The sequence below is a fragment of the Nocardia sp. NPDC059240 genome (genome assembly GCF_042753865.1).
In the GTDB taxonomy this organism is placed as follows: Bacteria; Actinomycetota; Actinomycetes; order Mycobacteriales; family Mycobacteriaceae; genus Nocardia.
On sequence record NZ_JBHZAC010000021.1, the window covers coordinates 56,954 to 97,787 of the forward strand.

Consider the following 40,834-nt stretch of genomic DNA (forward strand, 5'->3'; position numbering starts at 1 on the left):
TCGGCACGGCGGTCCGGCTGTTCGCCCGCCCATCCCAGGGCGGCGCGGAAATCGTCTGCGGCGGTGTCGAATCGGGGCCGCCAGTCGCCGCGCACCACCGACAGATCGCCGGCCTCGGTGACACACCAGCGTAGATGGCCGGTGCGGGTGGCGGTCACCTCGTCCGCCGCCTCGAGTTGTTCCTGACCGTACTGGCGGATGGTTTCGAGCGCCCGGAATTGCGTGCCGGTGGGTGTTTCCGTCACCACCAGCAGACTCTGTTCGACCAGGCGTGCCAATCCCGCTGCGACCGAGCCTTTCTCGATGCCTGTCACCTCGGCGGCCGCGTCGACGGTGAAGGCGGTCATGAAGACCGACACGCGGCGCAGCAGCACACGGTCCTCGGGGTCGAGCAGTGCGTGGCTCCAGTCCAGGGCGGCGCGCACCGACCGGTGCCGGTCGTCGGCGCGGGCCCCGCCGGAGAGCATGCGCAGCTGGTCGTCCAATCCTGCGGTGAGACCGTCCAATCCGAGGCTGGTCCAGCGGGCGGCCGCGAGTTCGATGGCCAGTGCCACCCCGTCGAGGCGTTCGCAGAAGCTCGCGACCTGGTCGCGCATGGCATTGTTGGGCGGCCAGCCGCCGGCGGCCGCGCGATCCATGAACAAGTCGACCGCGTCCGAAGCGCCTTCTCCCGCAAGCGACATGGGCGGCACCGCATACGCGCGCTCGAACGGCACCATGAGCCGGGCGCGGCTGGTGGCCAGCACGCTCACGCCCGGGCAGGCCTCGAGCAGCTGCTCCACGAAGGGCGCGACGCCGTCGCGCACGTGCTCGCAGTTGTCCAGCACCAGTAGGGCATTGCGGTCGGCCAGGACCGACAGCAAGGCCCGGTCGAAACTGCGGCCCGGCTGCTCTCCGAGGCCGAGGGCCATGGCCACGGTCCCCGCGACCACGCACATATCCGGGCTGGCGACCGGCACCAGATCGACGAACCAGACGCCGTCGGCGAAGTCCGCGGCCACCTCCGCCGCCACAGCCAACGCCAGCCGGGTCTTCCCCACACCGCCCGGTCCGACCGCGGTCACCTGCCGTTGCGTCTTGATCAGTTCGGCCAGCTCCCCCCGTTCCGTGGTGCGGCCGATGAACGAGGTCAAGGGTTTCGGCAGCGGGGACGCGGGTTGCGGGCTCGCGGTGCGGGTCGCGGCGGCGTGCTGGGCCAGCGCCCGGCGGTCCGGCAGCTCCAGTTTCCGCAGTAGCGACGACACGTGACTCTCCACCGTGCGCACCGAGATGAACAGTCGCGCCCCGATCTCGGCATTGCTGAGGTGCTCGCCCACCAGCGCCAGCACTTCCGCTTCACGAGTGGAGATTTCCGCCGTCACAGCCATGGACCCAAGTCTGCCGCAAGATCGCCCTCCGCACGGTACGGACGGATACCGAGTTGTCTCCGTGGTGGATTCCGTGGTGGGCACGGATGTGGGCGAGGGGTCCCGGACGCGATGCTGAATGCACACCGGAACCACCCCGATCACCAGGGAAGATCCGGACTCACGACCTCAGGAGAAGCCATGACCACGCTGGGACTCAACACCGTTCTGCACCCCGTCTCCGACCTCGCCGCCGCGAAGTCCGTCTACATCGCACTGCTGGGCATCGAGCCCCAGACCGACTCCCCCTACTACGTCGGTTTCGAGGTCGAGGGCCAGCACATCGGCCTGATGCCCGCGACCCCGCAGACCGCGACCTACCCGGTCTCCTACTGGCACGTCACCGACATCGAGGCCAAGATCGCCGAACTGACCGCGGCCGGCGCCACCGTCGATCAGGCCGCCCGCGAGGTGGGCGGGGGCCGCCTGGTCGCCACGGTCACCGACGCCGACGGCAACCTGCTGGGCCTCATCCAGGACCGCTAGCCACTCCCTCCACCACTTCCCCACTCTCACAAAGGATTCCAGTCATGACCACCCAGAAGACCACCGTCGGTTTCAGCGCCGCCGAGCGCGCCGCCATGAAGGCCCACGCCGCCGAACTCAAGACCGCGGCCCGCCGCTCCGCCAAGACCGCCAAGGCCGACGGCGAGCAGGACGTCCTCGCCAAGATCGCCGAAATGACCGGCAGCGACCGCGAAATCGCCGAACGCCTGCACGCCCTCATCAAGTCCGTGGCCCCCGAGCTCACCTGCAAAACCTGGTACGGCATGCCCGCCTACTGCCGCGACGGCAAGATCGTCTGCTTCTACCAGCCCGCCGCCAAGTTCAAGTACCGCTACGCCACCCTCGGCTTCAACGACCCCGCCAACCTCGACGACGGCGACCTGTGGGCCGTCACCTACGCCCTGCAGGCCATGACCCCGGCGGTCGAATCCCGCATCACCGACCTGCTGACCAAGGCCCTGAGCTGACCGCTCACTCGATCGTCTCGATCAACCGACGCAGTGCGGCATGTCCGGGCGGCCCCCACGTGGGCTTCCCGCCCGGACGGCCGTGCACGCCGGCATCCCCGATGAGAATCCCGGCAAGGGCGCGGCCCAAAGCATTTCCACGAGCACGACGCCGGGTCGCAGAGTCGGCAACCTGCCGGTAGGCGTCGTAGAAGAGGTCGACTCCACCGTCCGGCAACACGATCCACGCGGCGGCGAGATCGCAGGCCGGATCGCCTGCGCACAGATCACCGAAGTCGATGATGCCGCAGATCGTGCCCGCGTCCGTCAGCACGTTCGCCGGGTGCAGGTCGCCATGCAGCCACACCGGCGGCCCCTCCCACTCCGGCGCGGCGACAGCGTCATCCCAAACCGCCTGAACCGCAGCCGGATCAGCGATCAGCCCCCGCTCGACGGCCTCGTCGAGCTGCCGCGCGAACCCCTCGGCGTACTCCCGCGGCGGCCCGCCACGCCCCCGCCCGGTCGGCGCGTTCCCGGGCGCAACGCGATGCAGCACGCTCACGAAATCCGCCAGCGCACAGGCCGATTGCGCAACCCTTGTCACCGGAGCACGATCCGCCGCGACTCCCGCCACCCAGGTCGTCACGATCCACGGGTGCGGAAACCGCTCCGACGGCTCCCCGAGCCGCTGCGGAACCGGCACCGGCAACGGCAGTTCCGCCGCCACCCGGGGCACCCACGCAAACTCCTTGCGCAACAACAGATCCGCCGAATCCGTAGCCCACGGCATCCGCACCACCAACTCCTCCCCCAACCGCCACATCTGGTTGTCCCACCCCCGAGCCCCGAACGACACGGGCAGATCCGCCAAATCAGGATGCTGCTCCCGCAACAACTCCCGCACCATCCCCGCATCGACCTCGAGCCCCACCCGATTCCCGCCTTTCCCCATCGTCTGCCGTGCTCTATGGTTCTACCGTGAACTTCTTCAATGGAAAGGGCGCCGCGCGCCCCTGCCGGTGATCCCCGGCCAGTGGCCGGCTCCCGAAAACTCGGACGACCGAACCACTTACCTCGCTCACGCTCTCAGCCTCACGGCATTGCACGGCCCCGGCCCTTGGCCGAACGACGGCCATCCGTTGCCTGACGAAACCTCTTCCAGCAGAACGTTTCTGAACTCGACGGTTCGCGACGGCGTCTACACGCATCACTTCAAATCCGACAACGAATCTCCGCCCGCCACATCGCTAGTCGGCGATATTGTCCAGATTATCGCCGCACCCAATTCCCAAGCGATGACCGCGCTGCACGACCGGCTCGCCGAATGTCGAGCGCTCGATATCGCAGACGACCTCGTCCGGGAACTCCGTGAGAGTGACCTGCCGACCGAAATGTTGCGATGTCTGGCTCGGGCTCTGGTCGAACACGGCACCCGCCGCAACGCGGTTGCCGTCGGCATCATCATTCTGGGAGTGGCCGGGGACCACCGGGACCTCGAATTGCTCCTGCTCCTCGGCCATTTGGACGACCTGACCCTCTATGCCGCTGTCGCCCTGGCCAACACCCAGCCCGATCGGGACAGGGCACTTCATCAGCTGGCACAAAGTGTCGACGGATGGGGGCGCATCCACGCCGTCGAACGGCTCGACGGCACTCAGAATCCCAAAATCAAAGCGTGGTTGCTGCGCGAAGGCTTCCGCAACGGCGTCATGTACGAGTATCTCGCCCATATCGCAGCCACCACGGGCGGGCTTTACGAGGCACTCCTCGAATCCGAGATCGATGCCGAACTTCTCGACGGTGCCGCGGAGATTATCAGCTCCTTGGTGTCATGGGGTGGCCCGGCCGCGGATATCAGGCACTACCCCGACGCCCTTGCGGTCGTCGATCGCTTCGGCGAGCTGCTCGAGTCCGCTCCCCCGACCCTCGCTCGAATCGGCACGGCTCACCGACTGAAGTGGCTGCTGCACAAAAGGCTTCCGCCCGAACTGGAATGGCCACCAGCCGACGTGTCGCGCCTGCTCGACCGCTTCTCGGCCCTGCTCACCCGACCCGACTGGTCCGACCATGTCCGGTCGATACTGGCCGGTCCCGACAGCGACCAGGAATTCAACCGGGCCCTCGGATGCGCCGACTACGTCGGCGTCGACGGGTATTCGCAGGCGATGGCACGTATCCAACGGCCACCACACAGCCTGTACGCATGGGCGTGGGTGTCCAAGCGCACGCCGGAACCCGAACTCGCCGACCTCGCGTGGCTGGCAGGCCGGTCACTACCGCTGGCAGAGCTGGCCTGCGGGCCGGAACCCGGTGGCGCGCCATTGGGCAGATCCGAGGAACACATCCTCGAATCCGTGTTGTCACGCCTCGGCCCCGCCGCGGCGGCACCCGCACGGCCCTTGATACGAACCGCGATTCGGTCAGCGGGCACGCGTATGCGTCGGATCGGGATGGAAGCCGCAGACAGGATCTTCGGTCCCGATCTGCCTGCGGATGTCCGCGATTGGATCGGCGAGGCGGCCATCGCGGAACCCGACGATGAGCTTCGCGGCAAGCTCGTGAAACTCTTCGAGCGGGCACCTCTGGACCTCGACGAATAAATGGGATGCGGGAGCTGCGGCCACGTGGTTACAGTGCTCGGCATGTGGTTGCAGCTCTTCTCCTGAGCATTCTTCGTTTGTGACGCCCGGCGGTCCGTCGTAGTGACCGTGCCTGTGGCATTTCCGATTCCGACCGGCGATCGAATCCGGTTAGTCGGTCACACATACCCATAGGAGGACTGATGCCCGAGCGCTTTTCGCTGCCCGAAATCCCTGCCGAAGACCCCGCCGAACGCCCGTTGTCGCGGCGGGAGCGGCGGGGGAAGGCTGACAAGAAGCAGCAGACCACCGCGAACGGGAAGGTGCACGACGCAGGTCGTGCCGCGGTACCCGCTGCCAAGCATATGAACTATCGACGCGGTTGATGAAATGGCCCGTTGGGTCTCCGGATTGGAAACCCAACGGGCCGTCACCGTTTTCGAGCGTCAGCTCGTCCAGCACTCGGTCAGTTCGACTGTGCACCATCGCATTCGAGTACGCCGCGACGTAGCAGACTCGATTCGATGGCCTGCTGCTCCGCGACCGTCGCGACCCGGGCCGAAGGCGTCGCTGACCGGGTGGCCTCGCGGAAGCGGGTGACCGCGGCGTCGAAGTCGGCCGCATACACCTCCTGATCCTCGGGGGCCGCCCGCTCGAGCACATCACTCAGAACGTTTCTCATGTCGCGCCCGCTCAACCCATCGGTCGCGGTGGCCAAACGGCCGGGGTCGACATCCACCGCCCAGGGAACCGTCAACAGGTTCAACCAGTTTCGCCAAATCTCAGTGCGGGCATCATGATCGGGCATCGTGAAGTGAACCTGAAGGATTCGCGATACGAACGCGGGATCGTAGTTCTCGACGAGGTTCGTGGCGAAGACGACCACGCCGACGAACTCGTCGAGGCATAGCACGATCTGATTGCGCATCGCGTTGACGGCCTGCTCGGACCCCTGGGTGACCGCCGAAAGTCGCCGCGAAAGCAACGAATCCGCCTCGTCGACGAACAGCAGTGCGCCCGCCTGCTCGGCCGCATGGAACAACGCCTTGACGTTCTTGGGCCCCTCACCGTGGTACATGCTCTCGATCTCGGCATATCCGGCGGTCAGGATCGGCAGGCCGAGGTGATGAGCGAACCCGTGCGCTGCCATGGTTTTCCCGGTCCCTGGCTCACCGTGAAAGTTGAGTGCGACGCTCGGGCGCGGCTCGATCCTCCCGAATCCGTACTCGTCCTGGATCTTCGAGCGGTATCGGATCGCATTGGATGCCGCGAGCAGTGCCTCCCGATCCTGCTGCGGGAGAACCACCTGATCGAGCCTCCAACTCGGCGGGCCCGCGGTGAACTGCCGCGCCCGCTCGCTCATCGACACTTCGCCCGCCCGCTCCGGGCCGGCGTTCTGCTCGAACGCGACATTCGACACTCCGAGCGTCATCGGCGTGTCCCGCTCCGCGATCCCTTCCAGCGCCTTCGCGAGCCGGGACTGGACCACGGCGCGTTTGCCGGCAGGCAGATCCGCCGGAATCCCGCTGAAGTGCAGCGTCATTGGTGAACTTCCCTTCCGATCAGGGGTAGATGGCGAGCCGGTCGCCCGCGTGGATGGATCGCATCGTCGAGTCGACCGCGCGCGACCTGATAGACCGCACCCCCGCCTCGACCTCGCCGGTCCCGGCATCGAAAACGCCCTGGACCGTGCGATATTCACCATTGGCCAGCAGATCCTGCAGCGTGAATCCGAGCCGCCGCCGGTCGGCCGCACCGTACCCGCGTGAGCGCACCCCACGCCGACTTCGGAACCATTCGGCAATCTGGCTGTACCGCAGCACCACCTCCAGGACGAGGTTGGCGATATTGAGCAGCACGGTGATACCGAGCAGCACCATCGTGACGATTTCCATGGGGGTTCTCCAATCAGTCGACGAGGAAAAGCCGTTGCGTACCGAAGCTTTCGCTCAGTTCGTCATCGAGGACATCGACGACGAACTGACCACCGCAGGGCCGGCCGTCCGGTCCGTTCACGATGCTGTTCGAGGCGTCGAGGAAGACGACATCGACCCGGATCCGGCCGCGGGGAGTCGGTCCGCGCATCACCGCGCCTCGGACGGCGGTCCCACCGGACGGGCGGTGGTCCGCGAGCCAGGCGATGACCGTCTCGTAGGTGAGCAGCAACTGTCGCCGCGGCGGGATCGGGATCGAGCCGACCGCCTCGCGCAGACCGGTGAGCGCGCCGGACAGGGATTGCAGCGCACCGAGCCCGGGACCACCGTCCGCCGGGCCGTGCGGAACTTGCGGAGTTGTCATGCCTCTCACTGCACGCGCTCGGCCCGCCGGCCACCAGAGGAGGAAGCTACCGTTGGCGCGGAGGAAGCTCCCGGGAGCGGCAGAGAAAACTACCGTGTGTCCGTGACCTGCCATGACAGACTGAGCATGTGATTCTTCGGGGGAAGACCGTTCGACGGGTCTTGATCATCACCGCCGCACTGATCTTCGCGGTGTTCGTATTTGCCGCACCGTCCGCCGAGCGATCCGTGGTGGTCGTGGCCGCGGGGATCGGCGTTCTGATCGCGGGGACCGGCTTGTATGTATGCCATAACGAGGGCATCGAACTGGACGGCCTGTTGCTGGTCGCCGCCGGATTCGCCTGGATCGCAGCCGAACTACACTCCCGTACGTCCGGCCCGTACCCGCTGCTGGCGGCACTGTTCGGACCGGTCGGTCCACTTCTACTTGTGGCAGCGTTCTTCGCTTACCCGGGCACCGGACTCGCTGATACCTGGGAACGCTGGTATGTACTGGCGTCGTGCGGCTGGGTGGTCGTCACGAATTCTGTTCTGGTGTTTCTGAAGTCGCCCTTCCCACCGCCGCCGGGGGCCTGGTGGCCCATGCTGCCGGGTTACGGCCGCGCGTTCGTTTACTACCTCACCTGGAGTGTGTCGCTGTCCCTCGCCCTCATCGGCACCGTGCTGGTATTGCGCCGATGGCGGCGCGAACCCGTCCTGCAGCGCCGCGAACTGCTGCCCATCCTCATCGTCGGCCTCGCAGCGACCGTGGAGATCGCGGGCCAGGCTGCCTGGGCGCTGACAAGCTATTCCGTTGCGCCCGTGTCCACTCCGCTGGCAGTACATCTGGTGGGGACCTTCGCGGCGGCTGTGGTTCCGCTCGCATTCCTCCTTTCGGACCGGCGGCGACTCGCCGATCATAGGAATGCGCGACCGCCCAACCGCCCGCCCGAGACCGACATCGAGGTCCGCAGCTATATTCGCAAGGTCCTACGCGACGAAGGTCTGGCGCTGTACCGCAGGAACAGCCAAGGGCACTACGTGAACATCGAGGCCGACGGACCCCCGCTGCCGCCCGATCCGAGCGATCCCGCCGACCGGCCCGCCTGGGCGCGCGACCGCGTGAAGTTCAGCATCGCTTACGGGGACGACAAGATTGCCGTCGCGCTGGGAGTGCGGCCCCTCGGACGCCGCGACGATCTGGTCGAGCAGGTCATGCGCAGCGCAGCTGACGCGCTGCGGATAATCGACCTGAAGTCGAATCCGAAATCCATTGCCACAGCGGCGATTTGCGAAACGATCTGGGCGCTGAACAAGCGGGAGCTGGAAATTCTCGAGGGGCTCGCCGACCATCTGGGTAATGACCTGATCGGCAAGAAGGTCGGACTCTCCGAGACCCGGGTCGCGAACACTCTCACCACCATATACAAGAAGCTCGGCCTGGATCCCGACAAGAACCTCCGGACCCAGGCCACGATGGCCTATCACGACTGTATTACGCGGACTCCGGCCGAGCGAACCCCGATGAACCCGAAGGCGGATGGCCTGTGAGGATTCCGGATCCGGAATCCTCACACGCCGTCGACCGCGAATGGTCAGCTGAGCCAGGCGCGTTGGGTGGCGGCGGTGCCACGCACCTCTTCGAGCTGCTTGACGACCTGGGTGCCCGCGGTGCCGCCGCGCGCGTTGCGGGAGGCGATGGAGCCTTGGACGGTGAGCACGTCGCGCACGCCCGGGGTCAGTGCCGGGTCGACGGCGGCGAATTCCTCGTCGGTGAGCTCGTCCAGGCCGACGCCGCGGGACTCGGCGGCGCGGACGCAGCCGCCCGCTGCCTCGTGGGCGACACGGAACGGGACACCCTGGCGGACAAGCCATTCGGCGATGTCGGTGGCGAGGGTGAAGCCCGCCGGGGCGAGTTCGGCCATGCGGTCGGTGTGGAAGGTCAGGGTGGAGACCAGGCCCGCGATGGCGGGGAGCAGCAACTCCAGCTGGGCGACCGAGTCGAAGACCGGTTCCTTGTCTTCCTGCAGGTCGCGGTTGTAGGCCAGGGGCTGGGCCTTCAGGGTCGCGAGCAGGCCGGTGAGGTTGCCGATCAGGCGGCCGGCCTTGCCACGGGTGAGTTCGGAGACGTCCGGGTTCTTCTTCTGCGGCATGATCGAGGAGCCGGTGGACCAGGCGTCGGCGAGGGTGATGTAGCCGAATTCCGGTGTGCTCCAGATGATGACCTCTTCGGCCATGCGGCTGAGGTCGACGGCGATCATGGACAGCACGAACGCGGCCTCGGCGGCGAAGTCACGCGAGGACGTGGCGTCGATGGAGTTCGCGGCCGAGGAGTCGAAGTTCAGTTCGGCGGCAATGGCTTCCGGGTCGAGGCCCAGCGAGGAACCCGCGAGCGCGCCGGAACCGTAGGGGGACACCGCGGCCCGCTTGTCGAAGTCACGGATCCGGTCGATGTCGCGAAGCAGCGGATGCGCGTGCGCCAGCAGGTGATGCGCGAGCAGTACCGGCTGCGCGGCCTGCAGGTGGGTCTTACCCGGCATGACCGCGTCCGGGTGGGCGGCGGCCTGCTCGACCAGCGCATCCACCACGTCCAGCACGCCGGAACCGATGCGCCGCACCGCATCCCGCAGCCACATCCGGAACAGGGTGGCCACCTGGTCGTTGCGGGAGCGGCCCGCACGCAGGCGGCCGCCGAGCTCGGTGCCGACCCGGTCGATCAGCCCGCGCTCGAGCGCGCCGTGCACGTCCTCATCGGACTCCAGCGGCCCGAAGGCACCCGACTCCACGTCGGCGGCAAGGGAATCCAGGCCCGCGAGCATGCCCGTCAGATCGGATTCCGAGAGCAGCCCGGCCTTGTGCAGCACGCGCGCATGAGCTTTCGAGGCGCGCACGTCGTACGGTGCGAGCACCCAGTCGAAGTGCGTCGACTTGCTCAGCGCCGCCATCGCCGCGGCCGGGCCGGACGCGAAACGTCCACCCCACAGCGCGCCTTCGTTCGTGCTGCCGCCCTCGGTCATAGCGTGTCGTCTCCTCGCGGTTTCGTCGCGGTCATCAGAATGTGTTCGCCCATACCGGCCTTCGCCGCCTCGGGGACGGACCGGCCGTGGTCTTCGAGCAGGGCGACCGGGTCACCCTCGGTCACCAGCCACTGGTGCATGGCGAACCAGTCGCGGGGGTCGTGGCGGTCCTCCCACGGGTACCACAGGTTCTCCAGGTCGATCTGGATTCCGGCCTCCGCCATGACCTTCTGCCGCCGCTCCCGGAACTCGTCGGCCATATCGTTGCCCCGGCCCAGGTTCAGCGCGAACCGGCTCCCGGGTGCGCTGAGTTCGAGCACCTGCTCGAGCAACCGGTTCTGGGCGTCGCCCGGCAGATACCGCAGCAGTCCTTCCGCCAGCCAGGCGGTCGGCTGCTCCGGTTCGAAGCCCTTGTCCAGCAGAGCCTTCGGCCAGTTCTGCCGCAGGTCGATGGCCACCTCGCGGCGGTCGGCGGCGGGTTCGTCGTCGGCCAGCGCACGCGCCTTGAACGCCAGCACCTTCGGCTGATCGAGCTCGAAAATCCGGGTGCCGGAAGGCCATTCGAGCCGGTAGGCGCGAGCGTCGAGCCCGGCGGCCAGGATCACGATCTGCCGGATCCCGGCCTGCACGGCGGCGGCGAAGTACTCGTCGAAGAACACCGTGCGGGCGATCAGCACACTGCCCATCGACCAGCCGCGCAGATCACCGTCGGTGAGACTCTGCCCGGTCAGCGATCCGGCCATGAGATTGTTCCAGCCCGGTGAGGCCACCGCGCCGACCAGCTTCGCCGCGTACGGATCCCGGAACAGGGCGTCCTCGCGGTTGGTCTCGTAGGCGCGGATCGCGGCCACGCCGAGGGCGGTCGCGCCCACGCTCTCCGTGATGTCCCAACTGTCGTCATCGGTTCGCATGGGCGTGTCTCCTTCGGCCGAGGTCTCGGTCGCGAGGCTACTACTTGCTGTTGAGATCCCGGCGCGCAGCGACCTTCGAGGACAGGCCGTGGATCTGCACGAAGCCCTTGGCCAGCGACTGGTCGAAGGTGTCGCCCGCGTCGTAGGTGGCGAGGTTGAAGTCGTAGAGCGACTCGTCGGAGCGACGGCCGTTGACGACGACGTTGCCGCCGTGCAGGACCATGCGGACCTCACCGGACACGTGCTGCTGGGTCTCGGCGACGAAGGCGTCCAGCGCGCGCTTGAGCGGCGAGAACCACAGGCCGTCGTACACCAGCTCGCCCCAGCGCTGCTCGACCTGACGCTTGTAGCGGCCCAGCTCGCGCTCGACGGTGACGGCTTCCATCTCCTGGTGCGCGGTGATCAGCGCGATCGCGCCCGGGGCCTCGTAGATCTCGCGGCTCTTGATGCCGACCAGACGGTCCTCGACCATGTCCAGACGGCCCACGCCCTGACGGCCGGCCCGCTGGTTCATCTCGGTGATGGCCTCGAGCATGCTGACCGGACGGCCGTCGATGGCGACCGGGACACCCTTGTCGAAGGTGACGATGAGCTCGTCGGGGGCTTCGAAGTTGACGGTCGGGTCGACGGTGTAGTCGTAGACGTCCTTGGTCGGCGCGTTCCACAGGTCCTCGAGGAACCCGGTCTCGACCGCGCGGCCCCACAGGTTCTGGTCGATGGAGAACGGCGACTTCTTGCTCACGTTGATCGGCAGGTTGTTCTGCCCGGCGAACTCGATGGCCTTCTCACGGGTCCAGGCGTAGTCGCGGACCGGCGCGATCACCTTCAGGTCGGGCGCGAGCGCGCCGATGCCGACCTCGAAGCGGACCTGGTCGTTGCCCTTACCGGTGCAACCGTGCGAAACGGTGTCGGCGCCGTGGTATTCGGCGGCCTCGACCAGGTGCTTGACGATCAGCGGCCGGGAGATGGCCGACACCAGCGGGTAGCGGCCCATGTAGAGGGCGTTGGACTGGATGGTCGGCAGGCAGTACTCGTTGGCGAACTCGTCGCGCGCGTCCACCACGATGGACTCGACCGCACCGCAGTCCAACGCGCGCTGGCGCACGTCGTTCATGTCCTCGCCACCCTGGCCCAGGTCGATGGCGACGGCGACAACCTCCGCGCCCGTCTCCTTGGCGATCCAGCTGATGGCGACACTGGTGTCCAGCCCGCCGGAGTAGGCGAGTACGACGCGCTTGGTCATAGTCCGTGTGCTCCTCGATTGTGCGTGTGGGTCTCGGGCCGGCGCGCTGCGCCGCATGGCGCGCTCCGTCATCCTGCAAATGATTATGCACGACGATGCAATCCCATTCATAACCGGGTCCCGACCAACCGGTCCCATCCTTGCACCGGGACCTTTCGGGGAATACAGTACGGACGTACGGTTTGGGATATTCGAGATGATCGGAGCGACCCGTGTGGGATCCGGACAAGTACCTGGCCTTCGACGACCTGCGGGCGCGGCCGTTCTTCGACCTGGTGAATCGAGTGGGCGCGACGCGGCCGCGGCGGGTGGCGGATCTGGGGTGTGGACCCGGGAATCTGACCGTCACCCTGGGGCAGTGGTGGCCGGGAGCGGCGCTGGAGGCGTTCGATTCGTCACCCGAAATGGTCGCCGCGGCAAAGGAACACGGGATCGACGCGACCGTCGCCGATGTGCGGGATTGGCTGCCCGCGCCGGACACCGACGTGGTGGTGACCAATGCCGTGCTGCAGTGGGTACCGGATCACCTTGCGCTGCTGCCGGGTTGGATCGAGGCGCTACCGGCGGGTGCGTGGTTCGCGCTGCAGGTTCCCGGAAACTTCGACGCACCTTCACATCTCGCGATCCGAGAGCTGGCTTCCTCGGATCGCTGGAACGAAAAACTGGGTGCGGCAGGGATTCTCAACCGTGAGGCGGTACCGGATCCGGCCGGGTACGCCGCGGTGCTGACCGGTGCGGGCCGCCGGGTCGACGCCTGGGAGACGACGTATCTGCAGCCGTTGAGCGGTCCCGATCCGGTGCTCGAATGGGTGACGGGCACGGCGCTGCGTCCGGTCCGCGATGCCTTGGACGACGCCGACTGGCAGGCTTACCGCGCCGAGCTGGCCCCGATCCTGCGGGTCGCCTATCCCGAGCAGCCCGACGGCACCACCTGGCTGCCGTTCCGGCGGGTATTCGCGGTGGCGCACAAGAACGACTGATTCGCGAGCAGCCAACTACGGGGCGACCGGTCGGCTCTAAAGCCGACAAATGTCCGAAAAGCCGCACATAGCCGGGTTTTCCGATCACATCCGGCCGGGCTGTGTCACGCTGAAGATCATCACTCCCGCGCACACGGAGGATTCAGCCATGCTCTCGACACTCGCCCAGAACGTCGGCACCCTCGGCCACGACATCCTGTCCCTCGGCTCGGCCGCACTGCAGTTCGCGCAGGACCTCATCACCTCCGGCGGCACCGGCGGGGGCGGCGGCGGTACTTACCCGCCCGGCCAGTACCCGCTCAACTGACCGGACAATCGGTCGCCGGCGGTGCGCTGCGCAGCGCGGAATCGATGAGCTGTCGCAGCGCGCCGTCGATCGGCTCCTGACCGTGGGAGACGGTACGTCCGGGACAGAAGGACTGAATACTGACATTGGTCGCGCCCGGCAGCGGATTCCGCTCCGCGCCAGCGCTTTCGGACCAGAAGTGGTACGCGGTGAGACCGGGCGGCAGCGCGGGATCCGCGTTCAGCCGGGACAGGAAATCCGAGCCGGGGACCATATCCCGACAGCCCGGTGACACCAGCGCGCAATCCCGGGCCAGATCGTCACCCTGCTCCGGGGTGCCGAAGTCGACGTACATGCCGACCGAGTCGAGACCGCCCAGGAATTTCACGTAATACCGCTGCGCGAGCCCGCCCATCGAATGCCCGACCAGGTCCACGCGCGCCGCGCCGGTCTGCTGACGAATCCCGGCCACCTTGTCCGCCAGCGCCTGCGCGGAATCCGAAATCGCCGCTGTACCACTGGGATTCCCGTTCAACACCATCGAAAACGCGGTGTACCCCTGCTCGGTGAGCCACGCGCGCAGGCTTTCCAGCCGACCCTCGTCCGCGGCGATCCCGCCGATCACCAGAACCGGGTCACGCGGCGGACCATCAGCTGCGGCAATACCGTTCTGCCCCAGCAGAATTCCGGTTGCCGCGCACAGCGTAATCGCGGTCGAGCATGCGATTCGTACCAGGGAGGACATCAACCAACCTTCACGGAGAACCCGACCCGCCATGTCCGCCCGACCCTATCAATGCGGGCGACACGGCGGTCGACCGCAATAACCGGGGCACACGAACCGAATCCGCGAACCGGCCGCCGCCATCGCGAGGCCCCGTACGATCGATCGGGTGGCCATCGCTCAGTTGGGACTCATCTCCTTGAATTGCGCCGACGAGGTTGCGCTGGCGGAATTCTGGGCCGCACTGCTCGGCGGCGAGATCGTCTATCGCGAGGACACCATGGCGGTGGTCCAAGCCGAACGGGGTGTGCTGTCGATGATCCGGGTGCCGGGGTACCGGCCGCCGACCTGGCCCGACGGTGTCGCCCCGGCGTCCGTTCATCTGGATCTCGTGGTCGCCGATCTCGATATCGGCGAGCGAGAGGCGGTGCGGCTGGGCGCTCGTCGAGCCGACGTGCAGCCCGGCCCGGACCGCTGGCGGGTGCTGCTCGATCCGGCCGGGCATCCGTTCTGCCTCGTGGCCCACATACCGCTGCTGCCGTTGGGTCCGAAGACCTAGGACCACAGTCCCGGTTGGAGCACGCGGACCCAATCGGAGGGCCAGGTGGCAAGAGCGATGATCACCATGACGACCAAATGCACCGGGGCGGCGGAGCTTTCCTTGGGCCCGTGATGGTTGATGATGTGGGTGACCACCGCGCCGGTCAGCACGAGGATCAGAACGGCGGCGGCGAGAAATCGGCTCTCGTGATACGGGAGGATCAGCAGGACGGCACAGACGCCCTCGAGTCCGCCGACCACGAAGCGGAACCAGGCGGGCCAACCCCACTCCGGGAACTTCTCCGAGTATGCGGGGCCGAAAAACGTTGGGCCGGGCCAGAATTTGGTCACCGCCCCCGCCAGGAACTCGAGAGCGACAAACCATAGGAAAGCGGTGGCGACCCAGCCGGGCCAGGTGTGCGCGATAGTCATATCTACCCGACCGAATACCCGGCCGAAATGTGACCGCGCGACGGAAGATCACCGTGCGCGGGCAGCCTCGGGCCACAACAGATACGAGCGGGACAAGGCCAGCGCGGTCGCCAGCAGCGCGGTTCCGAAGTACACCGGCAGTAGGTGGATGAAGGCCGTGTAGTGAATGGCCAGGTGCACGGTCAACGCGGCGGCCGAGCCCGCGAAGGCCGCGCCCGCGAGCGTCCACCAGACCCACGCTTCGCCTTGCCGCCAACCCCAGAGTCCCAGCAGCATGATGGCCACGCCGGTCGCGATCAACGCGCCGCCGAAACCAGCCCGATCGTGCGCGATGAACGGCAGCAGATGGGAATTCGCGGCCCGCAGGCTGTCGGCGTCGGTGCCCAGGAAGGTCAGATCCGTCGGGACGAAAACGCCGGTGAGGCCGACCGTGGAGATGACGATGCCGCCGACGATCACGCCCGCGCCGGTGCCGACGATCAGCAACTGACCGATGAGCGCGCGGCGGCGGACGGGTTCGGGACAGTCCCACCTCGGCGCCGACCACCGTGGCGGGCCGGGCCGCTCCCGCACGGCGAGCACGAACATCGGGAACAGCACCACCGCCACGGCCACATGCAACGGCTCGACGAATCCGATGCCCAGGAAATAGAACAGCGTCGGAAATCCCACGAGTCCCGACAGCAGATATGCCGTTCGCGCCCAGGCCCGTCCCACGCGGATACCGCCCCAGGACAACCCCACGTACAGGCATCCGATGGCGATCATGTTCCCCGCCATGGTGATTCGATCATGCTGCAGAAAATGCACCAGATGATGGTTGATCTCGTGCAGCCCCTGCACATCGGTCCCCAGATAGTCCCGGTCGTACCAGAGCAATACCGGCCCCAGCGTGATCACCCCGGCCCCGAGGCCCGCGACGATCATCCCGATGCCGACTAGCAGCCCCCAGAACCATGCGGGCCATCCGCGTGGATCCCACGGCACCTCCCGCAATGTCGGCGCGGGCGGCGAGGTCGGCGTCGCCGCCTCGATCACCCGGTTGAACCAGTTCGGCCCGGATTCGATCAGCACCGCCGGAGCCGCCAGCACGGTCACCCGCGGATCCTCCAGCGCGGCCAGTGCTTTCGCGATATCCGGCTCGGTCAGATAAACCCGATCGACAGCCTCCCCGACAATCACCTCGTCAACCGCATCCGCCAATTCGGCAGCCACAGCCGCATCCACGGCCCGCGCGACCACCCGGCATTCCCGCCCCCGCGCAGCCGCCCGCACCAACTCGACCTGATCCGCCGCCACCGGCCCCACCTCGACCACCGTCGCCCCCTGCACGGCAAGCACCCGAATCCCGTCCCGCACCACCGAAACCGGCACCACCGCCCCGAACCGCCCCACCCACTCCCCCGGCGGTTCCGCATGATCGAACACCCGCCTGATCGCCGCCCCACCCCCGGGCAGCCCGATCAACGACGACAAGAATCGCAAGGCCCCCACCTGCGCCCGCCGCTCCCCGAGCACCGCGTTCGCCAAGGGCCGCAAAGGCTGATAGGTCCAATCCGGCACGCGCTCATCCTCACACATCCGATCCGCGCACCCCGCTCAACGCGCAACCGAGGACCGGATCATTCCAGGTCGTACACGAGGACACCGATGCCGCGACTGCACAAGCGGGCGTGGATGAGCGGTTCGACCCGGGCCCAGCTTCCACCCGCCAAACCGCATCCGATCCGGGGCATGTGCACCGAAGCATTCTCCGCCGCCGCGAAGTCGCCGAGTTTCTCCAGGGCCTGATCGACCGCCGCATAACGGATCGGTGGTCCGGCGGCGCTCGATCGGATGCCGTGCTGGCCGATCATGTTGGCCACGTGGACATCCGGCGCAACTCGAACGAACTGCACCGCACCCAAACCGAAGTCGCTGGACTCACGCTGCTTGTACCACTCCCGGTAAGCACGCTCGGGCTGCGGCCATCGCGCCGACACAGCGACAACGAAACCCTTGCCCCAGCGCCCGAGATCGTTGCAGACATGCGCGATGATCACCGACCCGCTGCCATCGGGCCCAGTCGCGTCCCCGACCCGATAAACGATCTCGGTCATGCTCATGATGTCCCTCCCGCCACGAACATAGACGCAGGCTCCGACATCCTCACCGACCGAATCGACCGGCCGACATATTCAGCAATAACGCGTGCATTCGCATGCGGCCACCTCGACGTCATGACAGTGCCCTGCAAGCCTGATGCCGGTTCGTCGAACTGGTCGCCGATGTCAATCCCGGTCGTGCGCACCATCTTCCGGGACGGGTGAGAGGCGGTAGGCGGTGCCGTCGCTGATCACGTGTCCGGCGGTGGGTGGCGGGAAATGGGTGCCCAGCATCAAGGTTCGGGTGTCTGCGAGGGATGCGAGCAGGGTGCGGCGGGAGCTTTCGGACCGGTGCGGGTCGATGTCGACGCAGGAACCGATGGCGGGATGGGCGAGTTGGATGGGGTGGTGGATACAGTCGCCGGTGATCAGCGCCGACTCTCCCTGGCTGGTCACGTGGACGGCCAGATGTCCGGGGGTGTGACCGGGCACCGGAAGCAGTCGCAGACCCTGGATGATCTCGGCTCCCTCGGCAGGGAGGTCGACCAGATCGAGCTGCCCGGCCTGCTCGACCGGGATCACGGAATCTCGAAACATCTGCGCGCGTGCTTCTTCCATGTCGTAGGTGGCCCAGAATTCGCGCTCGATGCGGGACGTGAGGTAGCGCGCATGGGGGAACGTCGGGAGCCACGTGCCGTTCACCGCTCGGGTGTTCCAGCCGACGTGATCGGCGTGCAGGTGGGTGAGGATGACGAGATCCACTGAGTCGGGCGGGAATCCGGCGGCCGTGAGGCGCTCCAGGTAGTCGGTTTCCAACATGTGCCAGACGGGATTGGCCCGCTGCTTGCCGTTTCCGACACCGGTGTCGACGAGAACACGCTGTCCACCCAGGACGAACGCGAAGCTGTGGCTGTCCAGACGCAGGATGCCTTCAGGGTCGGCGAAGTCAGGCGTCAGCCAGCGCTGCTCGCGCACCACTTCCGGGGTGGCGTGCGGCAGCAACCAGGCTCCGGTCGCGGACGGCAGCGGCACTTCGTCGATGCGTCGCAAGGTCACCTCGCCGACGGTCCAGGAAGGAATCGACGTGGCCGTATAGGCTGGCGTGACAGTGGACATCGAGCCTCTTCCGCATTAAAGCAATCGATTAGCTTTAAGGCACAGTAGCTCCCGCTGCCGAACAAAAGCAAACCTTTTGCTTTAAGCTGGTTCGGTGAGTCGAAAGGCAATGGTGCGCCCCGGCGGCCGCAGCGCACGGGTGCAGGCATCGGTACACGCCGCCGTCCACGAGCTCGAATCGGAGGTGGGCCGCGAAGCCCTCACCATCCCGCTCGTGGCCGCCCGCGCGGGCGTCACCCCCTCGACCGTCTACCGTCGCTGGGGCGATCTGCAAGAACTGCTGTCGGACGTAGCCGTCGAACGCCTGCGCCCCGACACGGCCCCCCAGGACACCGGCACCCTCGAATCCGACCTCACAGCCTGGGCCGAACAATTCCTCGAGGAAATGGCAGCCCCCGTGGGCCGCGCCTACATTCGCGACGCCCTGCTCGGCTCCCCCGACAGCAGCAATGCCGGCCAATGCTCCGCCTACGCGGCCGAACAGATCACCCTCATCCTCGACCGCGCCGCCGCCCGCGGCGACCACGCCCCCGACGTGGAAACGATCCTCGACCACGTCGTAGCCCCCATCATGTACCGCATCCTCTTCCGCCCCGACGGCCTCGACCCCACCCTCGCCCGCCACTTGGTAACCCAACTACTCTCCGCCCCGAACACAGCTTCTCGGCATTGATCTCGCGTTCGAGCGGTCACCGCGGCGGCATCCAGCGGCGCCCGAGCGTGCGCCATTGAAGATCAGGGAGCTCTCACTGCGGAATTTTGTCCGCTTCCCCTCGCTGACAACTCCCTGATCTTGTCGCGGACGGGGACTAACGGTTCACGAGAGGGGCAGGGTGGGTGAGTTTCATCCACCACACTCGAATGGTGGAACGCGAATTGACTGTCGACGAGTGGGGTGCTCTGGATGCCATGCTTGCGGGAAGCTTCCCCGGCGCGACCGAACTACGGGCTCAGGCGCTTACGGCGAAGGTTGTCGGAGAATGCCGGTGCGGCTGTCCCACAATCGACCTTGCAGTGGACCCGAACACACCGACTGCACCGGACGTCCCCAACCCGGCCCGGGAGGCCGAGACCGAAGGCGGGGGCATGATTCTGTTCGTTCGGAACGGAAGGCTGATCGGTCTCGAGTACTACTCATTGACCGACGGCACCCTCACCCAGTTCCCGACACCGGATCGAATCCACCCCACGCCGTGACCTCGAATCGATACCCGCTGCTTGCGATTTCGCCTTCGAAGGGTCAGTCTTCGAAGATCCGCTCGACCGGCGGACCGCTCAACAAGTCCGCGCCGGCCTCGAACGCCGCGAGCAGATGCGGGCTGGTCAAGTGCGCTTCGAACGCCGCACGTGATTCCCAGTCCTCCACCACAACCCATTTCCCAGGCTCGGTCGGGTGCTGATACGGCTGGTAGCTCAGGCACCCCGGCTCCGCGAGCGTCGGGCCAATCAGGCCCAACGCCTGCGCCCGCACCAGATCTTCCTTGCCCGCCCGGGCCTGCAATGTGGATACAGCAGTGAGAGTCACCCGCCCCACAACCCCACGAGCGGGCCGTCCATTCCCGCTCGGAAGCCCACCGGCACAATATGACCGCCTGAACCCGTAGTGCCGCCGACCTACCGGCGATCGTCGTCGTGTCGGTCGGAATCGATCAAGTGAGGCGTAAGGGAGCCCGCATCCGACTGCGGGCTCCCCTCGGACTCGGCCCGGCTCGAACGGGCGGCTGCCCTCTCCACTATTGCGGGCGTGGTCATCCGGTGGCCTACGCGCCTCAGGCGAGATCAGCGCGGACTGTAGCTTCCGAATCGACTCGCGGGCAACGACTTATCGCGACGCGAGTGGGGTGTAGGACGGCGGGTGGGTGGGAGGGCGCGGCTGCAGTAGCCTGCGTCGTCGGCGAGGCGGACGAAGGGGGGTGGGCTGACGGGGAGGCGTAGAGCGGCGCTGTCGAGGTCCCGGGGGTAGGGCGGGCGGAGGCGGGCGGTGCGGCCGCCGGGTTCGGTGGGTGGGGTGGGGGGTTGAGGTGGGTAGTCGGGGACTCGGATGGGGTGGGGGATGGTGGCGTCGAACCAGGTGAGGACGGTTTGGCGTTCGGCTCGGAAGAGGACGCCGCCGGCGGACCAGTGGGCGGCGAGGATGCGGCCGGACAGGGCGACGGTGAGTTGGGTGAAGCGGCCGCCGTAGGGTTCGGGGGCGGATTCGGAGACGGCGTGGAAGCCGCAGGTGCAGTTGGGGTCCGGGGCGGGGTGGGTGGCGCCGCGGCGGCATTCGGCGAGGGCGTCGAGGGGGTAGGGGGTGCCGCCGGTGGCGGGGATGAACTTGTCATCCGCGGTGCGGTGGGCCACCTTGTGCGCCAGGACCACCCACACCCCGTCGTCGGTCCGGCTCAGGCTCGGCTGGACCAGGTCCGGGACTTCGGGGCGCTCCCGCGTCCCGGCCTCGAAGGATGCGATCAGTCCATAGCCTTCGCACATGCGCGTTCCTCGCTCGGGGAGTCCTTGTCAACGAGCGTACGCGCACGCCCCCACACCGCTACCGCAATTATCCTGCGGCACAGTCCGATTCAGGCCAGCAGTTCGATCTTGGCGGCGAGTTCCGCGCCGGTCATGGGCTCGCGGGCGATGACGGCGATGGTGTCGTCGCCGGCGATGGTGCCGACGATCTCCGGCAGGGCGGCGCGGTCCAGGGCACTGGCGAGGAAATGGGCCGCGCCCGGCGGGGTGCGCAGGACCGCGATATTGCCGCTGGCGTCGGTGGAGACCAACAGATCGCCGAGGAGCTTGGAAAGGCGCTCGGTGCCGCCGGTGACGCCACGCACCGGCGAACCGTCCTCGGGAACCACGTAGACGCCCGCACCGCCGTCGGCCGCGCGCAGTTTCACCGCGCCGAGCTCGTCGAGGTCACGCGACAGCGTGGCCTGGGTGGTTTCGATGCCCTCGGACGAAAGCAGCACGGCCAGTTCGGATTGGCTGCGGACCTCGTGCTGCGACAGGATCGCGACGATCCGGGCCTGCCGCCCGGCGCGGGTGCGCGCGATGGCCGCACCCGCTCTGCCGGACGCCGGGGCGGGTGAGCGACGTTCGCCGCTGCTCACCCCTCACCTCGCTCGAAACGCTCGAGCAGCCAGACGAGTAGCGCCTTCTGCGCGTGCAGCCGGTTCTCGGCCTCGTCCCAGACCGCACTGTGCGGGCCGTCGATGACCTCGTCGGTGATCTCCTCACCGCGATGCGCCGGAAGACAGTGCAGCACGGTCACATCCGCGGCCGCCCGCGCCAGCAGCCCGGCATTGACCTGGAACGAACGGAACGGCGCGACCCGGTCGCGGCCGTCGTTCTCCTGCCCCATGGAGGTCCAGGTGTCGGTGACCAGCGCGTCCGCGCCTTCGACCGCGGCCAGCGGATCACTGGTGAACGAGATCCGGGCACCGGTCTCGGCGGCCCGCTTCTGCGCGGCCTCCACGATCCAGCCGAAGGGCTCGAAACCCTCGGGGGCGGCGATGGTCACGTTCATGCCCGCGGTGACACCGCCGAGCATGAGCGAGTGCGCCATATTGTTGGCACCGTCGCCGAGGAAGGTGAGATTGCGCCCGTGCAGGTCGCCACCCTTGCGCTCGCGCAGCGTCTGCAGATCCGCCAGCACCTGGCACGGGTGGAACTCGTTGGACAGCGCATTGATCACGGGAACCGTTGCAGCCCCGGCCATCTCGTCCAACCGAGCCTGCTCGAAGGTGCGCCACACGATGGCGTCCACATACCGCGAGAGCACCCGCCCGGTATCGGCGAGCGTCTCCTCACGCCCGAGCTGCGTGTCACGCCCGTCCACCACGACGGCATGCCCGCCGAGTTGGGCGATGCCCATCTCGAAGGAGAACCGGGTGCGGGTGGAGTTCTTCTCGAACATGACCGCGATGCCGCGCGGACCCGCCAGCGGCTTGCGCGCCAGCGGATCTGCCTTCAATTCCGCTGCCAGGGCGAGGATCTCGGCCTGTTCGGCGGGGGTGACGTCGTCGTCACGCAGGAAATGCCGGATGGTCACTTGGTCTCCTTCGGGGCCCGCACGGCATCCAGGATGCCGGGCAGGTCGGACAGGAAGTTGTCGGCCTGGGTCTCGGTGAGCACCAGTGGCGGGGCCAGCCGGATCACATTGGGCTTGGGCGCGTTCAGCAGATATCCGGCATCCCGCGCGGCCAGCTCGACCTGCGCGGAAACATCGGCGGTGAGCTGGATTCCGAGCAGCAGCCCCGCGCCCCGCACATGGTCGACGAGCGGATGGCCGAGATCCTCGATGCCTTCGGCGAGGATCTTGCCGACCTTCTCCACATGCGAGAGCAAACCCTCTTCGTCGATGGTCCGCAACACGGCCAGCGCCGCCGCCGCGCACACCGGATTCCCGCCGAAGGTGGTGCCGTGCATGCCCGGCTGCAGCAGTTCGGCCGCCGCGCCCTGGGCCAGCACCGCACCGATCGGCAGGCCGCCGCCGAGGCCCTTGGCCAGGGTGATGACATCGGGCACGATGCCCGCCGCCTGATGCGCGTAGAACGCGCCGGTGCGGCCGATACCGGTCTGCACCTCGTCCAGGATCAGCAGTGCGCCATGCTCTTTGGTGATGGCGCGGGCCTTGGCCAGGTAGTCGGCCGGGGGCACCACGACGCCGCTCTCCCCCATGATGGGTTCGAGGAACACCGCGGCGGTGTCCTTGTCGACCGCGGCGGCCAGCGCCGCCGCGTCACCGTAGGGCACGTGCACGACGCCGGGCGGCATGGGCGCGAACGGTTCCCGCTTGGACGGCTGCCCGGTGAGCGCGAGCGCACCCATGGTGCGGCCGTGGAACGCCTCCTCGCAGGCGACGATCTTGGTGCGCCCGGTCAACCGCGCCATCTTGAACGCGGCCTCGTTGGCCTCGGTGCCGGAGTTGCAGAAGAACGCCTTGCCGTCACCGTCACCGAAGTGCGCGAGCAGCTGTTCCGCCAGCTGGATGACCGGTTCGGACGCATACAGATTCGACACGTGCCCGAGCGTCCCGAGCTGTCCGGTGACGGCCGCCAGGATGGCGGGATGCGCGTGCCCGAGGCTGTTGACCGCGATGCCGCCCAGGAAATCCAGGTAGCGCTTGCCGTCCGCGTCGTAGACCACCGCCCCCGCGCCGCGCACCAGCGCGACCTTCGGGGTCCCGTAGTTGTTCATCAGGGCGGAATTCCACCGCACCTGCAAGTCGGCTGTGCTCATGAGATCTCCTGTGCGGGAGTGACCATCGTGCCGATGCCCTCCCCGGTGAACAGTTCCAGCAGAACCGAATGGGCCACGCGGCCATCGATGACGTGCGCGGTCGGAACACCACCTTCGACAGCACGCAGGCAGGCTTCCATCTTGGGCACCATGCCCTCGTCCAGCGACGGCAGCAACTTGGCGAGCGCATCGGTGTCGATGCGGGTGGTCAGCGAGGACCGGTCGGGCCAATCCGTGTACAGGCCCTCGACATCGGTGAGGATGACGAGCTTCTCCGCGCCGATGCCCTCGGCCAGCGCGGCCGCGGCGGTATCGGCGTTGATGTTGTGGACCACACCGTCGGCGTCCGGGGCGATGGTGGAGACCACCGGAATCCGGCCCGCCGCAATGAGATCCAGCACGGCCGACGGTTCGACGGAGGTGACGTCGCCGACCAGGCCGATATCGGTGGGCTCGCCGTCGACCTGCACGGTGCGCCGCGTCGCGGTGAACAGGTGCGCGTCCTCGCCGGAGATGCCGACCGCATAGGGCCCGTGCGCGTTGATGAGCCCCACCAGTTCCCGGCCGACCTGCCCGAACAAAACCATCCGCACCACATCCATGACCTCGGGCGTGGTGACCCGGAAGCCGCCGCGGAACTCACCGGTCATGCCGAGCTTCTTCAACATGGCGCTGATCTGCGGCCCGCCGCCGTGCACCACCACCGGGTGCACGCCGACCGTGCGCAGGAACGCCATATCGGCCGCGAACGCCCGCTTGAGCTCGTCGTCGATCATGGCGTTGCCGCCGTATTTCACGACCACGATCTTGTCGCGGAACTTCTGCAGCCACGGCAGCGCGTCGGCGAGGACGTGCGCCTTGTCGAGGGCCGAAAGCTGTTTCAGCACATCGTTCATGAGCTGTAGGCCGAATTCTCTTCGACGTAGCCGTGTGAGAGGTCGGTGGTGCGCACGGTGGCCTCACCGTCGCCGAGGTTGAGTTCGACCAGCACCGCGATATCGGCCCCGGACAGGTCCACCTCGCGCGCGCCGGGCGCACCCGCACCGTCGACGCACACCGGAGATCCGTTGAACGACACCGAAACCCGGTTCGGATCCAGTTCGATGGGCGCGATACCGATGGACGCCAGCACCCGGCCCCAGTTCGGATCGGAGCCGAAGAACGCGGTCTTGACCAGGCTGTCGCGAGCGATCGCCCGCGCACCGATGAGCGCTTCCTCTTCGCTGACAGCACCTTTCACGGTGATGTGCACGCGCTTGGTGACACCCTCGGCATCGCCCATGAGCTGTTCGGCGAGGTCGTCGCAGACCGCGAGCACGGCGGCATTGAGATCCGCCTGCGACGGCGCGACCCCCGAAGCGCCGTTGGCCAGCAGCAGCACGGTGTCATTGGTGGAGCAGGAGCCGTCCACGTCGAGCCGGTCGAAGGTGTAGCCGGTCGCGTTGCGCAGCGCCTCGTCCAGCTGGGCGGGGGTGGCGATCACGTCGGTGGTCAGCACGACCAGCATGGTGGCCAGCGACGGCGCGAGCATGCCCGCCCCCTTGGCCATGCCGCCCACGTTCCACTTGTCCTGATGGTGGAACGCAGCCTCTTTCGGCACCGTGTCGGTGGTCATGATGGCCCGCGCGGCCTCCGCGCCGCCCTGCAGCCCGCCGCCCATCTCGTGCACGATCTCGGTGACGGCCGGGATCAGCTTGTCCATCGGCAGCCGGTCACCGATCAAACCGGTGGAGCAGACCGCGATCTCGCCCGCGCCGGTCTCGGTGCCCCAGTTGCTCAACGCCTTCGCGAGCTCCTCGGCGGTGGTGTGGGTGTCCTGAAAGCCGCCCGGACCGGTACACGCGTTCGCGCCACCGGAATTCAGGATGACCGCGCGCAGCCGGCCACCGGTCAGCACCTGCTGCGACCACAGCACCGGCGCGGCCTTGACCTTGTTGCGGGTGAACACGCCCGCCGCCGCGTACTCCGGCCCTTCGTTGAACACCAGCGCCAGGTCCGGCTTGCCGGACTTCTTGATGCCCGCCGCGATGCCCGCGGCCCGGAACCCCAACGGTGCGGTGACGCCCTGGGTCCGCACCAGCTTGCCGTTGTCGATTGTCACGGTGCCACTCCTACGGTGGAAAGTCCTGCGGTCTCGTCGATTCCGAGCGCCAGATTCATCGATTGCACCGCGGCGCCCGCGGTGCCCTTGGTCAGATTGTCGATCGCGCCGATGACCACCAGCAGCCCGGCGTCGGTGTCCACGGTCACCTGGAGGGTGACGGCATTGGAGCCGAGCACCGAACCGGTCTGCGGCAGTACGCCTTCGGGCAACAGGTGCACGAAAGGCTCATCGGCGTAAGCCTTCTCGTAGACGGCCCGCGCGGTCGCGGCGTCCACGGTGGTCGCCGCCGTGCAGGTGGCGAGGATGCCGCGCGGCAGCGGGGCCAGCACGGGGGTGAACGAGACGCTCACGTCCGCGCCGGAAGGATTGGCGGCCTTGAGGTTCTGGGAGATCTCCGGGGTGTGCCGGTGCGCGCCCGCGATGCCGTAGGCCCGCAGCGAGCCCATCACTTCCGAACCCAGCAGGCCCACATCGAGTTTGCGGCCCGCACCCGAAGTGCCGCTCACCGCAACCACATTCACGCGCGGCTCGATGATTCCGGCGGCGATGGCCGGGGCCAGCGCCAGGCTCGACACGGTCGGGTAGCAACCGGGCACCGCGATCCGGGTCGCCCCGCGCAGCCGATCCCGGCCGCCCGGCAGCTCCGGCAGCCCGTAGGGCCAGGTGCCCGCGTGCGGGGTGCCGTAATACTTCTCCCACACGTTCGCGTCGGTGAGCCGGAAGTCCGCGCCGCAGTCGATGATGATCGTCGACTCCGGCAATGCCGTGGCGATCGCGGCGGACTGCCCGTGCGGCAGACCCAGGAACACCACGTCGTGTCCGGCCAGCACCTCGACGGTGGTGGCCTGAAGCACCCGGTCGGCCAGCGGCAGCAGATGCGGCTGCAGCTCACCCAGGGTGGTGCCGGCATTGGAGCCCGCGGTCAGCGCCCCGATCTCGAGGCGCCCGCTTCGGTAGGCTGGGTGACCGAGAAGCAGGCGCAGGACTTCCCCGCCCGCGTATCCGCTCGCACCAGCTACCGCGACCCGCAGGGGTCCGTTGGAGACATCCGCCATGTGATGATTATGCACGACCGTGCAAGCTCATTCACAACCGGGCGGAAATCTGACAGCGAGCGCCGCTTACGGCACACTCGACAGCGCCATGTACGACGACGCCACCCAACCGCTGCCGGTCGTCGGCCCCGAAGCGGGCCGCGCACGCCGGGCACCGGAGACGCCCACCCCGACTCCGCGCCGTTCCCGGCGGGCTGCCGAGCCGACCGCGAATCGTCGGCGCGCGGGCACACGCCGCGCCGGTGGCAAGCCCGAGCGCGACGCGGGCCGGCCCGAGCGCACCCCCGCCCAGCATGAGCGCGACAAGCGGCTACGCCTGGCCGGGCGCGGCATCACCGCGCTCGTGGCCACCGCCGTGATGGGCATCACCGGCCTGGTCTGGTACGGCCGCATGGATTTCGACGCGGGCTTCGTCCGCTCCGGCGCGATCGCGCCCGAGGACGTCAACCTCGACGGCGACATCAATATGCTGCTGATCGGTCTGGACACCCGAAAAGACCTGAACGGCAACGACCTACCCAAGGAAATCCTCGACCAGCTGCACGCCGGTGACGGCACCGAGGGCGGCTACAACGCCAATTCGCTGATCCTGGTGCACATTCCGAAGGATCTGAAACACATCATCGCCTTCTCGATCCCGCGTGACGACTACGTGCCGGTGCAGGGCATCCCCGGTTACGACCACGCCAAGATCAAGGAGTCCTACGGCCTCAAGAAGTACTACGTCGAGGAAAAGCTCAAGGCGAAGGGCATGGCCGACGGACCGGAACTGGAGCGCCAGGGCCGGGAAGCGGGCCGCGCCAGCATCGTTCAGACTGTGAAAGCCCTCACAGGCGTGCCGATCAACCGATTTGCGGAGATCTCTCTGGCGGGCTTCTACGACCTGGCGACCGCGCTCGGCGGCGTCGATGTCTGCCTCAATCACGCCGTGGACGACAGCTACTACTCCGGCGCACAGTTCCCCGCCGGGCCGCAGCATCTGGACGGCTCCGACGCGCTGGCCTTCGTGCGGCAGCGGCACGGGCTCGAGAACGGCGACCTCGACCGCACCCACCGGCAGCAGGCGTTCCTCACCTCGGTCGCCAATTCCATGAAGAGCTCCGGCACGCTGGCCAATCCGGGCCGACTCAAGGCGCTGATGGACGCGGCGCACAAGGACGTGGTGCTCTCCGACGGCTGGAACCTCACCGATTTCGCCACCACGCTGGGCCGCGCCGAGTCGCCGTCGGTGGAGTTCCGGACGCTGCCGGTACTGCGCTACGACACGGTCGACGGCCAGGACGTGAACGTCATCGACCCGGTGGCCATCAAGAAGACGGTCCGCGACGCGTTCGGGGTCTCGACCCCGGCCGCGCCCGCCGCCCCGGCCACCACGCCGACCTCGACGCTGGACGTGGCCAACGCCAGCGGCACCCCGGGTCAGGCCGCCAAGGTGTCGAAGTTGCTGACCGCCAAGGGATTCCCGGCCGGTGACGTCAGCAATGCCACCTACGCGGACGGCACCACCTCGACCATCTACTACGGCACCGGCGCGGACACCGACGCCAAGCAGCTCTCGGAGATGTTCGGCGGCATTCCGGTCAGCCCGTCGACGCAGCTGTCCGCCGGGCACGTGAAGCTGGTCGTGGGCAGCGAACTCGACATCACCAGCCTCGATCCGACCACGGCCACCACCACCCCGACCACGACCCCGGGCGGGTCGTCGACGAGCGCGGCGACCTCGGACGCGGCCGCCTCGGACGCACCCGATTCCGGCAAGCCCGTCACCACCACCATCGGCTCGAAGATCCCCTGCGTGAACTGATCTTCCGGGCCCGGTAGCAGAATGGCGAGATGACGAAGACCGAGCTCTTCCGCAGTCTCCACCACGGTGACAAGCCGCTGGTCCTGCCCAACGCCTGGGATTTCGGGTCGGCGGCCATGCTGGCCGAGGCGGGATTCCCGGCGCTCGGGACGACCAGCCTCGGGGTGGCCGCCGCGGCGGGGCTGCCCGACGGGGCGGCCGCCACGCGCGACGAAACCCTTTCTCTGGCACGGCGACTCGGCCGACTGGCGGTCCCGGTGACCGTGGACGTGGAGGGCGGGTTCAGCGACGATCCGAATGAGGTCGCGGAGTTCTGCGCCGAACTGGTCGAGGCCGGAATCGCGGGAATCAACCTGGAGGACAGCCGATCCAACACGGCGCTCGACGATCCGGACTCGCACGGCGCGCTGATCGCGGCCGTGAAGGCGCGGGTGCCGGAGCTTTTCGTCAACGCGCGCACCGACACCCACTGGCTGGGCATCGACCCGGATTCCACCCTCGAGCGCGTGCTGCACTACGAGAAGTGCGGTGCGGACGGCATTTTCGTGCCCGGCGTCACCGATCCCGCCGGAATTCGCGCCCTGACGAGTGCCTTGACCGCGCCGTTGAACGTGCTGTTCTCCCCCACCGGGCCGACCGTCGCCGAGCTGGCGGAGCTCGGGGTGCGGCGGGTCAGCACCGGGTCATTGCTGTATCGCGCGGCGCTGGCGGCCGCAGTGCGCACCGCCGAATCCGTCACCCACGGACATCGACTGGTGGGCGAGATCCCCAGTTACGCAACGATTCAACGGCTGCTGGAAGCGTAGTCAGCGGACCAGTACGCGCGTCCGCTCGACCGAGCGCAGCTTGTCCGGATTGCGGACCGCGTACAGGGCGGCGATGCGATCCCCGCTCACCTCGATCATCAACACGGAATCGAGCTGCCCATCCGGGGCGGACAGCAGCAGGGCGGGCAGTGCGTTGTACGTGCCGAACTCGATGTTCATGTCCGCCACACCCTTTCGGACCAGGCCGAGCAGGAACACGGCGACCTGCCGCGCGCCGATTATCGGGCGGCGGGCCGCGGTGACCTTGCCGCCGCCGTCGGAGATCTGCACGACATCCGGTGCGAGCACATCCATCAGGGCCTGCACATCGCCGGTCTGCGCGGCCTGCAGGAAGGTTCCGATCACCGCGCGGCTGGTCTCGGAGTCGGGTTCGAAACGCTTGCGGCGCTCACGCACGTGCGCGCGGGCACGATGCGCGATCTGTCGAACCGTCGCATCGGATTTGCCTACCATCGCGGCGATCTCGACCATGCTGTGCCCGAATACCTCCGAGAGCACGAACACCGCGCGCTCGGTCGGGCCGAGGGTTTCCAGCACCAGCAGCATGGCCATGGACACCGATTCCGCCAGCAGCACATCGTGACTGGCATCGGATTCGGTGCGGATGGGCTCGGGCAGCCAGCTGCCCACGTACTCCTCGCGACGACGCCGCACGGTGCGCAGATGATTGAGCGCCTGCCGGGTGACGATCTGGGTGAGGTAGGCGCGAGGGTGCTCCACCTGCGTTCGATCGACGCCCTGCCAGCGAAGATAGCTGTCCTGCAACACATCCTCGGCGTCGGCGGCGCTGCCGAGCAGCTCGTAGGCGATGGTGAACAGCAGCGGCCGCAGCTCGTCGAAAGCGTCCGCATCGTCCATCGGACCGGTCTCAGCACCTACGGTCATCTTCGAAGCCTAACCACGAACCGGTCGCGGCAGTCGCCGACGACGACAAGCCCTCCCGTTCACTCACTGGACACCATGTACAGTGACCTCCGTTACGGTCACCCACCCGAGGGGAATTCCCATGCCCGCCACCGATTCCACCCGGCTCACCCTCGCGGGCCGCTTCAACCACTACTCCAGCACCTACCTGGCACCGGTCACCCGCTTCTACGGTCGCCTGCACCGCCGCCTCTACGAACGCTTCGGCGGCACCCGCTTCACCACGCTCTTCGGCGACCCGGTGCTCGAATTGACCGTGCCCGGCCGCAAATCCGGCGAGCCCCGCCCGGTCATGCTGATGCAGATCTGGTCCGGCGACGACATTCTGGTCTGCGGTTCCAACGGCGGCAATCCCGGCACCCCGAACTGGTGGAAGAACCTCGCGGCCGTCGACACCGCCACGGTCCGCGTCGGCCGCGACACCTTCCCCGTCGCGATTCGCATCGTCACCGACGACACCGAGTACGACGCCCACTGGCGCACGCTGACCGCCGCGTACGCGCATTTCGATACCTACCGGGCGCTGAGTCCGCGACGTTTCCCGATCGCCGTACTGACCCGCATCGCCTGACGAACCCGACGTCCGGGCCGTTCAGCGCCCGGAAAATCACTTCTTGAATCTGATTCAAGAAGTTGGCTATGCTGCCGTCGTGGCCAAAGTTGAACGCGATTCAAAAAGTGGCTCGCGTGATGTCCAGGTGAATCGGCGCGGGCAGCAGTCCCGCGCGACCCTGCTCGCCGCCGCGCGTACCGCCTTCTCCACCAAGCGGTACGAGGAGGTGTCGATCGCGGAGATCGCCACCGCGGCGGGAGCGGCGGCCGGATCCATCGGCTACCACTTCGGGGGCAAGTACGAGCTGTACCTGGCCGTGCACGAAGCGGTCTTCGACGACTTCTGGGATCGGCTGCAGCAACTGCGCGGGCCTGCGATGGAGCGGCTCTCGCACGGATTCGGGATCTATCTGGACTTCGTGCAGCAGCACGGGACCGCGCTGATCATGACGCCACGAGCGGGCGCGGATGAACGACTGCTCGCCCAGCACGAGCGGCATCGGGATCGGCTGGCCGCGGCCCTGCTGACCGAAATCGTCTCCGCCGGTGAGGGTTCCACCATCCGCATCGCCATGGACGGCTGGCTGGCCTTCGTGGAGGGTGCGACCACGCGCTGGCTCAGCGAACCCGATCCGGATCGCAACACGCTGCAGAGCCTGATCCTCGCGGCCGGATTCGCCACGGTGCAAACGACGTTGGCGCTCGATCCGTCCATCACCCTCACCTCGCGCACCCTCGCCGCACTGCTGGATCTGCACGGCGGACAGCACACCGAACGAGAACCGCGCATCGCACGAGAAGAGACGAGCCAGTGAGCACCCTGCACCGACCCAACAACGCCCTGGCGGCGGGACCCGTCGGGCGCGCCGCGGCATGGCTGATCGGGCCGCGCGGTATCTCCGATCCGGTGCGGCTGCGCCGTGCGGTCGAGGGCAAGATCGCGGTGGTGACCGGCGCTTCGCACGGGCTGGGCGCGGAGACGGCGCGCATGCTGGCCGCCGCGGGCGCGACCGTCGTGCTGGGTGCGCGCTCGATCGACGAGCTGGAGAAGGTGGCCGCCGAGATCACCGCGGCCGGCGGCAAGGCGGTCGCGATCCGCCTGGATCTGGCCGAGCCGGAATCGATTTCGTCGTTCGCCGAGGAGATCCTGGCGCGCTTCGACCACGTCGACTATCTGATTCACAACGCGGGCAAGTCATTACGGCGTTCGATCCACCTGTCCTACGACCGCCCCAAGGATCTGACCGCCACCTCGACCGCCAACTATCTCGGCCCGATGCGACTCACCCTGGCCCTGCTGCCGAGCATGCGAGCACGCCGCAGCGGCCACATCGTGAACATCTCGACGGTCGGCGTGCTGTTTCCGGCAACCCCGAAATGGGGTTTCTACCTGTCATCCAAGGCCGCGTTCGACGTGTGGATGCGGGCAGTAGGCATGGAAGCGCGACCCGACGGGGTCACCCTCACCACCATCTACGCGGGCCTGATGCACACCCGCATGAGCGCACCCAGCCGCTGGATGTCGGCACTGCCCGGGCAATCCCCGGCCGAGGCCGCCACCGGCGTGGCACGGGCGCTGATCACCAAGCCGCGCATCATGATTCCCGCCTACGGCTACCTGACCTCGGTGCTCACGCCGGTGCTGCGAGTCCCGCTGGAGATCGCGTTCACCGCCGTCTACCGCCGCCTCGGCGACACCGACGCGGCATTGCGCGCGGTCCAGGGGAACACGGGCACGGGGTCTGACGATGCGGAGTAGAACCGTCCTCGACTGGGGCAGTGCCCTTTCCGCCGTCGTGGCCTCCGGCGCGCTGCGCCCGGTGGGCCCTGCTACCGCCGTGTCGATCGCACACGGCTATCGCGCCTACGGTCCCTCGCTGGGCCTGATCATCGCGATCTCCGCCGCGCGCTACCCGGACCGGATCGCCCTGATCGACGAGTCCGGCGCGGTCACCTATCGGGAACTCATGCACCGATCGGAATCCATTGCCGCGAGCCTGCATTCGCGCATGCCGCAGCTGCGCACCCTCGCCGTACTGTGCCGCAATCATCGTGGTTTCGTCGAGGCGGTGATCGCGGGCAGCCGGCTGGGTTGCGAGCTGGTCTTCCTCAATACCGAGCTACCGGCCGCGCAATTGGCGCGCATTCTGGAACGCCACGCACCCGACGTACTCGTGCACGACGACGAGTACCTCGCCGCCGTCGCCGAAGCGGGCTACCCCGGCATCCAGGTGCGCGCCTGGTGTGACCCCGAAACCGAATCCGGCCTCCCCACCCTGGACGAGCTTGCGCGGCAACGGCATCCATCTCCGCCTCCGGCAAGGCAAGCTGCCCGGATCACTCTGCTGACCTCCGGAACCTCCGGCATGGCCAAGGGTGTGGCCCGGCACATCGGGCTGCGCCCCGCGCTCGAGGCCGCCGCCTCGCTGGCGGCTGCCGCCCGCCTGGGCCACCGCGATATCGCGATCGTCGCGCCCCCGTTCTTCCACGGCTTCGGGCTGGGCGCGCTCGCCGGTCAATTGGCTCTCGGCGCGACCGCGATAACCCGCCGCCGCTTCGATCCCGAACTGGCACTGGCCGATATCGAACGCCACCGCGCGACGGTATTCATCGGCGTCCCCATCATGATCCAGCGCCTCACCGCCCTCACCCCGGAGGTGCTCGGCCGCTACGACCTCACATCACTGCGGCTCGCGCTGACCGGTGCGGCCCCGATTTCCCCGAACACCATCGCAAAGTTCTTGCGCGACTTCGGCCCTCGCCTAGTCAACGGCTACGGCTCCACCGAGGCCGGCGTCATCTCGATCGCCACCCCCGCCGATCTGGAGTACTCCCCCAAGACCGTCGGACGGCCCATTCTCGGTATCTCCGTACGCATTCTGCGCGCGGACCGCACCCCCGCCGCCATCGGCGAGACCGGCACCATTTTCGTGCGCGGCGGCCTGGGCTTCCAGGGCTACACCGCCGACCGTGGCGGTTCCGCCCCGGCCAAGGAAACCCGCGACGGCTACGTCAATGTCGGCGATATGGGTCACCTGGATGCCCACGGCCGCCTCTACATCGACGGCCGCGACGACGAGATGATCGTCTCCGGCGGCGAGAACATCTATCCCCGCGAGGTCGAGAACGCGCTCGCCGAGCACCCGGCCGTCACCGACGTCATCGTGGTCGGCGTCCCCGACCCCGAATACGGTCAGGTGCTGCGCGCCTACCTGGTCACCACCGGCACCGATCCGGGCGACGAAGCGTTCGGGCAGCACATCCGGACCCGGCTCGAGCGCTACAAGGTGCCCAAACAGTTCGTCCGCCTGAGCGAACTCCCCCGCAATCCGAGCGGAAAAGTGCTGCGCCACAAGCTCGGTGACCAGGCCGCCTCCTGAAACAACTCTTGACACGTCACGACCGGTGGATGCTAGGGTTCCACCGGCCGTGACGACACCGCGAAGGAGGTGAGCCCCGATGAACGATCGATCTGTATGGGTGCTCCCCATCGTGGTCGCGGTTGGGCGTACGTAAAGACGTGTCGCTGGGAGCGCCTCGGTAGCAAGACTTTCCGAGAGGCACCATCATGCAATTCATTTCCGAGAAGCCCGAAAACGGCGTCGTAGAGCGCGATTTCACGATCGGTGAGATCACCGGCGTGCTGTGGTCGCCCGAAGCTCCCGAGCCGGGCGCACCACTGATTCTGGTGGGCCACAGCGGCGGCGTGCACAAGCGCGCACCGAATCTGGTGACCAATGCCCGGCATCTGGCAACCGAGTCCGGCTATTTCGTCGCCGCCATCGATGCTCCCGGGCACGGGGATCGGCCCCGCAATGCCGAGGACGAGCGGTGGGTCGAGCAGCTTCACGCTGCGCGCGCCGCCGGTCAGCCGATGGACACCATCATCGCCGAGTTCAATCTGTCGCTGGCCGAGCGGGCCGTGCCGGAATGGCGGGCGACCCTCGACGCCCTGCAGGCGCTGCCCGAAATCGGTCCGGACGCACCGGTCGGGTTCGGCGGCATCACCCTGGGCACCGTGATCGGGATGCACCTGGTGGCGGTCGAACCGCGGATCAAGGCGGCGAACTTCGGCAGCGTCTTCGTCTTCGACGCACTATTCGATATCGCGAAACAGATCAGCATTCCGCTCACCCTCGATGTCGCCTGGCACGACGAGGAAATCGACCGGCAACCCAGCTTCGCGCTCTTCGACGCTTTTGCGTCGGAGGACAAGATTCTGCTGGCGCGGCCGGGTCGGCACAATCAGATGGCCAGTTCACAGCCCGGTTATGGCGCATGGTTCCTGCGCCAGCATCTCGGCCGGTAGTCATAGAAGAGGGAAAGAATCTCGAATCCTTTCCCTCTTCAACATATATCGCACCCCGGGGCTTGCGGCAAGACCCCCGTCATCCCGCACTATTGCTGACCTGAGCCGAGATTCACGAATGGGGTAAGTGCGAGTGCTTGAATTCGATGTCGACGTGATCATCGTGGGTGCGGGCCCGACGGGCCTGATGCTGGCCGCCGAACTGGGGCTGGCCGGGGTGCGGCCGCTGGTCCTGGAACGGTCGCCGCAGATGCGGACCGTGCCGAAGGCCAACGGCCTCAGTGGGCAGATCGTCCAGATGCTGCGTTATCGGGGTCTCACCGAGCGGCTCGAGGCGATCGGCCAGGTCGCGGGCGCAATGGTGGCGATTCCGTTCGGCGGCATGCAGGTGGACTTCACGCCGCTGGCGGATTCGCCGCTGGAGGCCATGCACATCCCGCAGCCGAAACTCGAACAGTTGCTGGATGATTGGGCACGCGAGCTGGGCGCGGAGGTGCGGCGCGGGCACGAGGTGAGCGGGTTCGAGCAATCCGATGCCGCGGTGACCGTGGAGGTTTGCGGGCCGGACGGCGAATACCGGCTCACCGCAAGCTATGTGGTGGCCTGTGACGGTGCGCGCAGCCGCATCCGAACACTGGCCGGCATCGAGTTCCCGGGCCTCACCTATCCGGAGGTCAACCGGCTGGGCCAGATCCACCTGCCCGATTCCGTGCTCGTGCTGGACAACGGTGATCTCGAGGTCGCCGGGCAGGGCGTCCTGCACCCGGGCTTCACCCGCACCGAGCACGGTGTCTTCGCGATGGGCGGGGTCTCCCCCACCCGCACGGTGATGATCCAGACCACCGAGGACACCATCGCCGAAACCGACGACAACGAACCGCTGACGCTGACCGAGTTGCAGGACAGTATCCGTCGCATCGTGGGCGTCGAGCTGCCCATGATCGATCCGATTCGCCTGTCGCGCTACCAGTTCCAGGCCCGCCAGGCCGAACGCTACCGCGCCGGAAGGGTTTTCGTGGCCGGTGATGCCGCGCACGGGTTCCCGATGACGGGAGTCGGCCTGAACGCGGGCATGTCGGATGCGGTGAACCTGGCCTGGAAACTCGCCGCCGACCTGAAGGGCGGGGCACCGCAAGGACTGCTGGACAGCTATCACGACGAACGTCACTTCGCGGGCACCCGCATCATGATGCAGACCCAGGCGCAGGTGGCGCTGCGCCGGGGTGATGATCCGGCGGCGCTCGCCTTGCGCGAGTTGTTCCAGGAACTGCTCACCGACGAATCCGCACTGCGCCGCCTGGCCTCGCTCATCGCGGCCACCGAACTGCGGTATCCGCTCGCGAACCGCAACGGGCACCCGCTGACCGGAACCCTCGTCCCCGATCTGCCGCTGACCACCGAGCAAGGAAGGGTGGGCGTCGCCGACCTCGTGTGCTCGGCTCGCCCGGTCCTGCTCGTCCTGTCGGATCGCCCGGAGTTGCGCGAGATCGCCGAGGAGTGGTCCGGCCGCGTCGACCTGTGCACCGCCACCACCGCCGATCGCCCCGCCGACGCCTTGCTGATTCGCCCGGACGCCCATATCGCCTGGGCCGCAACGGTCGGCGAAGCACCCGACACCGCGGCACCGGCCCTGCGGGACGCCCTGACCACCTGGTTCGGCGCACCTCTGCGGGAGCCGGAATCCAGCCTGTCGAGGATCTGAGGAACGGGCCTAGCGGATCGCCGTCACAGCTGCTCGCCTTGTTCGCGGCGGCGATCCACCTCGCTCTGGCGGGCCTGTTCCTGCCTGCGGGCTTCGGCGCGTTGCTGTTCGGCGCGCTCGCGCAGACCGCGCAGGAAGGCTTCATCGGCCGCCGGATCCTGGGCGACATAGCGGCCGGGTCGATCGTATTCGGCGTAACCGGTATTCGAGCGCGGCCCGCGCGACTCGTTGAGCGGGCGGCCCAGCAGCAGCCACAGCAGTGCGCCGATGGTCGGAATGAAGATGACGATCAGCAGCCAGAGGCCCTTCGGCAGGTGACGGACACCGGTCTCGGGGCAGGTGATGATGTCGATGAGGCAGTACACCCACAGCACCAGCGTGATCAGTCCGGCAGCAGCGATCGGCATCGCATCCCCCTCGTAATTTCTGGCCGAGCATTCGACCGACGACTCCCCGTCAAGGCCGGAAACAGCCTGGTCCCGGTACTTTACCGAAGAAGCCGCAGTCATCGAATACCGACCGAACGCGACGATGATCACGCTCGACGGGAGCCTGTGATCCCACCCGGCGACACAGTCAGCCACTGACCCGATCGGCCACACCACTGATCGGTCCGGCCCGAGCTCTCGGCTCGGGCCGGATTCCGGCGTTCAATTTCGGCATGCCGCAACGGCGGCCGGAGTGAAATCGCTTGGAAGGAAAGACAAATGACCGAATTCGTGACGCTGGAGCACGGGCGGATCGCGTGCGATGTGGCCGGGGACGGCCCGCTGGTGGTGCTCTCGCACGGGATGGGGACCTGGCGAGCGGACTTCCGGCACCTGGTCGGGCCGCTGGTCGCGGCCGGGTATCGGGTCGTCAACGCCGACATGCGCGGGCACGGTGAATCCAGCCCGGATTGGCCGTCGGTGACGGGGAAGGCCGCCATCAGCCGCACCGACGTCGCCCTCGATCTGCTGGGTGTGATCCGGCATTTCGGAGGTCCGGCCGTGATCGTCGGGCATTCGCTGTCGGGTGGTTCGGCCACCATCGCGGCGGCCGAGGCCCCGGATCTGGTGTCGGCGATCGTCGAGATCAACCCGTTCACGCTGAAGTACGACCTCGATTTCGGTGCGATGTTCTCGATCGGCCGCTACCGCCGCGGCATGCTGCAGTTGATCGGCGCGCAGGTGCTGAGCTCGCCGCGATTGTGGTTCCGGTATCTGGAAGGCGTGGCCTACCCGACCGTGCCCGCCGATCAGGACGCCTACCTCGCCGGATTGCGCGAGTTGCTGGGGCAGCCCGAACGCTGGGCCGAGTTCATGAAGACCGGCAAGACCACCCCGGCCGACGCGCACGCCCGGGTCGCCGAAGTCCGTTGTCCCGCAATGATAGTCATGGGCGCGGAAGATCCCGACTATGCCCACCCCGAGCAGGCGGGCCGCGCGGTGGTCGAGGCGATGTCGCCGGGCCTGGGCAAGGTCGTGGTGGTCGAGCGGGGCGGCCACTACCCACACGCACAGTTCCCCGACCGGGTGGCCGCGCTGCTGATCCCCTTCCTGGACCAGCATGCCGCCCGCCGCACGACCGGATCGGTCGGCCACTGACCGTGGCGGACATCAGCGACGACTGCGATGATGGCGAGGTGCCGGCACCTCGCACCATCGTTTTCGTTGTCTTCCAAGGCATGCAGATGTCCGAGCTGGCCGGGCCGCTGGATGTGTTCGCCGTCCTCAACGGTGTCGCCGTGACACCACCGGAGCTGCTGCCGCCGGTGGTGCCGCGTGGCGGCCCTGCCGCCGGGCCGGACAGCCTGGCGCTGTGGAACACCGTCACCGACCCCCCGCCCTATCGATTGGTGGTGGCCGCTCCGGGCGGTCAGCCGATCACCGCCGACGGCGGCCTCACCATCTCGGTCGAGCATTCACTGGCCGATATCGCCGCGGGCGACGATATCGACACCTTGATCGTCGTCGGCGGCATGGTCGACGGCCCCGGGGCCGCCGCCGTGGTGCCGGAGCTCCCGGCCCTGGCCCGCAAGGCCCGCCGGATCTCCTCGGTGTGCGCGGGTGCGCTGCTGCTGGCGGCCGCCGGACTGCTCGACGGATATCGGGCCACCACCCATTGGGGATCCACCGACCTGATGGCTCAACACTTTCCACGGGTGAGCGTCGAACCCGACCGCATCTACGTGCGCGATCGCAATCGCTGGACCTCAGCGGGCATGTCCGCGGGCGTGGATCTGGCGCTGGCAATGGTGGAGGACGATCACGGTCGTGAAATCGCCGCACTGGTCGCCCGGCTGCTGGTGGTGTTCGCGCGGCGACCCGGCGGGCAGGCCCAATTCAGTGCCCAGTTGCGCACCCAGCCTGCCCGCACCCCCGCCATCCGCGCCGTACAGCAGTGGCTGCCCGAGCACCTCGACGACGATCTCGCGGTGGCAACCCTGGCCGACCGCGCCGGCATGAGCGAACGCCACTTCGCCCGCGCCTTCCGGCTCGAAACCGGCAGCACCCCGGCCTCTTTCATCGAAGACCTACGCGTCGAGGCCGCCCGCCGCCTGCTGGAATCCACCGACCTCACCATCGGCGCGATCGCCCGCCAGATCGGCTACCGCCACGCCGAAACCCTGCACCGCGTCTTCACCCGCCGCATGGCCACCACCCCCGAACGCTACCGCCAGCACTTCTCCACCAGCACAGTTCAATTGACGGGGACCAGGGAGTAGATCCACCAAGGTCGTTGCGGCATTTCGAATTTGAAGACCTGGATGTGGTAATTGATCAGCTCACCGGTTTCGGGCGAGCGCACCCGCGTGGGCCGGCGCTCGAGATCGGTCGCGATCGGCGGGACCTCGGCGGACCAGAACCGCTCCCATTCCGGTGCGGCACTGCAACGCTCGATGATGGCCGCGATGCGTTCGGGGGAATGGATGGCCGGGGCCATGTACCAGAATCCGTAGACCATGAAGTGGGCGTCGCGTTCCCAGTCGGCCATCACCTCGCGGGCGCGCGGGTCCAGCAGCATCCATTCGATGATGACGTCGCCGACCTCCAGCCCGGGAAACGCGCGCAGGTACGCGTCATTGGCGGCGACCAGGTCGACCGCGGGCAGGGTCTGGTAGCACGCCGGGTGCGGCAGGTCGCGCAGGAACTCGAGCTCATACGGTTGCGGAGGCGTGATCTCGCCGCCGAAGCTCGCCAGCTCGGGTTGCAGCAGGGTGGCGGCGTGCTCACGGAACACGGTCGGCACGTCCAGCGCCTGGAACAGCGCGCCGAGAGCGACCGCGGTCGGCTGCCGGGTGCCCTGCTCGATCTTCTGGATCAGCGCATCGGAGATACCCGCCTTGCGCGACAGCTCGGCCCGGGTCAGCCCGGCCGACTCACGGCGCTCACGCAAATACACCGCAATCTCAGAGCGAGCGGTCGTCACCAGTACCTCCAGAAACCCACAACGAGCGATAGTTCAGCTGGCTAATCTACCGCAACGGCACTGGGACAAATTGGGACAGGGCTCCGCCTTGACCGTAGGCCCACCCGATCGGGATGCTTTCCTCGCCGTGCCGGAGCACGAACAGTGGCAGGAAGCCCTGCACGGCGACACCGGGTGTCCGCGAGGGGACGGCACGAACGCGGACCACATCGGCTGTCGCCGAGATGTTCGGCGCTGCGTGCCGCAAGGTAGCCCGTCGTGGGGGGGGGGGGTGCCCCCCCGGCCCCCCCCCCCCCCCCCCCCAACCCCCCCCCCCCCCCCCCGGGGGGGGACCCGGGGCCCGGGATAAAAAAAAAAAAAACACAAACGCAGATAT

The 40,834-nt window shown here is 67.7% G+C and carries 45 protein-coding genes (1 of these 45 only partly in view); 20 read left to right on the top strand and 25 right to left on the bottom strand.

Annotation, left to right across the window (positions count from 1 at the left end; translation table 11 throughout):
- On the bottom strand, positions 1-1,367 hold the beginning of the coding sequence (locus ACFXHA_RS43950; protein WP_379367138.1) for an ATP-binding protein. It extends 1,630 nt beyond the left edge of the window; the window shows 1,367 of its 2,997 coding nt (coding positions 1-1,367); it begins with the start codon at positions 1,365-1,367; the stop codon falls past the left edge of the window.
- Between the two features lie 180 nt (positions 1,368-1,547).
- Here ACFXHA_RS43950 and ACFXHA_RS43955 point away from each other — a divergent pair, with 180 nt between their 5' ends.
- Together ACFXHA_RS43955 and ACFXHA_RS43960 are read left to right on the top strand one after the other, a co-directional pair.
- Positions 1,548-1,892, top strand: coding sequence for a VOC family protein (locus ACFXHA_RS43955; RefSeq protein ID WP_379367140.1), 345 nt, complete (start codon positions 1,548-1,550; stop codon positions 1,890-1,892).
- Positions 1,893-1,936: 44 nt separating this feature from the next.
- Positions 1,937-2,380, top strand: coding sequence for an iron chaperone (locus tag ACFXHA_RS43960; RefSeq protein WP_379367142.1), 444 nt, complete (start codon positions 1,937-1,939; stop codon positions 2,378-2,380).
- Between the two features lie 4 nt (positions 2,381-2,384).
- Here ACFXHA_RS43960 and ACFXHA_RS43965 read toward each other — a convergent pair whose 3' ends face one another.
- Together ACFXHA_RS43965 and ACFXHA_RS43970 are read right to left on the bottom strand one after the other, a co-directional pair.
- On the bottom strand, positions 2,385-3,290 hold the full coding sequence (locus ACFXHA_RS43965) for an aminoglycoside phosphotransferase family protein (protein ID WP_379367144.1): 906 nt from the start codon (positions 3,288-3,290) through the stop codon (positions 2,385-2,387).
- Positions 3,291-3,606: 316 nt separating this feature from the next.
- The gene (locus ACFXHA_RS43970) at positions 3,607-3,879 is read right to left on the bottom strand and encodes a hypothetical protein (RefSeq protein ID WP_379367146.1); all 273 of its coding nucleotides are present in this window, start codon (positions 3,877-3,879) and stop codon (positions 3,607-3,609) included.
- Between ACFXHA_RS43970 and ACFXHA_RS43975 the strand changes: the two genes are divergently transcribed.
- Both ACFXHA_RS43975 and ACFXHA_RS43980 read left to right on the top strand, forming a co-directional pair.
- Positions 3,880-4,959 carry a hypothetical protein gene (locus ACFXHA_RS43975; RefSeq protein WP_379367148.1) on the top strand — a complete coding sequence of 360 codons (1,080 nt, stop codon included), beginning with the start codon at positions 3,880-3,882 and terminating at the stop codon, positions 4,957-4,959.
- A 182-nt stretch (positions 4,960-5,141) separates the two neighbouring features.
- Entirely contained in the window at positions 5,142-5,324 is a 183-nt protein-coding gene (locus tag ACFXHA_RS43980) for a hypothetical protein (protein ID WP_379367150.1), read from the top strand.
- Positions 5,325-5,404: 80 nt separating this feature from the next.
- Here the strand turns inward: ACFXHA_RS43980 and ACFXHA_RS43985 are convergent, their stop codons facing one another.
- The 3 genes from ACFXHA_RS43985 to ACFXHA_RS43995 are packed head-to-tail and all read right to left on the bottom strand — an operon-like array spanning position 5,405 to position 7,236.
- Positions 5,405-6,481: an ATP-binding protein gene (locus tag ACFXHA_RS43985; RefSeq protein WP_379367152.1), complete on the bottom strand. Its 1,077-nt coding sequence runs from the start codon at positions 6,479-6,481 to the stop codon at positions 5,405-5,407.
- A gap of 19 nt (positions 6,482-6,500) precedes the next feature.
- Positions 6,501-6,833, bottom strand: coding sequence for a hypothetical protein (locus ACFXHA_RS43990; protein WP_379367154.1), 333 nt, complete (start codon positions 6,831-6,833; stop codon positions 6,501-6,503).
- Between the two features lie 13 nt (positions 6,834-6,846).
- On the bottom strand, positions 6,847-7,236 hold the full coding sequence (locus tag ACFXHA_RS43995; protein ID WP_379367156.1) for a hypothetical protein: 390 nt from the start codon (positions 7,234-7,236) through the stop codon (positions 6,847-6,849).
- 128 nt (positions 7,237-7,364) lie between these two features.
- Here ACFXHA_RS43995 and ACFXHA_RS44000 point away from each other — a divergent pair, with 128 nt between their 5' ends.
- Entirely contained in the window at positions 7,365-8,765 is a 1,401-nt protein-coding gene (locus tag ACFXHA_RS44000; RefSeq protein ID WP_379367158.1) for a LuxR C-terminal-related transcriptional regulator, read from the top strand.
- Between the two features lie 44 nt (positions 8,766-8,809).
- Here ACFXHA_RS44000 and argH read toward each other — a convergent pair whose 3' ends face one another.
- Genes argH through ACFXHA_RS44015 form a run of 3 tightly spaced genes read right to left on the bottom strand, consistent with a single transcriptional unit; the run spans position 8,810 to position 12,385 of the window.
- Complete coding sequence (argH, locus tag ACFXHA_RS44005) at positions 8,810-10,231, bottom strand: argininosuccinate lyase (RefSeq protein ID WP_379367160.1); 1,422 nt, start codon at positions 10,229-10,231, stop codon at positions 8,810-8,812.
- A complete protein-coding gene (locus tag ACFXHA_RS44010; RefSeq protein ID WP_379367162.1) occupies positions 10,228-11,142 on the bottom strand; it encodes a class I SAM-dependent methyltransferase in 915 nt (304 codons plus the stop codon). The genes argH and ACFXHA_RS44010 overlap by 4 nt, the downstream gene beginning before the upstream one ends.
- A gap of 40 nt (positions 11,143-11,182) precedes the next feature.
- Positions 11,183-12,385, bottom strand: a complete 1,203-nt coding sequence (locus tag ACFXHA_RS44015) for an argininosuccinate synthase (RefSeq protein ID WP_379367164.1) — start codon at positions 12,383-12,385, stop codon at positions 11,183-11,185.
- A 212-nt stretch (positions 12,386-12,597) separates the two neighbouring features.
- Here ACFXHA_RS44015 and ACFXHA_RS44020 point away from each other — a divergent pair, with 212 nt between their 5' ends.
- Together ACFXHA_RS44020 and ACFXHA_RS44025 are read left to right on the top strand one after the other, a co-directional pair.
- On the top strand, positions 12,598-13,365 hold the full coding sequence (locus ACFXHA_RS44020; RefSeq protein WP_379367166.1) for a trans-aconitate 2-methyltransferase: 768 nt from the start codon (positions 12,598-12,600) through the stop codon (positions 13,363-13,365).
- Between the two features lie 148 nt (positions 13,366-13,513).
- Positions 13,514-13,672 carry a hypothetical protein gene (locus ACFXHA_RS44025; RefSeq protein ID WP_379367168.1) on the top strand — a complete coding sequence of 53 codons (159 nt, stop codon included), beginning with the start codon at positions 13,514-13,516 and terminating at the stop codon, positions 13,670-13,672.
- Here ACFXHA_RS44025 and ACFXHA_RS44030 read toward each other — a convergent pair.
- Positions 13,665-14,396: an esterase/lipase family protein gene (locus ACFXHA_RS44030; RefSeq protein ID WP_379367169.1), complete on the bottom strand. Its 732-nt coding sequence runs from the start codon at positions 14,394-14,396 to the stop codon at positions 13,665-13,667. The genes ACFXHA_RS44025 and ACFXHA_RS44030 overlap by 8 nt on opposite strands.
- Positions 14,397-14,544: 148 nt before the next feature.
- On the opposite strand from ACFXHA_RS44030, the gene ACFXHA_RS44035 reads away from it, so the two are divergent.
- Entirely contained in the window at positions 14,545-14,934 is a 390-nt protein-coding gene (locus ACFXHA_RS44035) for a VOC family protein (protein ID WP_379367171.1), read from the top strand.
- Here ACFXHA_RS44035 and ACFXHA_RS44040 read toward each other — a convergent pair.
- The 4 genes from ACFXHA_RS44040 to ACFXHA_RS44055 form a co-directional block, all read right to left on the bottom strand.
- The gene (locus ACFXHA_RS44040) at positions 14,931-15,347 is read right to left on the bottom strand and encodes a DoxX family protein (protein ID WP_379367172.1); all 417 of its coding nucleotides are present in this window, start codon (positions 15,345-15,347) and stop codon (positions 14,931-14,933) included. The genes ACFXHA_RS44035 and ACFXHA_RS44040 overlap by 4 nt on opposite strands.
- A 48-nt stretch (positions 15,348-15,395) precedes the next feature.
- Positions 15,396-16,910, bottom strand: coding sequence for a hypothetical protein (locus ACFXHA_RS44045; protein ID WP_379367174.1), 1,515 nt, complete (start codon positions 16,908-16,910; stop codon positions 15,396-15,398).
- A 59-nt stretch (positions 16,911-16,969) separates the two neighbouring features.
- Positions 16,970-17,452 carry a macro domain-containing protein gene (locus tag ACFXHA_RS44050; protein ID WP_379367176.1) on the bottom strand — a complete coding sequence of 161 codons (483 nt, stop codon included), beginning with the start codon at positions 17,450-17,452 and terminating at the stop codon, positions 16,970-16,972.
- 165 nt (positions 17,453-17,617) lie between these two features.
- Positions 17,618-18,547 (bottom strand): MBL fold metallo-hydrolase, encoded by a 930-nt coding sequence (locus tag ACFXHA_RS44055; RefSeq protein WP_379367178.1) that lies wholly within the window; start codon positions 18,545-18,547, stop codon positions 17,618-17,620.
- Between the two features lie 94 nt (positions 18,548-18,641).
- Between ACFXHA_RS44055 and ACFXHA_RS44060 the strand changes: the two genes are divergently transcribed.
- Together ACFXHA_RS44060 and ACFXHA_RS44065 are read left to right on the top strand one after the other, a co-directional pair.
- On the top strand, positions 18,642-19,220 hold the full coding sequence (locus ACFXHA_RS44060) for a TetR/AcrR family transcriptional regulator (protein ID WP_379367180.1): 579 nt from the start codon (positions 18,642-18,644) through the stop codon (positions 19,218-19,220).
- A 188-nt stretch (positions 19,221-19,408) separates the two neighbouring features.
- On the top strand, positions 19,409-19,744 hold the full coding sequence (locus tag ACFXHA_RS44065; protein ID WP_379367182.1) for a hypothetical protein: 336 nt from the start codon (positions 19,409-19,411) through the stop codon (positions 19,742-19,744).
- A 43-nt stretch (positions 19,745-19,787) separates the two neighbouring features.
- Here ACFXHA_RS44065 and ACFXHA_RS44070 read toward each other — a convergent pair whose 3' ends face one another.
- From ACFXHA_RS44070 to argC, 8 genes are all read right to left on the bottom strand, one after another.
- Entirely contained in the window at positions 19,788-20,072 is a 285-nt protein-coding gene (locus ACFXHA_RS44070; RefSeq protein WP_379367184.1) for a putative quinol monooxygenase, read from the bottom strand.
- Positions 20,073-20,326: 254 nt separating this feature from the next.
- The gene (locus tag ACFXHA_RS44075) at positions 20,327-21,019 is read right to left on the bottom strand and encodes a hypothetical protein (protein WP_379367186.1); all 693 of its coding nucleotides are present in this window, start codon (positions 21,017-21,019) and stop codon (positions 20,327-20,329) included.
- Positions 21,020-21,108: 89 nt separating this feature from the next.
- The gene (locus ACFXHA_RS44080) at positions 21,109-21,639 is read right to left on the bottom strand and encodes an arginine repressor (protein WP_379367188.1); all 531 of its coding nucleotides are present in this window, start codon (positions 21,637-21,639) and stop codon (positions 21,109-21,111) included.
- Positions 21,636-22,574, bottom strand: coding sequence for an ornithine carbamoyltransferase (argF, locus tag ACFXHA_RS44085; protein WP_379367255.1), 939 nt, complete (start codon positions 22,572-22,574; stop codon positions 21,636-21,638). Before argF ends, ACFXHA_RS44080 begins: the two co-directional genes overlap by 4 nt.
- A 2-nt stretch (positions 22,575-22,576) precedes the next feature.
- Positions 22,577-23,770, bottom strand: coding sequence for an acetylornithine transaminase (locus ACFXHA_RS44090; protein WP_379367190.1), 1,194 nt, complete (start codon positions 23,768-23,770; stop codon positions 22,577-22,579).
- Positions 23,767-24,666, bottom strand: coding sequence for an acetylglutamate kinase (argB, locus tag ACFXHA_RS44095; RefSeq protein WP_379367192.1), 900 nt, complete (start codon positions 24,664-24,666; stop codon positions 23,767-23,769). The genes ACFXHA_RS44090 and argB overlap by 4 nt, the downstream gene beginning before the upstream one ends.
- The gene (argJ, locus tag ACFXHA_RS44100; RefSeq protein WP_379367194.1) at positions 24,663-25,871 is read right to left on the bottom strand and encodes a bifunctional glutamate N-acetyltransferase/amino-acid acetyltransferase ArgJ; all 1,209 of its coding nucleotides are present in this window, start codon (positions 25,869-25,871) and stop codon (positions 24,663-24,665) included. Before argJ ends, argB begins: the two co-directional genes overlap by 4 nt.
- On the bottom strand, positions 25,868-26,929 hold the full coding sequence (argC, locus tag ACFXHA_RS44105) for an N-acetyl-gamma-glutamyl-phosphate reductase (protein WP_379367195.1): 1,062 nt from the start codon (positions 26,927-26,929) through the stop codon (positions 25,868-25,870). Before argC ends, argJ begins: the two co-directional genes overlap by 4 nt.
- 88 nt (positions 26,930-27,017) lie before the next feature.
- Here argC and ACFXHA_RS44110 point away from each other — a divergent pair, with 88 nt between their 5' ends.
- Positions 27,018-28,733, top strand: a complete 1,716-nt coding sequence (locus ACFXHA_RS44110) for an LCP family protein (protein WP_379367257.1) — start codon at positions 27,018-27,020, stop codon at positions 28,731-28,733.
- 29 nt (positions 28,734-28,762) lie between these two features.
- Positions 28,763-29,539 (top strand): isocitrate lyase/phosphoenolpyruvate mutase family protein, encoded by a 777-nt coding sequence (locus tag ACFXHA_RS44115; RefSeq protein ID WP_379367197.1) that lies wholly within the window; start codon positions 28,763-28,765, stop codon positions 29,537-29,539.
- Here the strand turns inward: ACFXHA_RS44115 and ACFXHA_RS44120 are convergent, their stop codons facing one another.
- On the bottom strand, positions 29,540-30,445 hold the full coding sequence (locus ACFXHA_RS44120; protein WP_379367199.1) for an RNA polymerase sigma-70 factor: 906 nt from the start codon (positions 30,443-30,445) through the stop codon (positions 29,540-29,542). It lies immediately after the preceding gene.
- A gap of 121 nt (positions 30,446-30,566) precedes the next feature.
- Here ACFXHA_RS44120 and ACFXHA_RS44125 point away from each other — a divergent pair, with 121 nt between their 5' ends.
- The 6 genes from ACFXHA_RS44125 (at position 30,567) to ACFXHA_RS44150 (ending at position 37,047) form a co-directional block, all read left to right on the top strand.
- Positions 30,567-31,055 carry a nitroreductase/quinone reductase family protein gene (locus tag ACFXHA_RS44125; RefSeq protein ID WP_379367201.1) on the top strand — a complete coding sequence of 163 codons (489 nt, stop codon included), beginning with the start codon at positions 30,567-30,569 and terminating at the stop codon, positions 31,053-31,055.
- Positions 31,056-31,134: 79 nt separating this feature from the next.
- A complete protein-coding gene (locus tag ACFXHA_RS44130; RefSeq protein WP_379367203.1) occupies positions 31,135-31,851 on the top strand; it encodes a TetR/AcrR family transcriptional regulator in 717 nt (238 codons plus the stop codon).
- Entirely contained in the window at positions 31,848-32,795 is a 948-nt protein-coding gene (locus ACFXHA_RS44135) for an SDR family NAD(P)-dependent oxidoreductase (protein ID WP_379367205.1), read from the top strand. Before ACFXHA_RS44130 ends, ACFXHA_RS44135 begins: the two co-directional genes overlap by 4 nt.
- A complete protein-coding gene (locus ACFXHA_RS44140; RefSeq protein ID WP_379367207.1) occupies positions 32,785-34,416 on the top strand; it encodes an AMP-binding protein in 1,632 nt (543 codons plus the stop codon). The genes ACFXHA_RS44135 and ACFXHA_RS44140 overlap by 11 nt, the downstream gene beginning before the upstream one ends.
- A gap of 188 nt (positions 34,417-34,604) precedes the next feature.
- On the top strand, positions 34,605-35,345 hold the full coding sequence (locus ACFXHA_RS44145) for a dienelactone hydrolase family protein (protein WP_379367208.1): 741 nt from the start codon (positions 34,605-34,607) through the stop codon (positions 35,343-35,345).
- A gap of 127 nt (positions 35,346-35,472) precedes the next feature.
- Complete coding sequence (locus ACFXHA_RS44150; RefSeq protein ID WP_379367210.1) at positions 35,473-37,047, top strand: FAD-dependent monooxygenase; 1,575 nt, start codon at positions 35,473-35,475, stop codon at positions 37,045-37,047.
- Positions 37,048-37,070: 23 nt separating this feature from the next.
- On the opposite strand, the gene ACFXHA_RS44155 is transcribed toward ACFXHA_RS44150, so the two are convergent.
- The gene (locus ACFXHA_RS44155) at positions 37,071-37,454 is read right to left on the bottom strand and encodes a PLDc N-terminal domain-containing protein (protein WP_379367212.1); all 384 of its coding nucleotides are present in this window, start codon (positions 37,452-37,454) and stop codon (positions 37,071-37,073) included.
- 300 nt (positions 37,455-37,754) lie between these two features.
- On the opposite strand from ACFXHA_RS44155, the gene ACFXHA_RS44160 reads away from it, so the two are divergent.
- On the top strand, positions 37,755-38,633 hold the full coding sequence (locus ACFXHA_RS44160) for an alpha/beta fold hydrolase (RefSeq protein WP_379367214.1): 879 nt from the start codon (positions 37,755-37,757) through the stop codon (positions 38,631-38,633).
- Positions 38,634-38,671: 38 nt separating this feature from the next.
- Entirely contained in the window at positions 38,672-39,754 is a 1,083-nt protein-coding gene (locus ACFXHA_RS44165; RefSeq protein WP_379367216.1) for a GlxA family transcriptional regulator, read from the top strand.
- On the opposite strand, the gene ACFXHA_RS44170 is transcribed toward ACFXHA_RS44165, so the two are convergent.
- The gene (locus ACFXHA_RS44170; protein WP_379367218.1) at positions 39,730-40,458 is read right to left on the bottom strand and encodes a helix-turn-helix domain-containing protein; all 729 of its coding nucleotides are present in this window, start codon (positions 40,456-40,458) and stop codon (positions 39,730-39,732) included. The genes ACFXHA_RS44165 and ACFXHA_RS44170 overlap by 25 nt on opposite strands.
- Between the last annotated feature and the right edge of the window lie 376 nt (positions 40,459-40,834).

Bases quoted from the DNA above. Each gene is read 5' to 3' on its own strand.
- ACFXHA_RS44030 (WP_379367169.1), bottom strand. From the start codon at position 14,396: ATGTCCTCCCTGGTACGAATCGCATGCTCGACCGCGATTACGCTGTGC.
- ACFXHA_RS44115 (WP_379367197.1), top strand. From the start codon at position 28,763: ATGACGAAGACCGAGCTCTTCCGCAGTCTCCACCACGGTGACAAGCCG.
- ACFXHA_RS44155 (WP_379367212.1), bottom strand. From the start codon at position 37,454: ATGCCGATCGCTGCTGCCGGACTGATCACGCTGGTGCTGTGGGTGTAC.
- ACFXHA_RS44110 (WP_379367257.1), top strand. From the start codon at position 27,018: ATGTACGACGACGCCACCCAACCGCTGCCGGTCGTCGGCCCCGAAGCG.
- ACFXHA_RS43995 (WP_379367156.1), bottom strand. From the start codon at position 7,236: ATGACAACTCCGCAAGTTCCGCACGGCCCGGCGGACGGTGGTCCCGGG.
- ACFXHA_RS44125 (WP_379367201.1), top strand. From the start codon at position 30,567: ATGCCCGCCACCGATTCCACCCGGCTCACCCTCGCGGGCCGCTTCAAC.
- ACFXHA_RS44040 (WP_379367172.1), bottom strand. From the start codon at position 15,347: ATGACTATCGCGCACACCTGGCCCGGCTGGGTCGCCACCGCTTTCCTA.
- ACFXHA_RS44160 (WP_379367214.1), top strand. From the start codon at position 37,755: ATGACCGAATTCGTGACGCTGGAGCACGGGCGGATCGCGTGCGATGTG.
- ACFXHA_RS44050 (WP_379367176.1), bottom strand. From the start codon at position 17,452: ATGAGCATGACCGAGATCGTTTATCGGGTCGGGGACGCGACTGGGCCC.
- argC (WP_379367195.1), bottom strand. From the start codon at position 26,929: ATGGCGGATGTCTCCAACGGACCCCTGCGGGTCGCGGTAGCTGGTGCG.
- ACFXHA_RS44090 (WP_379367190.1), bottom strand. From the start codon at position 23,770: ATGAGCACAGCCGACTTGCAGGTGCGGTGGAATTCCGCCCTGATGAAC.
- ACFXHA_RS43955 (WP_379367140.1), top strand. From the start codon at position 1,548: ATGACCACGCTGGGACTCAACACCGTTCTGCACCCCGTCTCCGACCTC.
- argH (WP_379367160.1), bottom strand. From the start codon at position 10,231: ATGACCGAGGGCGGCAGCACGAACGAAGGCGCGCTGTGGGGTGGACGT.
- ACFXHA_RS44065 (WP_379367182.1), top strand. From the start codon at position 19,409: ATGGTGGAACGCGAATTGACTGTCGACGAGTGGGGTGCTCTGGATGCC.
- ACFXHA_RS43980 (WP_379367150.1), top strand. From the start codon at position 5,142: ATGCCCGAGCGCTTTTCGCTGCCCGAAATCCCTGCCGAAGACCCCGCC.
- ACFXHA_RS43970 (WP_379367146.1), bottom strand. From the start codon at position 3,879: ATGGCCGAGGAGCAGGAGCAATTCGAGGTCCCGGTGGTCCCCGGCCAC.
- ACFXHA_RS44055 (WP_379367178.1), bottom strand. From the start codon at position 18,547: ATGTCCACTGTCACGCCAGCCTATACGGCCACGTCGATTCCTTCCTGG.
- ACFXHA_RS44015 (WP_379367164.1), bottom strand. From the start codon at position 12,385: ATGACCAAGCGCGTCGTACTCGCCTACTCCGGCGGGCTGGACACCAGT.
- ACFXHA_RS43960 (WP_379367142.1), top strand. From the start codon at position 1,937: ATGACCACCCAGAAGACCACCGTCGGTTTCAGCGCCGCCGAGCGCGCC.
- argB (WP_379367192.1), bottom strand. From the start codon at position 24,666: ATGAACGATGTGCTGAAACAGCTTTCGGCCCTCGACAAGGCGCACGTC.
- ACFXHA_RS44010 (WP_379367162.1), bottom strand. From the start codon at position 11,142: ATGCGAACCGATGACGACAGTTGGGACATCACGGAGAGCGTGGGCGCG.
- ACFXHA_RS44075 (WP_379367186.1), bottom strand. From the start codon at position 21,019: ATGTGCGAAGGCTATGGACTGATCGCATCCTTCGAGGCCGGGACGCGG.
- ACFXHA_RS44140 (WP_379367207.1), top strand. From the start codon at position 32,785: ATGCGGAGTAGAACCGTCCTCGACTGGGGCAGTGCCCTTTCCGCCGTC.
- ACFXHA_RS44120 (WP_379367199.1), bottom strand. From the start codon at position 30,445: ATGACCGTAGGTGCTGAGACCGGTCCGATGGACGATGCGGACGCTTTC.
- ACFXHA_RS44145 (WP_379367208.1), top strand. From the start codon at position 34,605: ATGCAATTCATTTCCGAGAAGCCCGAAAACGGCGTCGTAGAGCGCGAT.
- ACFXHA_RS43985 (WP_379367152.1), bottom strand. From the start codon at position 6,481: ATGACGCTGCACTTCAGCGGGATTCCGGCGGATCTGCCTGCCGGCAAA.
- ACFXHA_RS44025 (WP_379367168.1), top strand. From the start codon at position 13,514: ATGCTCTCGACACTCGCCCAGAACGTCGGCACCCTCGGCCACGACATC.
- ACFXHA_RS43990 (WP_379367154.1), bottom strand. From the start codon at position 6,833: ATGGAAATCGTCACGATGGTGCTGCTCGGTATCACCGTGCTGCTCAAT.